Origin of the sequence: Psychrobacter sp., assembly GCF_030454045.1 — a bacterium.
Lineage (GTDB): Bacteria > Pseudomonadota > Gammaproteobacteria > Pseudomonadales > Moraxellaceae > Psychrobacter.
In genome coordinates this window covers 1-53,122 of sequence record NZ_JAKDJE010000013.1, presented here as the reverse complement: position 1 = coordinate 53,122, position 53,122 = coordinate 1, and the positions used below count along the sequence as shown (strand labels likewise).

The 53,122-nt window shown below is 37.0% G+C and carries 62 protein-coding genes; 49 read left to right on the top strand and 13 right to left on the bottom strand.

What is annotated here, in order from left to right; all coding sequences use genetic code 11:
• The 7 genes from L0G63_RS04390 to L0G63_RS04360 form a co-directional block, all read right to left on the bottom strand.
• Window positions 1-316, bottom strand: a 316-nt coding sequence (locus L0G63_RS04390; RefSeq protein ID WP_301449536.1) for a transposase, incomplete at its 3' end; no start/stop codon positions are given.
• 55 nt (window positions 317-371) lie between these two features.
• A complete protein-coding gene (locus L0G63_RS04385) occupies window positions 372-884 on the bottom strand; it encodes a hypothetical protein (protein ID WP_301449535.1) in 513 nt (170 codons plus the stop codon).
• Between the two features lie 80 nt (window positions 885-964).
• Entirely contained in the window at window positions 965-1,480 is a 516-nt protein-coding gene (locus L0G63_RS04380; protein ID WP_301449534.1) for a thermonuclease family protein, read from the bottom strand.
• A 270-nt stretch (window positions 1,481-1,750) separates the two neighbouring features.
• Entirely contained in the window at window positions 1,751-2,032 is a 282-nt protein-coding gene (locus L0G63_RS04375; protein ID WP_301449533.1) for a GNAT family N-acetyltransferase, read from the bottom strand.
• A gap of 184 nt (window positions 2,033-2,216) precedes the next feature.
• Complete coding sequence (locus L0G63_RS04370; protein ID WP_301449532.1) at window positions 2,217-3,299, bottom strand: ParB/RepB/Spo0J family partition protein; 1,083 nt, start codon at window positions 3,297-3,299, stop codon at window positions 2,217-2,219.
• 9 nt (window positions 3,300-3,308) lie between these two features.
• Window positions 3,309-4,067, bottom strand: a complete 759-nt coding sequence (locus tag L0G63_RS04365; RefSeq protein WP_193009108.1) for a ParA family protein — start codon at window positions 4,065-4,067, stop codon at window positions 3,309-3,311.
• On the bottom strand, window positions 4,067-4,399 hold the full coding sequence (locus L0G63_RS04360) for a hypothetical protein (protein ID WP_301449531.1): 333 nt from the start codon (window positions 4,397-4,399) through the stop codon (window positions 4,067-4,069). Before L0G63_RS04360 ends, L0G63_RS04365 begins: the two co-directional genes overlap by 1 nt.
• Window positions 4,400-4,714: 315 nt before the next feature.
• On the opposite strand from L0G63_RS04360, the gene L0G63_RS04355 reads away from it, so the two are divergent.
• A complete protein-coding gene (locus L0G63_RS04355; RefSeq protein WP_193009106.1) occupies window positions 4,715-5,329 on the top strand; it encodes a tyrosine-type recombinase/integrase in 615 nt (204 codons plus the stop codon).
• A 19-nt stretch (window positions 5,330-5,348) separates the two neighbouring features.
• On the opposite strand, the gene L0G63_RS04350 is transcribed toward L0G63_RS04355, so the two are convergent.
• A complete protein-coding gene (locus L0G63_RS04350) occupies window positions 5,349-5,852 on the bottom strand; it encodes a hypothetical protein (protein WP_301449530.1) in 504 nt (167 codons plus the stop codon).
• Between the two features lie 109 nt (window positions 5,853-5,961).
• Between L0G63_RS04350 and L0G63_RS04345 the strand changes: the two genes are divergently transcribed.
• The 4 genes from L0G63_RS04345 to L0G63_RS04330 all read left to right on the top strand — a co-directional run bounded on the left by L0G63_RS04345 (window position 5,962) and on the right by L0G63_RS04330 (window position 7,377).
• Window positions 5,962-6,312, top strand: coding sequence for an H-NS histone family protein (locus L0G63_RS04345; protein WP_193009104.1), 351 nt, complete (start codon window positions 5,962-5,964; stop codon window positions 6,310-6,312).
• Window positions 6,313-6,428: 116 nt separating this feature from the next.
• Entirely contained in the window at window positions 6,429-6,764 is a 336-nt protein-coding gene (locus L0G63_RS04340) for a hypothetical protein (RefSeq protein ID WP_193009103.1), read from the top strand.
• The gene (locus tag L0G63_RS04335; RefSeq protein ID WP_193009102.1) at window positions 6,761-6,979 is read left to right on the top strand and encodes a hypothetical protein; all 219 of its coding nucleotides are present in this window, start codon (window positions 6,761-6,763) and stop codon (window positions 6,977-6,979) included. Before L0G63_RS04340 ends, L0G63_RS04335 begins: the two co-directional genes overlap by 4 nt.
• Before the next feature lie 17 nt (window positions 6,980-6,996).
• The gene (locus tag L0G63_RS04330; RefSeq protein WP_301449529.1) at window positions 6,997-7,377 is read left to right on the top strand and encodes an H-NS histone family protein; all 381 of its coding nucleotides are present in this window, start codon (window positions 6,997-6,999) and stop codon (window positions 7,375-7,377) included.
• Between the two features lie 17 nt (window positions 7,378-7,394).
• Here L0G63_RS04330 and L0G63_RS04325 read toward each other — a convergent pair whose 3' ends face one another.
• A complete protein-coding gene (locus tag L0G63_RS04325; RefSeq protein WP_301449528.1) occupies window positions 7,395-7,928 on the bottom strand; it encodes a hypothetical protein in 534 nt (177 codons plus the stop codon).
• 304 nt (window positions 7,929-8,232) lie between these two features.
• On the opposite strand from L0G63_RS04325, the gene L0G63_RS04320 reads away from it, so the two are divergent.
• From L0G63_RS04320 to L0G63_RS04255, 14 genes are all read left to right on the top strand, one after another.
• The gene (locus tag L0G63_RS04320; RefSeq protein WP_301449527.1) at window positions 8,233-8,520 is read left to right on the top strand and encodes a hypothetical protein; all 288 of its coding nucleotides are present in this window, start codon (window positions 8,233-8,235) and stop codon (window positions 8,518-8,520) included.
• A complete protein-coding gene (locus L0G63_RS04315; protein WP_301449526.1) occupies window positions 8,517-9,023 on the top strand; it encodes a hypothetical protein in 507 nt (168 codons plus the stop codon). Before L0G63_RS04320 ends, L0G63_RS04315 begins: the two co-directional genes overlap by 4 nt.
• Window position 9,024: 1 nt before the next feature.
• Window positions 9,025-9,333 (top strand): hypothetical protein, encoded by a 309-nt coding sequence (locus L0G63_RS04310; RefSeq protein ID WP_301449525.1) that lies wholly within the window; start codon window positions 9,025-9,027, stop codon window positions 9,331-9,333.
• A 22-nt stretch (window positions 9,334-9,355) separates the two neighbouring features.
• The gene (locus L0G63_RS04305; protein ID WP_301449524.1) at window positions 9,356-9,775 is read left to right on the top strand and encodes a hypothetical protein; all 420 of its coding nucleotides are present in this window, start codon (window positions 9,356-9,358) and stop codon (window positions 9,773-9,775) included.
• Window positions 9,776-9,797: 22 nt separating this feature from the next.
• The gene (locus L0G63_RS04300) at window positions 9,798-10,181 is read left to right on the top strand and encodes a hypothetical protein (protein WP_301449523.1); all 384 of its coding nucleotides are present in this window, start codon (window positions 9,798-9,800) and stop codon (window positions 10,179-10,181) included.
• Between the two features lie 109 nt (window positions 10,182-10,290).
• The gene (locus L0G63_RS04295) at window positions 10,291-10,584 is read left to right on the top strand and encodes a hypothetical protein (RefSeq protein WP_193007296.1); all 294 of its coding nucleotides are present in this window, start codon (window positions 10,291-10,293) and stop codon (window positions 10,582-10,584) included.
• A gap of 18 nt (window positions 10,585-10,602) precedes the next feature.
• Complete coding sequence (locus tag L0G63_RS04290; RefSeq protein WP_193007295.1) at window positions 10,603-11,121, top strand: hypothetical protein; 519 nt, start codon at window positions 10,603-10,605, stop codon at window positions 11,119-11,121.
• A gap of 63 nt (window positions 11,122-11,184) precedes the next feature.
• Window positions 11,185-11,910, top strand: a complete 726-nt coding sequence (locus tag L0G63_RS04285) for a hypothetical protein (protein WP_301449522.1) — start codon at window positions 11,185-11,187, stop codon at window positions 11,908-11,910.
• A gap of 77 nt (window positions 11,911-11,987) precedes the next feature.
• Window positions 11,988-12,179: a hypothetical protein gene (locus tag L0G63_RS04280; RefSeq protein WP_301449521.1), complete on the top strand. Its 192-nt coding sequence runs from the start codon at window positions 11,988-11,990 to the stop codon at window positions 12,177-12,179.
• 86 nt (window positions 12,180-12,265) lie between these two features.
• Entirely contained in the window at window positions 12,266-12,844 is a 579-nt protein-coding gene (gene ssb / locus L0G63_RS04275; RefSeq protein WP_301449520.1) for a single-stranded DNA-binding protein, read from the top strand.
• 60 nt (window positions 12,845-12,904) lie between these two features.
• Window positions 12,905-13,627: a DUF2786 domain-containing protein gene (locus L0G63_RS04270; RefSeq protein WP_301449519.1), complete on the top strand. Its 723-nt coding sequence runs from the start codon at window positions 12,905-12,907 to the stop codon at window positions 13,625-13,627.
• A gap of 308 nt (window positions 13,628-13,935) precedes the next feature.
• Window positions 13,936-14,187: a hypothetical protein gene (locus L0G63_RS04265; RefSeq protein ID WP_301449518.1), complete on the top strand. Its 252-nt coding sequence runs from the start codon at window positions 13,936-13,938 to the stop codon at window positions 14,185-14,187.
• A gap of 20 nt (window positions 14,188-14,207) precedes the next feature.
• Window positions 14,208-14,684, top strand: a complete 477-nt coding sequence (locus L0G63_RS04260; RefSeq protein ID WP_301449517.1) for a DUF2726 domain-containing protein — start codon at window positions 14,208-14,210, stop codon at window positions 14,682-14,684.
• Entirely contained in the window at window positions 14,674-15,102 is a 429-nt protein-coding gene (locus tag L0G63_RS04255) for a hypothetical protein (RefSeq protein ID WP_301449516.1), read from the top strand. Before L0G63_RS04260 ends, L0G63_RS04255 begins: the two co-directional genes overlap by 11 nt.
• 807 nt (window positions 15,103-15,909) lie before the next feature.
• On the opposite strand, the gene L0G63_RS04250 is transcribed toward L0G63_RS04255, so the two are convergent.
• Complete coding sequence (locus tag L0G63_RS04250) at window positions 15,910-16,833, bottom strand: ArdC family protein (protein WP_301449515.1); 924 nt, start codon at window positions 16,831-16,833, stop codon at window positions 15,910-15,912.
• A 992-nt stretch (window positions 16,834-17,825) separates the two neighbouring features.
• Window positions 17,826-18,251: a hypothetical protein gene (locus L0G63_RS04245; RefSeq protein WP_301449514.1), complete on the bottom strand. Its 426-nt coding sequence runs from the start codon at window positions 18,249-18,251 to the stop codon at window positions 17,826-17,828.
• A 314-nt stretch (window positions 18,252-18,565) separates the two neighbouring features.
• On the opposite strand from L0G63_RS04245, the gene L0G63_RS04240 reads away from it, so the two are divergent.
• The 24 genes from L0G63_RS04240 to L0G63_RS13685 all read left to right on the top strand — a co-directional run bounded on the left by L0G63_RS04240 (window position 18,566) and on the right by L0G63_RS13685 (window position 45,896).
• Window positions 18,566-19,051 carry a hypothetical protein gene (locus L0G63_RS04240; RefSeq protein ID WP_301449513.1) on the top strand — a complete coding sequence of 162 codons (486 nt, stop codon included), beginning with the start codon at window positions 18,566-18,568 and terminating at the stop codon, window positions 19,049-19,051.
• 11 nt (window positions 19,052-19,062) lie between these two features.
• Window positions 19,063-21,270, top strand: coding sequence for a type IV secretion system DNA-binding domain-containing protein (locus L0G63_RS04235; protein ID WP_301449512.1), 2,208 nt, complete (start codon window positions 19,063-19,065; stop codon window positions 21,268-21,270).
• Between the two features lie 15 nt (window positions 21,271-21,285).
• Entirely contained in the window at window positions 21,286-24,492 is a 3,207-nt protein-coding gene (gene mobF / locus L0G63_RS04230; RefSeq protein WP_301449511.1) for a MobF family relaxase, read from the top strand.
• 137 nt (window positions 24,493-24,629) lie between these two features.
• Window positions 24,630-25,193, top strand: a complete 564-nt coding sequence (locus L0G63_RS04225; protein WP_301449510.1) for a lytic transglycosylase domain-containing protein — start codon at window positions 24,630-24,632, stop codon at window positions 25,191-25,193.
• Window positions 25,168-25,416 carry a hypothetical protein gene (locus L0G63_RS04220; RefSeq protein ID WP_301449509.1) on the top strand — a complete coding sequence of 83 codons (249 nt, stop codon included), beginning with the start codon at window positions 25,168-25,170 and terminating at the stop codon, window positions 25,414-25,416. Before L0G63_RS04225 ends, L0G63_RS04220 begins: the two co-directional genes overlap by 26 nt.
• A 77-nt stretch (window positions 25,417-25,493) precedes the next feature.
• Window positions 25,494-25,862 carry a hypothetical protein gene (locus L0G63_RS04215; RefSeq protein ID WP_301449508.1) on the top strand — a complete coding sequence of 123 codons (369 nt, stop codon included), beginning with the start codon at window positions 25,494-25,496 and terminating at the stop codon, window positions 25,860-25,862.
• 50 nt (window positions 25,863-25,912) lie between these two features.
• On the top strand, window positions 25,913-26,206 hold the full coding sequence (traL, locus tag L0G63_RS04210; RefSeq protein ID WP_301449507.1) for a type IV conjugative transfer system protein TraL: 294 nt from the start codon (window positions 25,913-25,915) through the stop codon (window positions 26,204-26,206).
• A gap of 4 nt (window positions 26,207-26,210) precedes the next feature.
• Complete coding sequence (locus tag L0G63_RS04205) at window positions 26,211-26,807, top strand: TraE/TraK family type IV conjugative transfer system protein (RefSeq protein WP_301449506.1); 597 nt, start codon at window positions 26,211-26,213, stop codon at window positions 26,805-26,807.
• Window positions 26,746-27,489 carry a type-F conjugative transfer system secretin TraK gene (locus tag L0G63_RS04200; protein ID WP_301449505.1) on the top strand — a complete coding sequence of 248 codons (744 nt, stop codon included), beginning with the start codon at window positions 26,746-26,748 and terminating at the stop codon, window positions 27,487-27,489. Before L0G63_RS04205 ends, L0G63_RS04200 begins: the two co-directional genes overlap by 62 nt.
• Entirely contained in the window at window positions 27,489-28,859 is a 1,371-nt protein-coding gene (locus L0G63_RS04195; protein ID WP_301449504.1) for a TrbI/VirB10 family protein, read from the top strand. The genes L0G63_RS04200 and L0G63_RS04195 overlap by 1 nt, the downstream gene beginning before the upstream one ends.
• Window positions 28,852-29,652, top strand: coding sequence for a DsbC family protein (locus tag L0G63_RS04190; protein WP_301449503.1), 801 nt, complete (start codon window positions 28,852-28,854; stop codon window positions 29,650-29,652). Before L0G63_RS04195 ends, L0G63_RS04190 begins: the two co-directional genes overlap by 8 nt.
• On the top strand, window positions 29,637-30,413 hold the full coding sequence (traV, locus tag L0G63_RS04185) for a type IV conjugative transfer system lipoprotein TraV (protein ID WP_301449502.1): 777 nt from the start codon (window positions 29,637-29,639) through the stop codon (window positions 30,411-30,413). The genes L0G63_RS04190 and traV overlap by 16 nt, the downstream gene beginning before the upstream one ends.
• A 4-nt stretch (window positions 30,414-30,417) precedes the next feature.
• Window positions 30,418-31,557, top strand: coding sequence for a hypothetical protein (locus L0G63_RS04180; RefSeq protein ID WP_301449501.1), 1,140 nt, complete (start codon window positions 30,418-30,420; stop codon window positions 31,555-31,557).
• Between the two features lie 4 nt (window positions 31,558-31,561).
• On the top strand, window positions 31,562-34,216 hold the full coding sequence (gene traC, locus L0G63_RS04175) for a type IV secretion system protein TraC (protein ID WP_301449500.1): 2,655 nt from the start codon (window positions 31,562-31,564) through the stop codon (window positions 34,214-34,216).
• Window positions 34,213-34,866, top strand: coding sequence for a hypothetical protein (locus L0G63_RS04170; protein WP_301449499.1), 654 nt, complete (start codon window positions 34,213-34,215; stop codon window positions 34,864-34,866). The genes traC and L0G63_RS04170 overlap by 4 nt, the downstream gene beginning before the upstream one ends.
• A complete protein-coding gene (gene lepB, locus L0G63_RS04165; protein WP_301449498.1) occupies window positions 34,863-35,432 on the top strand; it encodes a signal peptidase I in 570 nt (189 codons plus the stop codon). Before L0G63_RS04170 ends, lepB begins: the two co-directional genes overlap by 4 nt.
• A gap of 25 nt (window positions 35,433-35,457) precedes the next feature.
• Window positions 35,458-36,105, top strand: a complete 648-nt coding sequence (gene traW, locus L0G63_RS04160; RefSeq protein ID WP_301449497.1) for a type-F conjugative transfer system protein TraW — start codon at window positions 35,458-35,460, stop codon at window positions 36,103-36,105.
• A complete protein-coding gene (gene traU / locus L0G63_RS04155; protein ID WP_301449496.1) occupies window positions 36,102-37,118 on the top strand; it encodes a conjugal transfer pilus assembly protein TraU in 1,017 nt (338 codons plus the stop codon). The genes traW and traU overlap by 4 nt, the downstream gene beginning before the upstream one ends.
• Window positions 37,115-37,852, top strand: coding sequence for a type-F conjugative transfer system pilin assembly protein TrbC (trbC, locus tag L0G63_RS04150; protein ID WP_301449495.1), 738 nt, complete (start codon window positions 37,115-37,117; stop codon window positions 37,850-37,852). Before traU ends, trbC begins: the two co-directional genes overlap by 4 nt.
• The gene (gene traN, locus L0G63_RS04145; RefSeq protein WP_301449494.1) at window positions 37,852-39,954 is read left to right on the top strand and encodes a conjugal transfer protein TraN; all 2,103 of its coding nucleotides are present in this window, start codon (window positions 37,852-37,854) and stop codon (window positions 39,952-39,954) included. Before trbC ends, traN begins: the two co-directional genes overlap by 1 nt.
• Window positions 39,944-40,870: a conjugal transfer protein TraF gene (locus tag L0G63_RS04140; RefSeq protein WP_301449493.1), complete on the top strand. Its 927-nt coding sequence runs from the start codon at window positions 39,944-39,946 to the stop codon at window positions 40,868-40,870. Before traN ends, L0G63_RS04140 begins: the two co-directional genes overlap by 11 nt.
• Window positions 40,871-42,271, top strand: a complete 1,401-nt coding sequence (locus tag L0G63_RS04135; protein ID WP_301449492.1) for a conjugal transfer protein TraH — start codon at window positions 40,871-40,873, stop codon at window positions 42,269-42,271.
• A 14-nt stretch (window positions 42,272-42,285) separates the two neighbouring features.
• Window positions 42,286-45,480: a conjugal transfer protein TraG N-terminal domain-containing protein gene (locus L0G63_RS04130; protein WP_301449491.1), complete on the top strand. Its 3,195-nt coding sequence runs from the start codon at window positions 42,286-42,288 to the stop codon at window positions 45,478-45,480.
• A gap of 62 nt (window positions 45,481-45,542) precedes the next feature.
• Window positions 45,543-45,896: a peptidoglycan amidohydrolase family protein gene (locus tag L0G63_RS13685; RefSeq protein ID WP_367618353.1), complete on the top strand. Its 354-nt coding sequence runs from the start codon at window positions 45,543-45,545 to the stop codon at window positions 45,894-45,896.
• Window positions 45,897-45,994: 98 nt separating this feature from the next.
• Here the strand turns inward: L0G63_RS13685 and L0G63_RS04125 are convergent, their stop codons facing one another.
• Window positions 45,995-46,324 (bottom strand): hypothetical protein, encoded by a 330-nt coding sequence (locus tag L0G63_RS04125; RefSeq protein ID WP_301449490.1) that lies wholly within the window; start codon window positions 46,322-46,324, stop codon window positions 45,995-45,997.
• A gap of 9 nt (window positions 46,325-46,333) precedes the next feature.
• Window positions 46,334-46,588 carry a hypothetical protein gene (locus tag L0G63_RS04120; RefSeq protein ID WP_301449489.1) on the bottom strand — a complete coding sequence of 85 codons (255 nt, stop codon included), beginning with the start codon at window positions 46,586-46,588 and terminating at the stop codon, window positions 46,334-46,336.
• 104 nt (window positions 46,589-46,692) lie between these two features.
• Here L0G63_RS04120 and L0G63_RS04115 point away from each other — a divergent pair, with 104 nt between their 5' ends.
• From L0G63_RS04115 to L0G63_RS04090, 6 genes are all read left to right on the top strand, one after another.
• Entirely contained in the window at window positions 46,693-47,115 is a 423-nt protein-coding gene (locus L0G63_RS04115) for a hypothetical protein (protein WP_301449488.1), read from the top strand.
• Between the two features lie 419 nt (window positions 47,116-47,534).
• Window positions 47,535-49,076, top strand: a complete 1,542-nt coding sequence (locus L0G63_RS04110) for a hypothetical protein (protein ID WP_301449487.1) — start codon at window positions 47,535-47,537, stop codon at window positions 49,074-49,076.
• On the top strand, window positions 49,073-49,348 hold the full coding sequence (locus L0G63_RS04105; RefSeq protein ID WP_301449486.1) for a hypothetical protein: 276 nt from the start codon (window positions 49,073-49,075) through the stop codon (window positions 49,346-49,348). Before L0G63_RS04110 ends, L0G63_RS04105 begins: the two co-directional genes overlap by 4 nt.
• Entirely contained in the window at window positions 49,345-51,588 is a 2,244-nt protein-coding gene (locus L0G63_RS04100; RefSeq protein WP_301449485.1) for a DNA topoisomerase, read from the top strand. The genes L0G63_RS04105 and L0G63_RS04100 overlap by 4 nt, the downstream gene beginning before the upstream one ends.
• A gap of 12 nt (window positions 51,589-51,600) precedes the next feature.
• Window positions 51,601-51,951 (top strand): hypothetical protein, encoded by a 351-nt coding sequence (locus L0G63_RS04095; protein WP_193009151.1) that lies wholly within the window; start codon window positions 51,601-51,603, stop codon window positions 51,949-51,951.
• Window positions 51,952-52,265: 314 nt separating this feature from the next.
• Window positions 52,266-52,910, top strand: a complete 645-nt coding sequence (locus tag L0G63_RS04090) for an N-6 DNA methylase (protein ID WP_301449484.1) — start codon at window positions 52,266-52,268, stop codon at window positions 52,908-52,910.
• The last annotated feature ends 212 nt before the right edge of the window (window positions 52,911-53,122 follow it).

The following is a 53,122-nucleotide window of genomic DNA, read 5'->3' as shown; positions in this document are numbered from 1 at the left end:
CATCAAGACCTGAAATACGGGTTTGATGCTTACTGACAAGTACAGGCTCAAAGCTACTGTCGCGGTCTCTTGGGGTGGAGATCTCAAGCTCGCCTGTGTCGCTACGGACTCTCTTTTTAGTGTGCCCATTGCGCTTATTAGGCCTGTCTGCCTTTTCATGCTTGGGGTAGCCGAGATGCTCTTCCATTTCTGCTTCTAAGGCAGTGTCGATGAAGGACTGCATGAGCTGCTTTTGAAAGTCTTTGATGTCATCGAAGCTTTTCATGCTGCTGGCCATTTGCTCAGCCAGTTTCTTGATGTCAGATTGAGTAGTCATTGCTTATTCTCCTGTTAGTGGATTATAAGCAGTTACACAGAGTTTGGGAAACTCCCTAAGGTTGTAGTGACTTATTAATAATATTTATTTTTTCTTTTGCTTTGTTTTTAAATTTAGCAATATCTTCTTCACTGGGTATTTTATTATCCGAAACTAAAGCACTAGGTAAATCAGGAAACAAAGCATATAACGCATATTCTGTCATTAAGTCTGTTATGTCTTCATCTAATTGATAAACTTTATAGTTTATTTTTAATAACTTATCTATTTCTTCATTTGCAAAATCAAAATCATATCTTCCAAGTTCAGTATGTAGGTCATCTAAGAGTTCATTTATGTTTTCACCACCAGCCATAAACTGTTCACCATAACTACTAGTTAAGTACCCTTGTGTAAGGTGTGCAACCCACCAATCGCCATCGTCATCTTTTTCATAAGTAATTTTGATTAATGAAAATAAATCATCTTTAAGTTCATCATTTTTTTGGTACATCACCCCAAACACATACTCATTATCAGCCTTTAAATTCTTTTCTTTTAAATGTATTAACGCTTTATCTATTCGCATAATATTACCCTTGTCAATATGAAACTTTATTACTTGCTTACAGTTGCTTGGTTAATTCAAATTATCAGTGATTAATTGATTTATCGTCGATTTGATTTTCTGTAATGATAAGGATTGATTGGGTTAGGGTCAGCCCAAAGGCCAAGCTTCTTACGTTGAGCAGTTTTTTCCGAAGAGCTATAAATTTTACGATCATTAACTGATTGCTGATTAGCATAATATTTATAGTGCCAAGCCATACCATTTTTTACTTGCTGTAAATTGCAATCGACACCTTCAGCTAACACTTTTCCTATCATCCGAGAATAACGGTCACGTTGATTCCATTCTATAGTGACTTCTTTATTATTTATACATTGCTGTAAGGATTGCTTAGAATACTGGCCATAAGCTTGTGAGCTTTCAGGGGCATCAATACCTAACAAGCGAATGCGTTCACTCCTTTTATTTTTAGGCAAAACCTCTATAGTGTCACCATCAATGACACGAACATCGAATGTAGAGAAGCTATTAGCAGAATAGGCGTTTGAAGCAAGTAAAGGCGATAAAACAACAAGTAAGTATAAAGGCTTGCTGTTTAAAAAATTAAATAACATAGTGGTTTTTCCTATAAGTTTTTGAAAATAAATATAGGCCTAATGCAGACCAATATTTGAGAGAGTAGCCAAAGAATTTTTTGATTCTCAGAAATAGAATCATGATAAAAAAGGTATAAGATTAGAGATATGAGGCCAGTAACAAAAAAAAGACAAGCAAAGAAAATAGCTTGTTTAAGATTGGTATTGCAATCATTATCTAAGTCGATCATAAGATGCCTAAAGAAGTTGCTGGTTCAATATTTGAGGGGTAAAGCAATACCGTTATACTTATTTTCCCCACGCCAAAAGCTTGCCGTCACAGTCATTTGGGTCATACTCAAACCCATTTTTAAAATAAAATCTGATCAAATCTTGCTCGTTAATACTATTGTCTTGGGGATAAGCGTAAAGCGCAATCGGCAAGCCTAAATTAGATGCAATTTCTTTAACTCCTATAATTAGTTTAGTGCCTACACCGTTTCTTTTTTTGGTTGCCTGTATGTACTCAATGATAACTTCATCATCGCAGATATCGTACTCTACATAACCACCATCAAGAATTAATCTCATAATGCCTCATGCCCTTGCTATTTATAAATCATAATGCCGTAACGACATTATAATGAGCGTCCTATCAATTATTTCACTGTAAATCTTGGTTTAATCAAACAAAACCACTGGTCACTTTGACAAGTATATTCTAAGTAAAGATAGCGGTATTTAGCTACCTTTACTTAGAACTAAACAATGAATCTTAAATCCGTCTGTTTAGAAAAGTGCGAAGAGCATCGTAATTTTCGTCATACGTGCTGTGATTGTCATCAATGTAATCTGCAATCTTTTTAGATAAGTCAGAATCAATATCAATCGAGTCTAAGATATTGATAACATCGTCAATTTCTACTAAAAAACCCTGACTCAAAGAGGCGGTTGATGGATCAAATTCATCTGAGCTATCAGTGACGTTGGTATCGCTATCTAGGTCATCATCAAAGCCGTCATCATCGAAGTTATCAGAGTTAGCCGTAGTGTTTTTTGGGGCGCTATCTGAGCTATCAGTGACGTTGGTATCGCTATCTAGGTCATCATCAAAGCCGTCATCATCGAAGTTATCATCACTGCTTTCAAAGTCATCATTTGATGCGTTGGTATCAGCACTAAGGTCATCTGAATTATTCAATGATTTAATAAATTCACGAACGGCTTTTTGAGTAACATCCCCATCCTTGGAGTCTTCAATAAATTTAGCCACTGCTTCAGGGTGATCTTTAGAAGCTTTAGATAACGATACAGCAGACTCAACAGAGGTGATTAAACCTTGTTTTAAAGCATTCTGAATGTCTTCTGAGGCATCCATTATTGACAAGTGACGTGATACCCAAGTGCTACTTTTAGAAAGCATAGCAGCCAATTCATTACTTTTTAAACCTTGCGTTTCTTTAGCATGTGAAAGCCAGTTAGCGATATCAAGAGGGGTTAAGTCCTCACGTTGTATGTTTTCAAGAAACTGGCCAACCTCATTAATGTTATTGTCTAAAAAAGCAGGAATCAGGTTAAGTCCAGCAGTTTGAGCAGCACGAAAACGTCTATGACCATGATTGATCATGTATTCGTTTTCAATTTCAGGATGTGGTTTGATTGAGATCGGACATAAAACCCCAAATTTAGCGATGCTTTCAGAAAGCTCAGCAAGGTTTTTATCATTAAAAACCTTACGTGGATTGTTTGGGTCTTCATGAATAATATTTATTTCTACTTCAGTAATGGCGCTTACTACTTCACCATCATCAAGTAAGCCGCTGATGTTCAATTTTGATAAAGAGTCTAAACCTGACATAGTAAATCCTTATTTGTTTACAATTTTAGAGATAATATCTAAGAATACTGGACGTGTCTTAGTGCTTACTTTTGGTGCAACATGATCTTTAATTTCCCAAATAGGAAGGTTTAAATATGACGAGTCAGCAAAAGCTTGACGTTCAGGAACAACCATATCGTTTGGGTACATATAGCTACTAAATTTGTTAGTAAGATCATGGTAAATGGTCTTTTGACGGTTATTGTTTTTATTGAACCGCGAAGGTAGTAGCCCTAGAAATTCGATCTTAGAGTTATAATTTTTCTTAATGTTGGTTAAGGTTTTAAGCATATTCGTAGCACCATCAATAGAGAATGCGCTTAGCTCAATAGGGGATAAGACATAGTTGCAAACAAGCATAGGTGCAATTTGTGGCAAGCCTATAGTTGGTGGCGTATCAACGATGCAAATATCAAAATGATCAGATAGAAAGTTATGATTATTCACCCAAGTTTGCAGGTTCTCTTCACTGATATTTGCAAGCTTAGAAGTGCCTGATGCAAGATAAAACTCTACGTCAGAATTGATATCTGAAGAGGCTTCAGAAAACAAATTGTAGGTAGAGTTTTGCTCAAAGGTTTTGTCACCCTTAAAACGGCTAGATAAAAATTTAGAAGAATTACCTTGAATGTCAAAGTCAACAAACAGCACTTTCAAGTTCATTGAATGAGCTTGCATAGCTAAATGAGTTGCTATGGTTGACTTTCCAACCCCGCCTTTTTGATTTGAAATAACTACGGTTTTCATCACTCCCCCAATTTTTCAGATGCTTGGTAAATTTTAACGCATGAATCGACAATTTTCGATACATCGTGGCGTATAGCTAAAGGTACTTGAAAAGAAACAGTGAGAAAATCAAGCTTAGTTGCCGCTAGTATTCTGTCACAAGAGTTATTTACCCATTGTACAGAAACATCATATTTCTTAGATACCTCATTGGGAGATAAGCCGTCAACGATGACTTCACGAGCAATATCAACCGTTTTTTTCTTCATACGAGTGTTACTAACAGCGTTATCAAAATCTTGTTTTGATAGTTGGCCTACGCTGTGTCCTTCTCTTACTGGTGACTGATCCATAAAGGACTCCAATTGAATTGTTGTTAAGCATCTTTATAATAAAACATTAATATAATATTATCAAGCATTATCTTTAATATTTTATTAATGTTTAATAATATATTTTTAATATTAATACATAAGATTATTTTATTAAGTAAAACTTAATTATTATTTAAATGATAATCTACGCTTCTATTTAGAAGCGTAGATTTGTTTGCAGACTGAAGCCTATGAAATATAAGGGATTTACGCGATTAGCTGTAATAAAATCTACTAAATTGGTGATATAATCATAAAACCGTAGGTTTAATGAAAAGTGGGATAGAAGCCGCAATGACTAAAAAAGTTTGGAATGAGGGTAGATACATTGGCAGGAAGCCACCTTTCACCAGTGAGCAAGTGCAATTAATTAAACTAAGTTTAAAGGCAAGAGGTGAAGAGAGGGATTTGTTGCTTTTCTGCATGGGGCTTGATAGCAGTTTAAGGGGTGTGGATCTTGTCAAGATTAAGGTGAAAGATGTTTTTGATAAAGAGAATGGCGTTAAAGATCCTTTTCAAGTCATACAGAGTAAGACAGGAAGAGGGATTAGCTGTATTTTAACCAATGAAACGAAAAGGTATTTAGCAGATTATATTACTAAGAGAAGTCTGAGTAATGATAGTTATTTATTTACTTCATTATATGATAAAGAGGGAACAGGTAAGCACATAACGCCCGATCATTACAGAGATTTGATTAAGAAGTGGCTTAAAAGTGTAGGGCTTAATTATAAAATGTTCGCTTCACATTCACTAAGGCGATCTAGGACTTCTCACCTATATAAAGAAACAGGGAATCTAAGGGCTTGTCAATTACTGCTTGGCCATAGCAATATCCAAAACACTGCTAGTTATCTAGGTATTGAGGAAGAACAAGCCCATGAGATAGCAAGAAAACATCCTTTATAATTTGCGTTGACGCAATTTTTTACAGAGCATTGTTTGTTATGGGTGGTGTGGTAGTATCTTGACCAAACATACTATCGTGTGTTTGTAATAGCTCAACGCTTTGTATTTCAGGGCTTTCATTGAGTGCCGTCTCTAAGCGCCCTAATCTGAGTTCTAAAAACTTCATCAAAACAGACCATACAAGACTACGATCATCACTATCAGGATTATGTATCTCAAAAGTTTTATCGTAATAAAAGTCATCGCCTGATGACATGTCAAAGTTAATCAAGCGGCAGTCAGGCGTTATCTCAACGACAATTATATTGTTTGTCAATAAGCTGGTCGAGAATTGCAGGGTTACGCTATTAATAGAGTTGCTAATAGATACTTTCTGACAAAAAGGTTTGATGGTTTCAGATATATCATTAATAACAGGATTAACATTCTTATTTATATAGCTTATATAACTATAATTATCAGGATTTATAGCCATTTCAGCAGCCATTATACGCTTTAGTTTATCTTTAGATTCTTTAAACATTTATGAATACCAGTTATTTATTTTCTATTATTATAGTAAATAAATATAAAGTTGTGTAAAATATTTAAGAAACTGAATAATAATGTTTAATTTAACATAGGGGTGTAATGTGACTGATGAAATAGCTGAGATTGAGAAGATGCTACTTAATGAAAATTTATCTGCTAATGATTATAAGAATCTAAGCAAGCGGTTGGAAGAGACAAGACAGGCCAAAATAAAGACAGCATTAAAAAACATGGGTGAGGATATTATAAAATATTGTGAGGATAACGATATTCCACTAAAGATGGGATTGCGGATAGCTGGGTTAGGGGAGGGTATGAGAAAAGCACCTATCAAGTTTCGTGATCCACTTGACAGCTCAAATGTTTGGGCTGGAAGAGGTAGAACACCTTTATGGTATAAGGCTAGATTGAAAGAGGGATATAAAGAAGAGGATCTGAAAGAAAAGGATTAATACTAATGTAATATTAATATATTTCCATTAATATTAAATGTATTATACACATATTATTTTATTGAAATTATATTATTAATATAATAGAATGATGATAGTGTATAGGAGTTTATATAATGGAAATTAATAAAATAAGTAAATCAATTGAAAATCCTAGCAAGGATTTTCCAAAATCATTTGAAGGTATTAGTGATAATGTTCTAATAATGAGTGAGCGTGACAGAGCAGGCTACGAGTATCTTGTTAAGATTAGAGGAAGGGGCGCGGTTGAAATGGCTGTGAACCACCTTGCAGGTAAACGAAAACCTTATGTTAGTAATATTGCAAAACTGATGTGTGTAACGATACCAACAACGATACAGAGAGAAGAGCTACCAGTTAGTGACGAGGTGGCGAATAATTTCTTGGAGCAAATGAAAAAAATGTTGAGTGAAGGAGGGTTGAATAAGTGATCAGTGAAGCGGCAAAAAATGCAAATGACAAGTGGTTAGGGAAAACTGTAGGGTGGAGCGTTAAAATATCCAACGAAAGCTATCCCTATGAGGCAGAGAAACTTAGTGAGCTGAAGAAAGAAAAAGGGTTGGTAGCAGAGTTATTTAGAGATTTTTTATCTAATTTAACAGACGAAGAAATTGAAAACGCAAGGCTCAATTTGGAAGTTGAATAAATATTAAAGAGGTTTCAGTGGAAAAATTAGACGAAGCGCAAGATTATCATAGTGAAGATATACCAACTATTAGCGGCTTAGATGTTGACGGCTTGAAGGTCAGTGATATTGATAACCTCATAATTAAACTTGATAAATTGAGACAGGAAAAGAAGGAAAAAGATCTTAAAGAAGCTTGGCGTAAGTTTGAGGGTACTGTCTTAGGGTTGGGTATGGATATTGATGAAGCTTTAGATATTTGCAAGGCTAAAGAAAGTAAGGCCAGTAGAGTGTTAAGGATAAAATACAAAGACCCTGAAAACCCTAAGAATGTATGGGCTGGAAGAGGTAAAACACCTAAATGGTTACGTGAGTACGAGGAACAGGGTAGATCTAAGACTGAATTTAGAGTGAAATGAGTAAGTTTAGAATAAACTTACTCTACTTCAATATATCTTTGAACACCAATAGAATCATATATATCTTTAGCTAAATCTGACCACCCAAAAAAATCTGTTAGGTCTTCAACCAATAAAACGTTTATAGCGTCTGTTTGGCCATTTACGGTTTTAGACAAAACCATATTACAGTTTTCTGTAGAGTATATTTTGAATGTGGTATCACCAGCACTCTTCTCTAAAATCAATGCACCCCTGAATTTAATATCAGGCTTATTCAGAGATTTCATATAATAATTTTGTATTTTGCTTTTTCTCTTCTGTAGTAACTTATCTGACAGCTTATTAATAATAAATATATCTTGGTAGCGTTTAAGTAGTTGTGACACTGCTTGTTCAGATACAGATATGCCGTATTCCTCACCAATGCGCTGACTGATCGTATTCCAACTGGCTATCTTACCCTCTATTGGATAGCGCATATTGAGCGCAAGCTCAAAAGAAGAGTCTGTTAATTTACTTCTTTTGTCTATAAAACGATTATCTGCATTTGGAACTCTAGTTTTTCTCATAATAACTAATCCATATTTTATAGTTAGTATTATAACATAGATAAAATTTATGTAATATATTAATAATATAATATAAATGATTATCTTTCTATGCTAATATTTATATATTAGTAATATAACCACTTTCGAGGCATTATGTTTACTACAGATAATAAAGGCTTAATATTACTATGCAAAATAGCATCTGTTGCTTTGTTGGTTATAGGAGTGTTGATGGGCTGGATCAGTTTGGCCGCAGCATTCATTATTTTTGTATGGTTTGCTATCGGTCTATTCTTGTATTCATGGTATTAGAGGTGGTGATTTGTTAGAAATGTTAGAGCAAAGGTATAGCTGGATACAAGACTATTTAGATCAATATATAGCGGTAGATGTATTGAACGAAGAATTTGTAATAGGCTACATTAATGAATTTAAACCTGATTATCAGGTTCGTTTGTTAGGAGCGCCTAAGTGTTCCCAACTAAGTAAAGACTTAGGCGCAATGTATAAAAAAGGAAAGTTAAACAGGTCTGCTATAGGGCTTCCGCTTATTGAACGAGGGTTTCCAAAATGGGTATATGTATATACGAAGAAGGAGTTAGACAAGTGAATAATAACAGTACAACGGTTTTTGAGGGCGTAGTATTAAAAGCAGATAGGGATAACTTTACGAAGCTAAGAAAAAAACATTTTCCTTCAGATAAAATTTTGGTGCTAGCGAAAGCTATTGGTTTGAATGACTTAGATATGGTTGGAGATATTGAGAGTGGTGACATGAGACTAGATGATAGAACTTACTCACTTTTTTTACTCGTTTGTGGCGAACATCCAAGTTACCAATTGATAGACAAACAAATCATAAGTAATAGTGATTTGAAAACGCCACTTGCAATCAAGCCGCCAGCCACAGGCGAAGAGATAAAACAATATAGAGAAAATGCTAACGCTATGCGACAGGGGAAAATGGCATGGTTGTTAGGTCTATCAAGTAAAAAGTATGTTTCTTACTACGAGAATAAAGAAAAAACAGGAGTGTCACCAAGCATTCAGTGTTGGACTTTATTTTTATTGATCATAAATCAGCATAGTTTTTTTAGATTGAAAAGAAAATAGTTTGATTAATATGCAAGGGTTAAAGATGGCAAAATGCGGAGAGTTGACGGTAGCTATTAAGGCGAGATCTACAGAGTTATTGGGTTATGAGGTTAAAAAAGAAGAGCTTGCATTCATGCCTTATCTTAGTCATTTGATAGCTAACAATATTAGTCTTAACAATCTTAGCGATGAAGAAGAGATTGTTTTGGAAGAACTGAAATCTAAAGGTCTTGTAATACAAAGTAAGCGACTTCAATGTACTTTTGATTATTGGGTGGCTATGCAAGAAATATGTTACATAGCTTATATCGACCATTCAAACAGATAAATAAGCTACAGGAAATGTTGTAATGGATAGAGAAAATGGTGAAAAAGTAAAGATAGTTTATATGGGAAAACGTATAAACGATAATAAAATCTGTCATTTATACGGACATTATGAGAGTCTTGAAAGAAGCTTTTTCGTTAGAGGAAAGCTTGGTGAATATGGAGTAGGGGCTATTATAGAAGTTTTTGATCATGGCAATTACTTCAAGCCACCTTATATATGTATTGGTAAGATTAACGATGTGGTTAAAATTGCCAGTTGGGAAATAGAGCATATATTAAGTGGCCAGCAGAAACAATCACAACAACATTGGAAAAAGCTAGAGAACAGTGAATATGAAAGGTTGGTATCTAAAATCAATAACATAGTTTCAAGTCTTCCTTCTAGTCAAAGAAAAGCTTTTTTGTTCAGACTAATAGCAGATATTGATTTTAAGGGATGAGTATATAAATCTTCAGGGGAATATGATGAATGCTAGAAGAAGGGTTATTGAAAAGCTGAATAAAGAGTTTGGTAAAGCGATTGGAGGTCAAATACCAATATCACAACCTATTAGAAGCCATAGACGGAAGTATAAAAGTCAGGGAGGATTGTCATGGTACTTCCTATCAAATCTACCTAGTACAGATCAAAATAATAAGAATATCTACTATTCTGATGATGAATTGCGTGTTGATAGTAACGCTTGTAATGTTGGCAGTGTCTATACAATGACGCAACTACTTAGTAATCAGAATTGGGTTTTAGTCAAAAATTTATCAGATCGAGGGGCATTAGACATATATTTTGCTGATGATGTATCAGGAGAGTTGTGTAAGGATAATATAGTATATCCAATTGGAAGTTAAACTATAAACATTTTAAAAGTAATATAGTACACTTGCAAATGTTAGTCATATTATATATAATAGGTTTTATGAGGTCGGCAAGGTGCTGACCTAACCAACGGAGAAAATCATGTCAAAGTTTAAAAAATTGTCACCAAGACAGCAAGCTAAGTTGGAAAAATTGAAACTAGCTTTTTGCAAGGGGTTTGGTTGCGAAAGACGTTTAGCTGAAGAGTTAGCAAGTAGAAGTGTCGTGGGGGAGTTTGGAAGCAAAGAAGAGTTTGTAAGATTATGGCTTGAAACAAATAATGAAGCTTGGAGAGGGTCTGATCCTAAAATGCTGAAGAAAGTAGTTGATGAATTGTTTGGCCGTTTCTACTTATTCGTAGATGGGTTTGTTTTTTTTGATCATTGGGCTAAATAACAAAATAAGGTGAAGATCATGAGTTGTACAAAAAATAATTTTGACGTGGCTACTTGGCAATCGGTAGTTGTTAATGCTGATGCTAATAAATTCATTGAAATTAGAGAAGATTTTGGCAGTCAAGAATTGGTGGCAGATATTTTAGGGTTGAGCAATCAGAGTTTAATATCTAAGTATGAAAATTTTGAATCAGATATTGACGATAGAGTTTATACGTTATTTCTACTTTTTACTGGTGAGCATCCACACTACCGACTGATGAATAGACATAGTGAGGATGAAGTCTTTGACAATGAAAATGTACCGTTAATAGTAGGACAACCTAAAGGATCTGAGATCAAACGTATTAGGAGTCTTACAAAGCTCAATCAAACTGATTTTGCAAAACTTTGGGGTAGATGCACAAAGGGCGATATATCTAAGTACGAGAAGGGCGAAAGACATATCACAAGTCGATCATGGGCTGTTATCTTATTGGCCACTAACCAGCATCCAAATTATTACCTAATACCTAGAGATAGTGAGTTGGTAGGGTGATAAATTATTTGCGTCAACGCAAATTAAATTGGTTTTATAATCGAAATGAACTACGGAGACACAATGGATAACTCTGAGAACAATGATGGGTATAGCAGCAGCAAGCGCCTTACTGAATACTTTGAAGCTGGGTGTTTATGCTTGATTGTAGGAAAGATTGATCAACCTAAATCTACCAATCTTAAAGAAAGGGCTGATTATTATATGGATAATTGCAATTGTAGTAGGCATCCTGAAAGTGCAAAAAGAGATTGTTGGGATAAAAAAGTAAAAGTGTCTAATATAGAAATAGCAAGCAATAGGTTGGATTATCAAGAAGAGCGTGAACAACAGATAGTTGCCGCAGAGGAGGCATGGTTTAACGATACCTATTCTCATGAATCTAGGAAAGCGTTTGGCCTTGCTAATGCTTTTATCGAAAAAGTGTACGCTAAACATAATATTTGGCTCGAAAAACACAAGACCCAAGATGACAGAAGGGCTAATAGCGATAAAATGTTAGGTGATAACGCCTATGAAATAAAGATTACTGAAGAATATATTCATAAAACCGACTTCCACTCGATAGATGTAACTCTTTTCCAAGAAAATAAACCTTATATTCTACTTTATTGCCAAGCTCGAAGTGGCGTAAAGAGAAACGAGATATCCATTAAAAATATCTATATTCATGAACCTGTGATTAAGAGTCGTGTGAATGAAGATGCTTTCATTTTACCCAATGCCGAAAGTTTGGTTATTAAAAATATAGTTAGCAGTATGATTGATTATAGCCTTAGTTTTAGATAATAAAAATATTAAACTGGCTTTATCAAAAAAAACAGTAAAGGTTGATACTAGCTGTTAACTACAAAGGTGAACTTTAGATGTCAAACTTAGAACTTAGTGATGATGAAAAAATTCTAGTTAATAATCTGCTTGTAAGGTATGGGCGTAAGTTATCTTCTGATATCAAGATAGCTGATGATAATGGTGTTCCTGATTACGAAGAATACTTAGATGACAAAGCAGAATATGAAACTGTAATTAAGTTAATTGAGAAATGGAATGCTGTATAAATAAGCGAATAAATGTTTTCTATTATATAAATATTAATGTATAATATTTATTAAATTTAATTAACTTATTAATAAAAGGTTTAGTTATGAGAGGGATTAATAGAGTAGTAATAGCAGGTAATTTAGGTGCTGATCCAGCAGTCAAGAATTTTAATAATGGCGGCAAGGTGGTTAATTTATCTATTGCCACTCAGGAATACTGGATAGATAAAAATAGTGGTGAGCAAAAAAAATCCGTTGAATGGCATCGAGTAAGCTTATATGACGGGCTTGCTAATGCGGCAGAACGATTTCTGAAAAAAGGCAGTGCTGTATATATTGAAGCTAAGCTGAAGACAAGAAAATACAAAGATGAAGATGGTAATGATAAATACATAACAGAAATTCGTGGTTATGATCTGCAAATGTTAGATAGCAATAAAAAAGAAAATGATAATAGTAATGCTAGCACAGTACAGAATAAGCCTGAAGAAGATGCTTTTGATGATGGCTTTGATGACGGCTTGGACGATAATAAGCAAGAACAAGTAACTGAATCAAACGAAAAGGTGGATGGTCAGACTGAATATAAAGAAGGTGAAGAAAAACTAGAAACAACTAAAAAAGAAGATACCGTTGATTCTAATGAAGAGGTTGACGTGGACGATATATTGGACGATTTTTAAAATCGGTAATTAAAGTTAGCGGAGAAAGATATTGATTCACTAAATAGGATTTAGGTGACAATGACTATTAAAGATGAAAATGACCGCCTAATGAAGCGCATTAAGCATTGTTTGGCTATGGCATCATCTAGCAATGAGAATGAAGCGGCCACAGCGTTGAGACAAGCTACTAACATGATGAAAAAACATGGTATTAGTGAAGAAGATATGCTGATGGCAGATATCACTTATTCGACAAGCAATACCAAGCTACCAAGAACGGCAGTGCCTTCTTATATTTGTAGATTGTCTGGAATGGTAGCGCGTATGTTTGGCTGCAAGCATTATTACAAATATGATTATGAAAGCGATAAATATAAAGCGTGTTATGTTGGTTCTAACATTCATGCAGAAATAGCGTCTTATGCGTTCGATGTTTTATCTAGTCAGCTTAAGGATGCGCGTAAGTTATACCTGAAGAACGATCTTAGGCGTGTCAGAATTAAAAAGAATAAATATTCACGCGCAGATAGGTTTTGCATGGGCTGGGTAAAAGGTGTTGAGTTATTAGTAGGTAATATTACCCCACCAAAAGCTGATATCAAGCTTATAGAACAAAAAATGCAAAGTGACCTTGGAGCATTGAGCGTTACTAAAACAAGTAATACTGGCAGCAATGCACCACGTACAGGTAGCGTTGACGACTATATGCAGGGGTATATAGCAAGTGATGACGCTGAGCTACATACGGCTGTAGGGGCAGATGAAGCTAAAGCGATGATTGAACAAGATATGGCCATCTAAAAAAGGAAGTGTAAGATGAATAATCATAAGTTGAGTATATTTAGTTTAGATCGAAAGACAGTATTCATGTTTTTATTCATGATTTTTGAAATAATAGTCATGCTAATTCTATTTTCTTTATTGATCAAACTAGATGTAAATATTGAAGGCTTTAAGAGTAAGCTGTCAATATCAATAGTTTTTGTTGCCTTGTTTTTTACATTGGGTTTAATGTATGACAAGCTTGATCGAAAGTTTTTTGGATATGCTTATCCAAAAAGATGAATTGTATGTGTAGGTAATGGGCATTAGAGGATAGGGGTAGTGGGATGTTCAAGATAAAGATTTTCAATCGTTATTATGACTTTGCTTATGTATCAAGCTTTATTGAGGTTGCAGGTCTTATGATATTGGTATTTGCTTTATATAAGAGTAGTTTAATGCGTGATTTTGATAATGCTATGGTAATTGCAGGAACAGTTACAATGACTTTAGTGTATCGTACATTTTTTTCTGTTGCTGAAGGCAATATTAAAGATGTTTTGTATAAGAAAGGCATTTTAGAAAAGAAAGAATTTTAAATACTGAAGGTGAGTTTATTGTGTATATTTTCATAGCATTGCTGATAGTGGGTTGGGCGATATTCTTTTTTGTCTTAACGGATGGAAAAGTGCCAAAGAAGAAAAACAAAGAAGTAAGCGATGAAGTGAAGAGTTATGGAATTACCAGCAAAAAACTAATGACTGAACGTGAAAAAGCTATGTTTAAAAGCATGGAAAGATCTTTGCCTGAATGTTATATATTTTCACAAGTATGCTTAGGGGCGATACTAGACGCGCCATACCAACACAGAGGTAGGTTTGCTCAAAAGATGGCGGACTACGTGGTTACTGATGATGAATTTAATATATTGGCTGTGATTGAGCTTGATGATAGAAGCCATATCGGTAAAGAGAAAAAAGATGCCAAGCGTGATGAAATGGTAGAAGCTGGTGGCCATAAGGCATTGAGATACCCAAATATACCGCCAAGAAAAGAACTGAGACAAGATGTTTTAGGAGAGGTGTATGAAGGTTGATATTGAAGCAGATAACAATGAATTAGAAACCCAGTGTGAAAAAGTAGATGTAAAAGTAGAAAAGGTTAATAGAAAGTCACGGCATTTTGCATTGGCAATACTATTATTTATAGTTTTCCTAATAGTGGTATTAGGCGTGGTTTTTGTGGTTGAAGACGATTATGGCCGCTTTGAAGAAAATTATGATTATGAGGTAAATAGCGATAATAGTTGGAAAAGGAATAAAATAGACTTAGGAGACGCTTCTTTTCATGAGCCAATTAGTATTGACGAGTCTTATGTGTCGATTGATGATTTAGAACAGCAGGTTGAGCTAAGTAAAATTGGTGACAGTATATATTTGATGCCTAAGCGAGATAATAGTGTAGATGTTTATGAGAATGGTGAGAACCAATTAATTATAAAAATAAGAAATTAATATAAGAAATAGCAGTCTGTCGGACGGGCTTTCCGTTCCAATGCCGTATCATTGCGACTAAGGGTAGCTAAGCATAAAATTGTCTCATTCGAGCCAATTTTAAGCAAGCTTCCCTAAGCCTCAACGCTACGTCATTTCCACTGCAATCCCTGACAGAAAAGACAAAAGCGGATCAGTGCAGTTAGATAGAGTGGGGAGTAATTAGAGTTAATGGCCACCACCACCTAGCCATGATTATAAATACAGTTCACTACTTGCTGTCAATGGCCGTTTGTCAGCTTTTTAATTAATTGGCTTGCGAAAAGATGCAATCAAATTAATTAAAAAGCATCGTAATGCCCTAGTGGGGCATTACTTGCCAATCCGTTGCATGACAGCAGTAGCAAACTGCTTTTCTTGTGGCTATGGCGGTAATGTCCGAAGTTGTGTTCAGCAAAAATAGATAGGCTATGAGAGGGCGTAGGGTCGCGCAAGTGAAGCGGTAAGGGTTCAAGCTGGTACTGGTAGCAGCAGGGCAATGAGGGGCTAACATGGCGATGTTAGCCCCCTTTTTTTTAAATATCTTCACGGACGCAAGCAGAACATAAGCCTTCATTTCTGTCTAGCTGTGAGTAATGGCTGGGGTTGGAGCAAGAACGGCAAGGATAATAATTTGGGGTGTAATCGTGAAATTCATTATCAGAATTTAGATTTTCATTTTCAATATTATTATTGATGCTATACATGGTTTTTTTCCTAAGTTTAATTTATTAATAATTGAAAGGGCGAGGCGGTATTTTACCGCCAAGCTGTGCCGCACTGGATAAGTTAGGCTACATTGCTTTTTATATCTTCTGACTTGTTAAGCCAGTTATTGATAATGAAATCAGATGCTTTTTGAGCGTCAGCAGCAGCTTTGAAAATAGCTTTTTTATCAGCTTTTAAAACCTGAAGCCATGAATCTAAATAACTGGCATGATTTGTTAAGGTAACATTTAATAAGTCTAATTCAGCACATAAAAAAGCCGCGCCTAATTCTGCTACAAGCTCTTCCTTGGCATAGTCAGAATCACCAAATTTTTTACCGCTTTTTCTATCTAAGCGTTTAGGTGAGCCAGTTCCATGAGTTAATTCATGAAATACTGTACTGTAAAATTCTGCTTCATTAATAAACGTTTCTTTAGGTGGTACTTGGATAGAATCATAAGAAGGGGAGTAAAAAGCACGATTGCCACCTTCTGTTATTTTGATATCCGTATTTTTTATAATCAATTGCGCTTTTTCGTTTTCTTTAAACTCAGTAATAACAGAATCAATTTGACCGCCTTTTACTTCGTAGCCTTCAAGCTGTGAGACATTAAAAACGCGGAATGACTTCAAGAAAGGAATGTTTTCGACTTCTGTATCACCGTTTTTATTTTCTTTTTCTGCTTCAAAAGTTGAATAAAAAACCACTTGCGTTGATTTTTCACCTTTGCGAACTGGTGTACCGTTTGCTTGCGCTTGTTTGTAGGTGAACCAAGTATTTTCAGGGTAGCCGCCTTCAATGTAAGACAAGCCAAGTATTAAACGGTTAACACCATTATATTGTTTGCCAGTTGAACCGCTTACAGGGGTAAAAGGTGCATCTTGATTTTCAGTTGATACCCAACCTTTTTGCCAGCTACCAGTACCGCTTTCGATTAATTTAATAATTGAATCGGTCACATCTTGATAGATATCTTTTTTAGCAGACTTTTTAAACTTTGACATGATTTTCTCCGTTGGTTAGGTCAGCACCTTGCCGACCTTGTACCTAATATTGTATATAATATGACTAACATTTGCAAGCGTTAATTACAAAAAGGTGAAAATAATTTTCCGTATTTTCGCAAAGCGAAAATACGGTTCGCTGGGGCAATTGTTTCACAATTGCCATACCGCCATTTTGATTTTATCGAATATTAAAAGGTGCAGATATCCATGAGGCGTTAAGGTAGCCGTTTAGCTAACGAAAAGATGTTAGCTAAACGGCTACCTTAACTAACACAGTCACGGACTATCCAATAGCTACTAGAATGCCATAAAAGGACTGTAGAAGCGTTCAATTCTTAAAATGGTAGTAAGTACAGTGTTATTTATTAAGGCGAAATGGTGGAGCTGTGAAGCTAAATTACAGGGAGAAAATAGGTAGTATCAGGTGAGTGTCTAGCAGAAATATATTTCTTAAGATTATTTTGCTACTAATTTTTATACGAATTATTTAAAGATAATTTAATTGACTCATATTAAACGCTGGATGAATTTATTGTCACTGTAGTATGGTTGGGTTAGGCTGTATTTTAAGAGGGGTTGTAGTGGATGCTGTGGCGTTTAAACTGCTTGTTTTGGAATTGGACGAGCAAGTATTCTAATAAATATTTTTTGGTGGTAATGGTTAATAATTATATGGCTGTCGGACGGGCTTTACGTTCCAATGCCGTATCATTGCGACTAAGGGTAGCTAAGCATAAAATTGTCTCATTCGAGCCAATTTTAAGCAAGCTTCCCTAAGCCTCAACGCTACGTCATTTCCACTGCAATCCCTGACAGAAAAGCTAAGGGGGATTTCATGAAAATAACGGTAAGGCTGTTATTTTCATGAAATCCCCCCCCCACGCAAGATAACAACAATGTGCAAGAGCAAATATTAAAAGCTATTAAAAAAACCTTCAAAAGATAAATAAAATTTTATTACATGCACACCTATGAACAAGCAAACAAGATCAGGAGAATACTTCAGCAACTTCAGAAATTTTCTCTTCCCACTTAGAGACAGATACTTTAAGCAGACCCTTAGATCTTAGAACTTTCAAGATATCCTTCTCATTTTTTTCCTTCTGCTTTCGCTTCTGAATTTTATCCTTCTCTTTAAGCTTGCGTAGCTTTTCCTCAGCATCAAGAATTTGCTTTTCAGTAGCGGATAATTCTTTAGTAGGTTTTTCTTTTGTAGGGGCAGAAGAAGCATCATTAGAATCTTGATTATTGGAAGGATCAATGTCGCTACTGGAATCAGTATCGTTACCAACATCTGAAGAAAATCCACCAGCAACTTCATTAGAGGTATCAGTAACAGAATTATAATTTTCACCGTTGTTAGAGTCACCAACGTTTGAATTATTTTGAGATAAAAAAGTAGAAGTATCGTTCATGATTAACACCAATAAAGTTTAAGTTTAGGGTAAATACTGCTTCCGCAGTATTGGCAAGTTTAACAAAATATTTGCTAAAAATCGAAGTAAAAGTATATCGGGAATAATAAAAAGATAAAAGCGAAAAGAGTCGTGCCGACGGCAAAAGATTAGTTCACACACCATGCAACTGGTTGCAAACGACTTAAAGCCACGTATAATAAGGCTTTCACTGTGTAACGCGCCTCGTTACGTGCGTTACACAAAAGACAAAAAAAACCGCTATAAGCCTTTATTTTAAAGGCTTTCACTGTGTAACGATAGGATTTTAAAATATGGCTGCTAGAAAACATTTAGCGTTTAGGGTTGAAGATGATATTTACCGTCTTTTAAGGGAGAATGCTAAGACAAGTGGTGAAAAAGATTTCACTTCATATCTGAAATCATTGATAATTAGAGGCTTGATGGCTGATGTGGAAGAGCTTTATAAAAACGCTGTAAAAAACTCAGAAACAATCTATGAGAATGCGTTGTATATAGCTAGAGATAGTGAGAAAAAAGCTAAAGAAGAAGAGTATAATTTACTATTATCTAAGATTGATGAGTCGAGATCTTATATTGATACTCAAGTGAATTTGATGGTCAATATGTGTTTTTCTGAAGGTGTGGATAGAGAAAAAATAGAACGATATTCTAATGATGTTGATGAAGAAAATGACGTTTCAACTAAAGCTAAATTCGTTAATCGTCTTGCCGTTGAGCTTGCTAGAGCGAAAGGGTATGACGGAGAAACTATCAAAGGTTGGGTTAAAAAAAATTAAGGGGTAATACTGTGTCAAGACATAATGAAGGCGAAGTAATGAACTTCACACGAGGTTCAGAAATTTGGATGTATCAAACTCACATGTTCATCATTGCGATATTTAATGCACTGCTTTTTGGAACAATTGTGTGTATTTTAGTTGGATGTACTTACTCTTATTTTAAGACAGATAGCCTTCAAAGAAATCATGGTTTTAATTATTTATATTCGCAAATGATGATCGCTGTCAATATGGATAAGGGCGAAGCTGACATAGATATTGGAGATAGAAAAGTAAAAATACCTATGGTGGATGTTCCAAAAGTAACAGAAGCAAAAGGTAGCCAAGCTATAACAATTATGAAAAATGGGTTTAAATTAGGCGGTCTTTTTGGATTGGCTTTAACCATATTTACGACAATATATTGGTGGCAGTATGGGCGTGGACAAATGGCTGATTCAAGATTAAGGGGATCGGAAAAAGTAGAGAAAGAAACGCTTATTGAGTTACTAGAAAGTGAAGGTGTTGCGAGTGATTATAGCATTGCAGATGTACCATTGGTTAAAGGAACAGAGCCACTAAATATTGCTTTAACAGGGGCGCAGGGTGTCGGTAAATCTCAAAACTTCCACAGACTTATGAGGCAGGTTCGAGCAAAAGGTAAGAAGGCAATTGTATATGATCCTAGTGGTGATTTTACAAAAGAGTTTTACAGAGAAGGGAAAGATATCCTTATGAATCCTTTTGATAAAAGAAGCCCTTCATGGAATGTGTGGAGTGAAATTGAAAACAGAATGCACTATGAAACAATGGCAAACGGTTTGATACCAGCGCCATTGCCAAGTGAAGTTCCTTTCTTTGCTGAAGCGTCAAGAATGATTTTAAAAAACGTTTTTAAGCTGCTTCATGATGAAAAAAGAACAACTAATAGAGACTTAGTAGAAGCACTGATTGAGGCTGATTTTTCTGATGTGGTTGACCTATTAGAAGGTACGCCAGCAGAAAAATATATGTCTGAAAAGTCTGAGAAAACCGCTTTAAGTGTACTCATGACAATGCAAAATAAGCTTGAATGTTTTGAATATATGAGTGATGAAGGTAAGCCTTTTTCTATTAGAAAATGGATGAAAGATGAATCTGATGACTCTTGGATGATCATTAGGACAAGCGAAGAAGCTAAAGATGTTTTGAAACCTATTATGTCACTTTGGATCAATACTATTATTAAAACAACATTGACTCTACCACAGACAGTAGGTGATGAAGATAAAGATAAAATTTGGTTATTTATTGATGAATTGCCGACACTACAAAAGCTTGATGATCTTCCTCTATCTTTAACAAACACACGTAAATATGGTTTGGTTCACGTACTAGGCTTTCAGGATTTTAACCAAATTTACAAGCTGTATGGTGAATACGATGCTAAGACAATTTTGTCAGGTTGTCAGACTAAATTACTCATGCGTGTTACTGATGACTCTTCAGCAAGTTCAATGGCAAAAGCATTGGGCGATGTAGAAATGGATGAAAAAGAAATATCAAGATCTATGGGTGTTCATAGTGCAAGAGACGGTGTGAGTTTCTACGGCAGACGTAACGTTAAAAATCTAGTATTAGGGTCAGAAATTCAAAATTTAGACAATCTCGAAGGGTTTATTAGTCTTGCTGGTAACTATCCAATTGCTAAAGTTAAATTTGATTATACACCTTCACCTGAGAACGCTAGTCCAATAGAATTCAATGATAGGTTTGATATTAAGCCTACGAAAAGTAGTACAGAGAAAGTGTTAGAGAAAATCAAAAGTGACTTAGAAAATGAGGATAGTAAGTCAGTAGAGGAAATTGAGGATGTTGATGACTTCTTACCTTTTGTCGGTAAAAAATCAGTAAAGAAAGAAGTACAACCAGTGGTAGAGGAAGATGGATTATTAGATACAACAAACGAAGTGAAGGTAGAAGTTACTGAAAAACCTAAAGAGAAAATTGAAATATCGGAAAATGAAAATAGTGATTTTGCGTTAACGCAAGAGGAAGAAGTCACAACAGATAGCGCAGAAGAAGCGTTTGCTAACGCTTCTCTATCTAAGAATGTTTATGAAGGTATTGGCATAAGCCATGATGAAAATGATTACAGTGACTATAACAGTGATGATGAATTTGATTTTGGCTTTGAAGTACAAGATGTGGGATTTGATGATAGTGATGAAGTCGTAGATGCAGGTAAAAAGGGATAAGTGTCGGAGAAGGTTATGCTAAGCGTTTCAAATGTAAGTAGTGCTGGTCAGGGTATGAGTTATTATGCAAGCGATAACTATTACACACAATCAGAAGGGGTTGAAAATTCATCTTGGCATGGGGAGGGGGCTAAAGAGCTTGGCTTAACTGGAAAGATTGATAAAGAAAATTTTGAGAATTTATTAAACGGAAAGGTTGAAGGTCAGCAGCTAGGTAAATTAGAAACAGATGAAAACGGAGAGAAAGTTTTTAAGCATCTTTCAGGTATGGACTTAACCTTTTCAGCACCTAAATCAGTATCCATTATGGCAGAGATTTTTGAGGATGAAAGAGTAAAGGAGGCTCATAAGGAGGCGGTGAATGAGGTGCTAGATGCTATTAGTAAAGAAGCAATTAGCACAAGAGTGATGAAAGATGGTGTGATGACGCAGGAGAAAACAGACAAGGTTATTATCGCTAAATTTGATCATGATACCAACAGAAACCAAGATCCAAACACACATACACACACTTTAATATTAAATGCAGTAAAAAGTGAAGATGGAAAATGGAAGAGTATAGACAATAGAGAGTTATACGCTTCTCAACGTCTTTACGGAGCGATGTACACCAACAAGCTTGCAGAAAAAATTCAAGGGCTTGGTTACGATATTGCCATCAAAGACGACAAAGGAAATTTTGAAATCAAAGGTGTTTCTGATGAAGCTATTGATAAATTTTCTAGTAGAAAAAATGAGATAGATGAAAGATTAAGTGAAATGGGTTTAACTAGGGAAAGTGCTAATGCTTCTCAGCGTGAAACTGCAACCTTGGCCACAAGAGAGAAAAAAGTTGATCTAGCACATGACCAATTAAGAGGGGAATGGCAAAAGGCGGCTGAAAAAGTAATGGAGGTAAAGGGGGAATCTATAATTCAAGGATCAATAAATAAAGAAAGTGATCAGTCTAAAAATACACAGTATGAAGGTGTTAAAGGCGCGAAAGAAGCGACACGTTCTGCTTTAAAGAATCTAACAGAGCGTGAAGCGGTGGTGGATGCAAAAGAGCTAAGACAAAGAGCTTATGAGCGCGGTGTAGGGTCAGCTACAACTAAAGATATTGATAAGCAACTTGGGGCGCTTGAAAAGGAAGGAGTGATTCTAAAAGTTAATGAAGGGGAGGTTACAACAAAGGCGGTAATAAACTCAGAGAAGTGGACGATTAATACGATGACAACAGAGAAAGATGTTATCGAAAAGATTGTTGATGAAGATAGGGTGGTGGATCATATTATTTCTTTTGAAGAGAAGCAGGGATTTAAACTAAAAGAAGGACAAGCAAACGCTGTTAAAGATATTTTTAATACCAAAGATAGGTTTGTTGGTGTGCAGGGATTGGCTGGTACTGGTAAGACAACCATGCTTCAGGTTGTTAAAAACGTAGCAGATGAACATAAAATTCCTGTTAGGGGTATGTCAGGTACTAAGAAGGCCGCTAATACTTTGATGGCTGAATCAGGCATTAAAAGTCAAACTACAGCTTCGTTTATGCTTGAAGGGAGAAAGGCGCAGCGAGAGTGGGATAAGGCACTCAAAGACAATCCTGATGCAAAGAGAGAAAAAGAGATTTGGGTAGTTGATGAATCTTCTTTTGCTGGTCAAAAAGATCTGAATACCATAGCCGATTTAGCAGTAAAAGCAGACGCAAGGGTTGTTTTCATAGGTGATAAATTACAGCTTCAAGCGATTGATTTTGGTAAGCCCTTTGAGGTTGCACAAGAAAAGGGAATGCAAACCAGTGAAATGAAAGATATTAATAGACAAAAAACAGAGCAGCTTAAAACGCTAGTTGCTACAACACTAGGTAATGAAAAAAACTCTCTTGAAACTACAAATATAGAGAGAGCTATGAAGTTTATGCAAAAAGAAGGAATGATTGTTGAGGTTAGAGAAAAGAGTAGAAATGAAGATGTGGATTTAAAAAGTGATGGAGATAACCAAAAAACTGACAGCCTGATTTCTCTTGTAGATAGGTATTTAGAAATGTCGAAAGAAGAAAGAGCAGACACTAAAATCATAACCCCTTTTAACAAAGATAGGGTGGCCGCTAACGATCTTATACGTGAGGGATTAAAAGATAAGGGGGAGGTGGGAGCTAAGGACGAAACAGTAGCTATATATAAAAGCACTGGAAAAACCAGTATAGAAATGAATGAAGCTTGGCACTACAAAGAAGATGAAATTGTAGTTTTTGGCACTGATGTTCGTCACCTTGGTATAGAAAAAGATGAAGCCTTTAAGGTTAAAGGTCTTAATGAAAATAGAACAACAGTGCATTTGGAGCATGAAGATGGGCGTGAAATAGAATGGAATCCTGCTAAGCGGCATAGGGCAGTTGTCTATAAAGCGGAGAGTATCGGGTTATCTGAAGGGGATCAAATACGCTTTACAAGGAACGATAGCGACAATAGGTACACAAACAATATGGAAGGCTCAGTAATAGGAGTCGATGAAAACGGCAGTATTAAGGTGGCCACAGAAGATGGTAAGGAATTAACCCTCAATGATGAAGATAAGTACATTGATCATAATTACACGTCAACAGTATATGGATCACAAGGGTCAACCTATAAAAACACATTCTTATATGTAAACGTGGGAGAAGATTTAAGTGAAAATGAAAAGAAATCTATGAGCAATGTAGTGGGTGATCGAATGCTATATGTTGCAATTACTAGGGCAAAAGAGAACTTTAGTTTATATACTCCTAATGCAAAAGCGGTGGAAGACGTGGTGAAACTAAAGCAAGACAAGCGGTTTGCTTTAGGTGATATGGAAAAAAATAAGCAAGAAAGAACGCAGGAGATTTTGGATAAAGAGGCAGATAAGGCAGTAGATAAAGCAATAAATGATGAGGGTGTCAAGAAGAATTTAAACAGAAACAATGTAACTAATAATATAGCTGATTTACTCAAAAATAGGCAACAAAAAGCGGTTAATTCTATCGAGAATGAAGAGCCAAGCAAGAATAAGTCATTACAAGAATTAGTAAATGGCAACTTGCAAAATATTGATAATCGTGATTCAAAAAACCCAGTAGTAAGTGACGCTAGTGGCAATAAAGCACAAGAGAAAGAAGGGCAAAGTGCCGAAAATATTAGCTTTAAAGATAAAATATCGGCTTCTTTAGACCAATCTCAGCCTACCAAACAAAGAGATATAGATGATCAACTACAGCTTTAATATTTAGTTAATATTATTAGGTTAAGTAAATGCCAACCTTATAATATTATTTCTTTTTTTATTAATATTTAGGTGGTAATTTATGTTTGTTCGTTTATAATAATAGACACAATCAATTGCAAAACTATACAGTCATCATGAATATTAAAAAAATATTAACATTATCATCTTTGATGTTTTCTAGCATTTGTGTTAGTCAGTACGCTTCTGCTACTTGTTGGAGCAAAGCAGGTGGTGACTATAATATTGACCCATTGTTATTAATGGCTATTGGGTGGCAGGAGTCAAATGGCCGCACAAATGCTGTGGGTAGCTTATTAAAAGATGGCAATCGAGCATTAGGGTTAATGCAAATTAATACCATCCATTTACCTGAGCTTGAAAAGTTTGGGATTAAGCGTGAACACTTATTTGAGCCATGCGTTAGTGTGATGGTAGGGGCTTATGTATTGCGTGATTGTTTAGATACATTCAATCAAGACACTTGGAGAGCTGTAGGGTGTTATTACGGTGGTAAGTATTCAAAAGCCTACACAGCAATGAGTAAATACTCTAAGAGTGTTAGAAGTCATTACGAAAACTATCAGATTATGTTTAGAGGCCAAAATTTTGCATATACCGCAGCCAGTACACAAAATACTCCCCAAAAATCGCCAGCTAATAAGTACCGCAATATTGAGTACATTTTTTTTGATCAATAGTGGTTGCGCTCAAAAGTCGGTCGGTTGGCATTATTCAGGTGAAACGTCCTTAAACTCACCTTCTCCTATTTCAGCATATGTGGAAGTCACACAACAAAAATTAGATGGTAGTAATAGCCAGTTTGTGACTTGTGAAAGACCATTATGCCCTATCTATCAAAAGAAGAATTTAGAGCATGGCGTTGATAGAGGTGGCAAGGTTGCTGTCATTGTTTCTCATTAATTAAAAATCGCGGTAGGTATTTTTTTAGCCCTAGCCTACTGAGATTAAATAGATAGGGCTTTACATAAGGAAGGTATATGGATAAGTCGGTAATGGGTATTGATGTGGACTACGCCAACAAACAGTTAGCGCTAAAAAGCAAGCAATACGGAAAGGCTATTTTAACGGCCATCTTGATAGTGGCATTTATTGCAGCAGCAGTTGATATTGCTGAAGCAACTACTACTGGTGCTGGTAACACTGAGTTTGATGATGCCGCTGACAAATTTGAAAGCTGGATCAAAGGCAACTTAGGTAAAGCGATCTCTTTTGTTGCTTTGATGTTTGGTGCAGCGTTTGCAGCCGTTAAAAAAGACGGTACTTATTTTGTTTTTGCTATTTTCGTCGCGATTGGTATTCAAATTATTGTTGGTATTATCAACTCTTCGTTTACCGCGCTGGTCTAAACTGACTTTGAAAGCCAGTTTATTTTTTTAACCGTTAGAGGCTACCGCTAGTGATAGAACCTGAAAACCATGAAGTGCCAACACGTCTTGATGACAAAGGTAAGTTTTTATTTTTTGATTACGATGTGGCTATGATCTCATTGTTCCCTTGTGCGCTAGGAACAACAGCAGGTCATTTTTGGTCAATATTAGGGTTGGCTTTAGGTATATTCCTAGCGATGGGGTATAAGTCATTTAAAGCAGGTAAGCACGATAAAGCGGTAGCCCATCTAACTTATTGGAAGACTGGTTGGCCAAAACCAAAAAAGCTACCCGAGTCTCACAACAGAAATTTTTACGGTTGATCTTATGCTAGTACAAGAAGGAAAAGCGACCATTAGTGAGGCTAGAAATGAAACCTCATTTTTAAAAAAAGTGCTACTAATTAGCATGGTCTTAAATATAGGGTTATTAGCATTGATAGCTGTAATTGTGATAAGAGAACGAACGATTATCACACCCCCTATAGTCACAGGTAAATATATCGTTAGTGGCGCAGTCGGCAACGAGCAATATATTGTCGATATGGCTGAGTATGTTATTACCACACTACGAACGATCAATAAAGACAATGTTGATAACAACAATCTTATTATTCTGAGAATGACACGACCTGAATCAGTACCAAAATTAAGAAGTGTTTTGGACGCACAGGCAAAAAGAATAAAAGAAGAGGATATCACTACTGTTTGGTCAGGATCGACAATGCCGCCAAAAGTGATCGTAGATCAAAATACTGTTTATCTAACAGGCGTATTGAAGACGTACTTTTCAAATAAATTGGTTAGTGAGCAACCAAAAAAATACAAAATCAGTTTTAAAATGTCAGGTATAGGAAAAATTTATGTTAAAAGCGTGGAAGAAATCGACATTAATAATGGTAGCGATGGCGGTGCTGGCAACTAATGCTCACAGTGAAATTGAAGTTGTGGGTTCTGAAAGCCAAGTCGCAGAAGTTGCAATATCACGATATGAGCAAAACCTCATTGAAATTAAAGACCGTAAAATAAGTTCTGTTATTCCGTCTGTTAATGGATCTTTAGCTTATCAAAAAGACAATACCAATGGCGTTCTTTATTTCACGCTTGCAAATCCAAACTTTTTAGGAACAATCTCCGTTTTTGTGAATGACGATGAAGGAGAGCGATACAAGTTGATACTTGTTCCAACGCAGCAAGCCGCACAAGAAATCATCATTGTACCACCTACTAGACCATTAGATGATGGTAGCAGCGGTGTAGATAGCTTGGATCTAAAAGAAAAAAGCGGATCATATATTTATGAAATTAAAAGAATGATGTTCGATCTTGGACGCGCTGGTAATGGTGAAAATACGCAAGATGTGATGAATAAAATAGTGGTAAATCAAAAAATACCATTATGGAAGCAAGCAGATTTGGTATTGGCTAATCGCTACGACAACGGAGTGTTGATGGGTGAAGAATACTATATGACTAATACAACCAGTAAAACATTGGTAATCAGAGAACAAGAATTTTACCGCAACAACGTACTGGCAGTTAGTGTAGATAAACTTAACCTTGAGCCAAATGAAACAACAATAGTTTATGTGGTGAGAGGTAGATAATGAGTGCAGTCGATCAAAATAAAGAGCGTAAGAAAAAACAGCTTGTACTTGGTGGTACAGCATTAGGCTTGATCACTATGGTTGGGCTTGGGTCAATGTTCATGCTAGATAGTGAAGAAGCACAAACACCAGCAGATGAAAGTCAGGCAGTAGATTTGCAAGATGTAGGCGGCATTGACAATCAAGATTCGTGGCGGCGAACAATGGGAGAGCAAGAAGAAGAAAGAAGTATGCAATTAGCAGACTTGGAAAGAAAACTTGCTGATCAGACACAAACTAACGAGCAAATGCTGTTAGAGCTAAACGCCATGAACCAAAGGATTAATGAGACACAAAACCAACCACCACAAGTTATTGAGAAAGTCACTAGAGTTGAAGTGCCAGTACCAAGCAGATCAAACAACAGCAGCAATTATGGATCTTCAAACCAAGGAGCATACAACACCAGTAGCGGATCAGTATTGCCAAACCCAAATCAGGCTAATTCATCGCCTAGTGGATCTTCAAGTGGGGCTTCAGACGCGCTAGCAAATTATGCGAATAGTAATAATGGCGGTGGATCAGCACAACAGCCAATGCAAGCGCAACCACGAGAAGTTGAAGTGATTAGTTTTGATATTCCCCAAAAATCATCAAAAAGCACTGTTCCAGCAGGAACAGGTAACAAAAGTGGAAAGACAAACTCAACAGCTAGCTTTATTCCATCTACCTCATTTGTCGCAGGCACTCTTTTAAATGGTCTTGATGCACCTACAGGCGGTCAAGGTCAAAGCAATCCGCTACCAATAGTTTTACATGTAAATAACCTTGCAAATTTACCTAATAACAGAAAAGCCAACATTAAAGATTGTCGGTTTTTAGGCGCGGCTTGGGGTGATTTATCTAGTGAGCGAATGATGGCTAGAATTGAATCGCTGTCTTGTATCATCAATGGGGTTTCTTATGAAATGCCAGCTAAAGGTTACATTATTGGTGAAGATGGTAAATCAGGCATGAGAGGACGATTAGTTAGCAAGAAAGGTAAATCTATTGGTTTATCATTCTTAGCAGGGGTCGTAGGCGCAACAGGTAGCGCAGTGCAACAAGCAGCAGGTAGCACAACCTCATTAGGTGGCTTAACCAGTACAAGTATAGATGGGGGAGAAGTCGCTAGAGCAGGAATAGGGGGAGGCGTTGGCAAAGCAGGAAGCGCACTTTCTGACTACTATGTGAGACAAGCTGAAATGCTATTTGATGTGATTGAAATTGATGCTGGTCGAAAACCTGAAGTATTAGTGACTTCAAGTATCCAATTCCCTGATGGTGTGGAACTCAAAGGCAATTCTAAAGTTACTACCGCTAGACCTAAACGGAGATTAACAGATGATTAAAAGTAAAGAAGGCAAGCTTGGCGCGGTAGGCGTTGCACTTATTGGCACAATGGCTGTAACAGGTGCATTTATTGCTCATGCTGAAAGCACTGAGAATAAAAAAGTAATTGTTGAGGACGCAAAGAAAGAAGTTGCGTTGACGCAAAAAAAAGTCAATATCGCAGAGATTGAAAAGCAGATTAAAGGTAAGTACCCATCTACGCAAATAAAATCTGTAGAAGAGTCTCCTATATATGGCATTTATGAAATAAGTATGGGTAACAATATTGCTTATACAGACAAAGAAGGCAGATACTTTTTGTTTGGCCATGTGTATGACATGCACACCCAAACAGATTTGACCGCCAGTAAAGTAAGTGCAAGCAGCACAGAAAATGCAAAAGCGGAATGGCCAAAAAAATACTTAGATCAGGCGCTAGTCATCAAAAAGGGGAATGGTGAAAATGTGTTCGCTGTCTTTACCGATCCTAATTGTGGATATTGCCAAAAGTTAGAAGTTGAGCTAGACAAGCTTGATAACGTGACAATTTATAAGTTTATTATTCCCATGCTTGGGAATAAAAGTGAATCAATAAGTATTTGGTGTTCTGAGAATCCAAAGCAGACACTTAAAAACAAAATGTTGAATGGTAAAGGCGTGGTAATGGCCAGTTGCAATAATCCTATTCAAAAAAACCTTGATCTTGCTGAAGAAATGGGGATTAGAGGCACACCATTTATGATCAAGCCTAATGGTATGAGTAAGTACGGTTATACAGAAATTAATGAATTAAAAGAATGGGTATTGCTATGAAGAAAGTGTTTATCGTTACTGCTATTGGATCATTCTTAGGTTTATCAGGTTGCGCCAGCTTAACTGGTTTAGATGCTGACAGTAACTTTAGCTGTGCTGCTCCTGAAGGGGTTAGTTGTGACTCTATGGGTGGCGTGTATGCCAACATGGGTAAACATGGTGGAGTTAGCGCAAAAGACAAAAAGAAATCTGATTATAGCTATTTGGGTGGTGTAAATTACGCTGAAAGAAACAAGGCTGGTACGGACTCATACGGAAGGCGACCGATGACGTATGGCGTAAATAGTGGCATACCTATAAGAACAGAGCCAAAGATAATGAAGATTTGGGTAGCGCCTTGGCAGTCGGTAGATCGTACTCTTTATGATCAGTCATACGCATACATAGTTGTCGATTATGGCGATTGGGTACTTGCTCATAATAAAAACAACATTATTGACGAGTACGCCCCAGTATCAAGCTCAGTGGTTCGCAATAGTGCCTCAGAAGATCGAGTCATTAATATTCCAAAAGTTAATAATGTTGGCATAACGGCTGATGAAGATGCTTTTACTAAAGAGTCTAATGAGACTGGTTTAGACGATGACAGTTTCAAAGACGTACAAGATAAAGCATTAACGTCAGGATATTCAGCAGCTAGAAAAGCTTCAGATATTGCCAAGGCAATACAAGAAAACCCTGAAGCTTATAGTAAAGAGATTTCAGGAAGTATTGATGAAAACCTATTAGAGCAATATTCAATTAACGCAAACGGAAAGTGATCAAATGGCTTTTGATTTTGTCGGACAATTAAAAAGGACTATAGAAAGCTGGCTTTTAAGCGATAACTTGGGATCTAGCAACTATACAGATGCAAATATCGCTAATAGATCTTTTGTTGAAAGTTTTGGCATAGAAGAGATGTGTCTAATAGAAATGTATGATGATGAGCAAGGTGTGTACTTCACACCTTCAATCATTGGGAAATGTTTAAGCTTCAAGAAAAAGAATATAGACGGTGTTTTTTTAGAAGAGTTGACAGGTTTAATTAAAGACAAATTACCAAAAGGTTATGGTGTTCAAATATTTAGCTATGGATATAAAGATAGTCTTGAAGGCCATGAATTTTTACTTAGCGTATCTTGTAGTGGCGGTATTGAAAAAAAAGAAGAGATTGATAGTTTAGTAGAAACTTTTGACGGTATTGAAAGTAGTATCAAAGATATTGCAGACGACACCTTCAAGGTGTCACCTAGTTTTTTACTAGACTATATAAACAGAATATTTTTCCCTGAAGAACAGTTTACAAGTGTGGTTTGCCCATATTACCAAAATGATAAGCTGATTAGAGAGCAGCTTATAAAAAGTGAAGATACAGTTGAAGTCTCTTGTAAATCAGATCGCATTCATTATTTAAATAAGAAAACAAATAAAAGCTATTCATCATCATTATTAGGTGTACAACAATACCCTATTTTGAAAGATGAACAAAGGCTGGATGTAGATTTTTATAACAATGTGTTAAAAGGTGAAAATACTGAGAATGATCCTGAAATCATAATGGTAAGTGTTGGGGTCTATAACCCCAAAGAAGAGTACAAAGAAAAACCAACCGTGTCAGAGATTATGGGCAACAAGATTGGTGTTTATAGTTTTATATGTTGCTTCTCACAAAACGATCCTAAAGAAAGGATATTAGACAATGTAGAGAAGGTAAAGGACAAGCTAAGCCATATAGACTATAAGTATTCTGTTATTAAGAACAGACAGCTTGGCGCACTTAGTATGTTCATTCCACTACACCTTGATAGTAATATCATCAATCAGATTGAAAAAATGAAGGTGCTACATAGAGTAAGCGAATTAAGTAGAACGGACTTTCTACCATTACTTTTTTGCCTCAACCAAGATAAAGAAAGCGAGTAATCTTATGCAAGATACCTTAGATAAAGTTTATAAAAAAACAAAGAATGTATTTAATAACTTCTTTGCTACCAACCTAGATATAAATAATAAAAAGTATGCGACAGAAGATGAGGTATCAGGATTAAGAGAAACTTTTGGTATTAATGAAGTGTTGCCTTATGAGCTGCATGATGAAAAAACAGATTTGTTTTATACAGACGACAGCTTGGCGTTTTGTTTGGAGGTTCAACCACAATCAGGGGCAGACGATAGTATTATTACACGACTAAATACGATGTATTCAGTTATCGAAAAGAATTACGGTATGCAGTGGTGCATGATCGGAAGCTCTTCAATGGAAGATGACTTTAACGATTATGTAGATATCAGAAGTAAAGTTGAGAATAGTAGTAGTGGAGACTTATTTGTACAGTTAGCAAAACAGAAGGTTAACTACATAAAGAAGTCGAAAGGAAAACCGCTATTTACAGGCTCTAATTATAGCATAAAGAAAAATACATTATTATTAAGTTTTTCAATAAAAGGTAATATTTATGATAGAGAAAAAGTTGAAAATGTTATAAACTTAAGAGAAAACATTATCTCTAATTTAAAGTCAGCTCAATTTAATAGTATTCATTTAAAACCTATTGGATTGGTCAGAATATTAAGTATGTTGATAAACCCAAACTCAATGTTTCATGAAGACGTAGTTTTAGGGAATATAAAGTTTGATATGGGAAAGTTGATCAAAAATCAAATTTTAGATTTTGGATCAGTAGCAACAGTCAATAGCAAAGAAATTGTTTTTGGTGAGTTGGCAGAAAATACAGATGATGAATACAGTTTAGAGAAAGACGAGAGAATATCAGCAAGAACGCTTGGCATGAAGAAATACCCAAAATATAAAGTGCTATGGCAGATGGAAAAAGCAATTGGTGATTTTTTCAATAACACGCTTCAATATCCATGTCCTTATATTATAACAATGGGTGCTTACTTCATTGATAGAAACGAAGCTGAAAACAAGGTGATGGTGAAGTACACAAGGTCAAAAGAGAACGCTAGATCACCAATGGCCAAGTGGCAGCCTGAACTTGCTGAACAAGCCAAAGATTGGGCTTATGTACATAAGGCGCTTGAAGCTGGGGGTACAATTTGCGAGGTATATCATACAGTAACCTTGTTTGCTCCAAGAAATAAGCTGAACCAGTATGAGCAAGTGGTAGCCAACCTTTGGTCGTCTATGGGGTTTAGATTATGCGGTCTTGAAACAATACAAATGCCAGCATTCTACAGCAGCTTACCCTTAACCTTTAATGGCGATTTACGAGACGACTTAAAGAAATTAGGTTTGATCAGCACGAAAACCACAGTAAACGCAGTAGATATGTCACCTATCATTGGTGAGTGGAGTGGATTAGGTCAAAACAAGGTGCTGTGTTATTTCGGCAGAAAAGGGAATCCAGTATTTTTAGATTTATTCGCTAACACCGCAGGTAATTATAATTTATTCGTAACAGGCGCTTCAGGATCAGGAAAAAGTGTTTTGTTAGGTGATTTGATTATGGCTTACCGAGGGGTTAATGCTCAGGCATACGTTATTGATAATGGGCGCTCATTTAGAAATATCGTAGAAAGAAGTGGAGGCATTTTCCTAGATTTTGATGGAAGAACGCCTATCTGTATCAATCCTTTTAGTTGGATTACAGGTGCAGAAGATTTTGAAAAAGAACTTGAAATGTTAGTGCCTATTTATTCAAGAATGGCATCCTCAGATGAACCGCTTAGACCATATCCAAAAGCCTTGTTAAGAGAGGCGATCAGTAGCGCTTATTATGCGTCTGTTAACGGTATGGAAGTGGTGCAAGATAATGGAGAAATTATCAAGTACCAGCCTGAACGTGCAGATGTTGATGTTGTTATTAATATGCTAAAGCTTATGAGAGATGAAAAAGGCGATTATGACCGAGAAGCGTTTAGGCTTGCCAAACAGCTTAGTCCATATTCATCAACAGGCAACTATGGCAAGTTTTTCAACGGTGAGGCTAACCTAGAGCTAGATGGGGATATGGTGGGGTTGGAGCTTGAAGAATTAAACAGCTTTAAAGATCTCAGAAAAGTGGTGGTGCTTACCCTAATTATGCGAATTACCGCACAGATGTATTTATCAAGAACTCGAAAGAAAATTATGGTCATTGATGAAGCATGGGATTTATTAGGTGATGACGATGACGCTGCAAACTTTATTGAAGAGGGTTACAGACGTGTGCGTAAGTATGGTGGCATTTTCTGTATTGGCACACAAAGTATTCAAGATGCCGCTTTAAATAAGGCTGCCGCCGCCGCATTTGCAAACGCTGATTGGAAGATGTTCTTACGTCAAGATTTAGATAAGTTAGAACAAGCCAAGAAAGAATCTATCATTGCTTTAGATGATACAAAGTTTAAGTATCTTGAATCATTGCAAACGATACAAGAAAGATATGCCGAGGTTCTTATCACAAGCCCTATGGGTATGAATATAGTTAGACATGTGGCAGACCCATATAGCCTACTATTATCAGCGTCAAATGCGCTTGTGTACAACGAAGTACAAGAGCTACGTGATGAAGGCGTAGATACTAAAGATATTTTAAACATCATGGCGCAAAGGCGTGGAATGGAGGTTATTGAATGAGCGACAAAGAAGAAAATCTAGTAGAAGTTGGCCGTGATTCATACGAGCAATCGAAACAGGATGGAGATAAAGACGAGCTAAAAGCTGAATTTGAGCAATGGAAGACTGAAAAAGCGAAAAGAGAGGCAGAAGACCAGCAAAGAATTACCCTCGATGAAGAGGTGGTCATGGTAGAGGAAGTTACAAAAACGACTCCTAAAAGCAATGAAGCTAAAGAAGATGTTGTTGAAAAAAAGGTACTGACAAAAAAGGAGAAGCTTAAGAGAAACTGGCTTTCAGAGAGTATGTTAAATGGAATGTTACTTGTTTTTATGTCAGCCCTTCTCACTTTGGTTTGTTTAGCGCCTGTAGGCTATCTGATGTACAAAAAAGTGCCAAAGCCTATCGGAATTATTGATGTTCAAGAAATTGTTAATGAAAACCAAAGGGATATCGTATCGGCATTTAGTAACTCAGAGTATATCAGTGAGCAGCAAAAAGTGGATTCCTTGAACAAAGCTCAAATGTTCACAGCAAAGTTAAATAAAGCGGTGGAAGAAGTATCAGAAGAGTGTGGTTGCGTACTTATCAATAAAGCGGCTGTGTTAACAGAAGCAAAGTCTAATGTAATGGTGGACTATACAGACACGGTAAGGAACAAGGTTAAGTGATTATTTATCAAGAGAATGGCAACAAATACATTTTAGGCTGCAAGCTAAGTAAAGCAAATGCCATCTTTCTTTTTATCGGATTTATGCTGTGTGCGGTCATCTATATGGCGGCCAGCAGCAAAAGGTTTGAGATTGATTGGAACTTAACTGAAAGTTTGCCCCAAAAGTTTTTTGTTGTAGATAACAAGAAAACACCAAAAAAAGGCGATTATGCCGCCTTTAATTACTATACAACCGCTGGTTTAAGTCAATGGGATATAGAGCGCGGTTTTTTAGATGAAAGAGGAAGAAGATTCACTTTCATTAAGAAAATTGTAGGGGCAGAAGGGGATGTGGTAAGTGTCAAGGGTCGAGAGGTATTTATAAACAACAAGCTTGTTGGTAGAGCGAAAACCAATGCTACAGCAGATAACCGCGAGCTTTACCCGATAAAAGAGTTGGGAGTAATACCAAAAGGCAAATACTATTTTAAAGCACCACACCAAGACAGTTACGATTCAAGATATTCAGAAATAGGCTTAGTAGATAAAAGTGAAGTTAGAGGAAAAGCTTATGGCTTCTTCTAAAAGATAATATAAAAGGTGGGTTGTAATGAGTGTGTATTCAAAAATATTACCAATATTAACCGTTATTTTATTTGCGTCAACGCAACAAGTGAGCGCTAAGGATTTAGGGGTTATTGGTAAGACATATCAGATCAAAGAACAAGATGCCGTTGAGCAGATTAAAAAAAAGCTGATGGTAATGCAAGAAAATGGTGAGCTTGAAAAACTAAAAGACAAAGCGATCAAAAAAAGCTTGCACACTTTAAAAAATCCAAAGCCTAATGATTCGATAACAACCGCAAAGAAGCGCAGTCAAACGCTTCATAACCCTACAAAAACATATGACGAAGCAGTAACAGATGACGAAGGTAGAATACTTCTAGCGGCAGGATCTAAAGTCAATCCACTAGATTATATGTCGCTTTCTAAGAAGATAATATTTTTTGACGGTAGAGATAAGGAACAAGTCAAAGCGGTTAAAAAAATGGTCAAGCAGCAAGGCGCAAAATTAAAACCAGTATTAATAGCAGGAAGTTGGTTTGATATAAGTAAGGCGTGGGGGCAGCAAGTTTATTTTGACCAAGGCAGTTACTTGACCGCGCAATTCAACATTAAAGAAGTGCCAGCGATAGTAAGTCAGGAAGGGAAGTCTTTAAAGATTGAAGTAATACCAGCTAAGGATTTAGGCAAATGAAGTGGTTATTAGCAGTGTTTTTGATGGTAACGTCTGTAATTTTCGCCCCAGCCAATGCAGCAGGTGGAAAGTGTGTAGGTAAGTTTGCTAACCCTATAACGGATATTTGTTGGAGTTGCATATTCCCTTTAACCATTGGTGGCCATAATTTATATAGAGGTGGTCAAGAAGATAATGAGAACCCAAGCGATATCTTATGCTCATGCGCTGTACCACCTATTATCGGTATTCAAACAGGATTTTGGGAGCCAGTGAGACGATTAGACGTGACAAGAAAACCGTATTGTTTAGTGTCTCTTGGTGGACTGGAATTGGATTTAGGGTTTAAAGCGCCTGAAGGTGAAGTCAGAATCAAAGAAGATGGAACAAAAAATTCATTTTGGCAAGCCCACTGGTACGCAGATCCACTTCTTTATATCTTAGATATTATGGTAGAACACCCATGCGTAGAGACAGGCGATTATGACGTGGGTTATATGACTGAGATTGATCCATTATGGGATGATGATGAACTAAGCGTGTTGTTGAACCCTGATGTTTTCTTACTTAGTAATCCTTTAGCAGTGGCAGCATGTGCAGGAGATTGTGTTAAATCAAGTACAGGATTTGGCTCAAATAAGCTGTTTTGGTGCGCTGGGTGTAATGGGGTCATGTACCCGATGAATGGCCGTGTAGGGTCGCATGTGTCGCTTGTACAAGCAAGCTCATTGGTTGCTCAAAGAATGACGGCAAAGATGCACAGACAGCTACTTACTCACGGTACAGCAGGAGAGAAAGGGTTGTGTGGTGCATACGTCCAACCAATTATGCAAAAAGACCAATATAAATACACTATGTTATATCCAGTACCACAAACCAAAAAGAAAGGCAGTAGTGAAGATAGCAAATGCTGTCAGCCATTTGGTAGAACAACTTCTGTTATGGGCGCTGGTAGAAGTTACCCATATAAAGGTGAAGACTTCTCTTACGAATTATTTAGAAAGAAAAATTGCTGTTTGGGGCCGATATTATGAAGCATAAATACTTAAAATTGACAAGTGGTTTACTTGCGTCTGCTATAGCAATAGCGCTTACCGCAAATGCAGAGACGTTTTTTAGTGAAGGTAGTGGTAACACCAAAGAAGTAATACAAGACAGCGAGATATTTAAAAAAGAGCTTGGGCGTATCAATAAAGAAAAAAACGCAATGCTAAATGGTTTAAATACCAAACAAGTTGCACCCGATGTAGAAAACCTCAATCAAACAGCGCCACAGGTAGATATAAGTAATTTTGAGGGCATTGATATTGATGCTATTGCTCAAAAATACGAACGAACTGAACAGCAAATACAGGCTGGTGAGAGAGTTTATATTTTTGTGACCTTAGATATGCCTAAAAGCACCCTTAGAAAATTAGCGCAGGACGTAGCAAAAGTCGATGGGGCGTTAGTATTAAGAGGTTTTTATGATGGTAGCCTTAAAAAAACTTATGCAAGAATTGGGGAGCTAGGTTTAAAAAGCGGCAACATCCAAGTGAACCCCGATGCCTTCAAAAAATACAAGATTGATAAAGCACCGTCATTTGTATTGGTTAAAAAGCTTGGAATGTATGAAAGCCTTGATTTAGATGGTTGTGCTATCCCTGAAGACTATATAAAAATTAGTGGCGATGTGTCACTAGATTTTGCATTAGAGAAAATGGAAGCTTCTGTAGAAGACGCTACTGAAAAAAATATGATTAAGAAGCAATTAAACAGGTTGGCATAATGAAAGCTATTTCAATATTTGCATTAGCAATGTGCGTTGTAATGACCTTAATAACCTTGGTGAGTTATGCCGATGACGGTATAAGACAAGGTAAAGATTTAGGTTATGCGTCATTAGGTGGTGTGAGAGAGACGGTAAAAGAAGGCGCTGCATCACAAACTACTAATGTGATATTTGATCATAGCAATACTTATTTTTATGACAAAGATTTAAGTGAAGCGCAAAGAGCAGGTAATTCAAAAGTGGGGAATTGTGAGCGCGTCTTAAACAAGCAAGTGGCTTCTACCCCAAAGCAATATGCAGAGTGCGAAGCCATTTATTTCTCAGCTAAAAATAAGGATTCAAGGCCAATTTATGAGATAGACCGCGACAGAGATCCTTTAATTGTTAACTCAAAAAAGACCATTGAAGATGCTGACGCTGGTGATTCATCAACAGGTACATTTTGTAGAGTAGTAAGAAACGTAACCCCAGCAATCTATGAAGAAAAAAGTTGTATGTCAACGCTAGCGCCTTTTCGTGAGTCTTCTGAGAGTTGTACAGTGAGTAAAGAGAAAGTTTGCAAAAACTCAGGAGGCAATTATAACTATGCAGAAGGTGGTATTGATATTAGTGAGGATATGGAGGCAGTAACAACGCCTCATGAAATATGGCTTGGTAACTATCATTGGAATACGATAACACTACCAAGTAGCATAAATATGGGTAGTCAGAGTTTGTTGATAACATTAAATCCAAATTATAGTAAACAAGGTGGGGCGGTATATAAGGCAACTTATAAGTTCAATATAAAGAATTACAAAGATCTTCCAAAAGCAATATTTACGCATGGCCATGTAGATGACGGTATAAAACTCTATGTTAACGGCAATCATTTATACACGCATGGCTGGGGTAGCAGAAAACGATGGGATATTAGACCCAATCTCAATATCTTAAACAGCCTAAAAGAAGGTGAGAATGAAATAATAGTAGAACTTTATAATCATAGTGGGAGAACAGGATTTAGCTTGTACTTTGATATACCAGTCGCTAGTGATTGCAGTATAGAGACAAAAACCACATGCACACCGCGCCAACAAAATGAAAATGTATGCACCGTAGTTTCACAAACTTGCACTAAAAAAGACTCTAATAACCAGTGTGTAGAGTATAAAAAAGAATTGATGTGTGGCGATGATAAAAAATGGGTTAGTGAATGCAGCAAAGATGAATTGAAAGGTTGTGGTCAAATTTCTAGCGTATGCACTAACAAAGATGCAAGTGGTAAATGTTTAACCTATGAGCAAAAGTATAGATGTGAAAAGCAAAGTGAGCAAGTTGTTGAAACAACAGAATGTGAAGAAAAACTGTGCGAAGGAGACAACTGTATAGGTAGAGAAGCTGAAGAAGATGGGGATTTTGGATCAGCAATCTCTATGATGGAAGTACAAAGACAAGCTGGGGTTTATGGTAAACAAGCCGATGGAAGCTACAATATTTTCAAAGGTGAAGGTGGTGAGTGTACCGTTAAAGTATTAGCTGGCCATAGTGTTATGAGTTGCTGTAAGACCATCGAGACAGGCGATAAGTTTCAAAACAGAATACAGGGTGCGAATCAGACTGAGAATTATGGTAATGAGCCAAATCAGCCAATCACCACAAGTAAAGGTAGTCAGTATGTTTATGATGAAGTGTTTGATACTGATAAAACAGTAGCTCAAGTGCAATCAGCTCTTACAGGAGGATGGTTGTCTTGCACGAAAGACGAGGCGGCATTAGGAGTTAAGCGCGGTAGCAACCTTTGTTTTCAAACAGGCGAGAAATGTACCAAGAAAACATTTTTCGGATCATGTTTAGAAAAGACACGCTCATATTGCTGTTTTAAATCGACATTAGCTAGAATTATTAATACCGAAGGGAGAAGGCAGCTTGGTAAAGGGCAAGGCTGTGATGGATTCACCTTAAACGAGCTTGAAAGACTAGATTTTTCTCAGATGGATTTTTCAGAGTTTATTAATGAGATTGTACCAACAGATATTAATGTTGATCAGCGCAAAAAAGAAATCACCGACAAGGTAAACGATAATTTTTCAGATAGGGTTAGTTACTATGATCAATAAATTTTTACTAAGCAGTTTACTAGGTGGTTTTCTGCTAGTAGGTAGTAGTGCCTATGCAACAAGTTCTTTTAACTATCCTTCTGTTTGGCAATGCGATCAAGTTAAAAAAAATTGGTATTGTGACGAAGAAATTTTAAAAAAACAAAGACAAGAGGCCATAGCTAAGGCGCAAGAAGAAAAAGCACAATTTGAAAAAAGTAAAAATCAAAAAGTGCCGCCTATGGCTTCTGAAGCATACAAGGCAAATGCTTCAAATGAGCCTACAGAAGCGCCTAAAACAGCCGCTACACCACCCAAAAAGAAGTTAGAAAGCTTGGAGGATGTAAAGTCGGCTGAAGACCTTAGAGAGCTTCTAAAGGCCAAAGAAGACAAGGCTATTATGATGCCAACCGAAGAGAACGTAAAAGATTATTTGGAGGTTTGGCAGGTCACGCAAGAAAAAGCATCTATGTTTGCGGATCAATGGCAGCGTGTAGTGTGGAAAAATCCGAAGCTAGATTACTCTATTGAGCATCCTACTTCTACTTTTGGGCTTAATATTAAAAAAGAAGAAAAAGCTGTGCTAAAGGATTCAGCGATGCAAGACATAGCGCAAAAACACGGCATCATCTTTTTCTTTAGAAGTGATTGCCCATATTGCCATGCAACATCAAAAGTTATTAAAGAAATGGAGCAGCGTTACGGATTAGAAGTAGTAGCAGCAACATTAGATGGTGGTGGCTTGCCTGAGTACCCAAACTATAGAGACGGTCGAAAACTAGGGAAAGAGTGGGGTGTAGATGTTGTACCAGCGCTATTTATTGCTGATAAGGAAACGGCAGAACACGCGCCAATAGGTTTTGGTGCTATGTCAATGAGTGAGATAGTAGATCGCATGTACCAATTAACCAATGTAAGCGTGGGTGAGGGATTCTAAATGAAAATGTATATCAAAGCTTTAGTGACCAGTATTGCCGTAATAACTTGCGTCAACGCAAATGCTTCAGAAATGGATAATGTTTTTGATGATCTAAATGCCAATGTTGGAAACCCAACAGTGCTAAAAACACAAACAATGAATTACTATCATGGCGGAAATTTAACGACAAACTCACCAGTTAAAAGCTATAACTTAGCGTCAGCTTCAGCGCCAACGGTTAGTGCTGGATGTGGCGGTATTGATTTACACATGGGCGGTTTTTCTTTTATTAGTAAAGATCAGTTTGTATCACTACTTAGGAATATCGGCTCAAATGCACTAGGTTATGGTTTTAAAATTGCATTACAAAATATATGCCCTACATGCGAAAACGTCATGACCTCGCTACAAAATACAGCGGATAAGATTAATCAATTTAATATCAATTCTTGTCAAGCTGCTAAAGGTGTAGTAAATGCTACAGCCAATCAAATATGGGATACGCAGTATGATACCAAGGCGATAGAATGGGGGTCTGCTGATGGTATTTTTAGCGATGCAGTGGAAGCCTATAGAGAAATCAAGGGCGCGGCTACTGGTACAAAAAGAGCGGATGTTGCGAGAAACGCTGTCGCTAATAATCCAGCTCGTGAAAATGAGCTACCTTACGGTAATGTAACATGGGATGCTTTAAAAAGCTTAGGGGCTGATCAAAGAACTAAACGGCAAATTATGGGGTTAGTAGGCACTATTATTTTTTATGAGGATGGTAGGTCTGTATATATAGCACCAAGCGAGGATTTATCAATAGGCAAGCTATTATCAACAAGACAGACAATACTTATGCCGATGCCAACGTGTGATGGTAACGACTATGTTGATTGTATGGGCGTAAATATGAACGCCAAAGAAAATACCAAAACCTTTCATACAATGGTTATGGAAAAGATGAGAAAAATATCAAGAAAAATCAGTTTAAGAGAGGATTATGGTGCAGAGAAAGACGATATATTAAGCTTTATATCAGCCACAGAACTACCTATTTACAAAATAGTGGCATTGGGTAGCTCAATAAATGATACAGCAGTAGCAGAGAACCTAATGGCTCAATATAGTACCTTGATCGCTGCTAAATACGCTAAAAGTTACATTGAGATGGTGGCCAAAAACACAAGAAAGGCGCTAGAAGCAGAGCAGCAGAATTTAGATAACGCTGGTAAAGTTGAAGCAGTTGAAAAGCTCTTAAATCGTATTGCAATGATTGAGAGTAACTTAGACTCGGATATAGCGACAATTTATAGATCAGCGAGAAGCACGATGGAGATTGCAGATCAAATTAGGCATTTAGAAGCGACAGTAGCAAGTAGCTTATCTACACCGATATACTCATCATTAGAGTATGGAAACAACCTAAAATAAGAGGATATTCAAACGTGCTGTTATCTACCATAGTTATTGAAACACCTTTTGATCCGCAATATATGTATATCGCGTTTAAATATGTTGGTGATATTTTTGGATCAAGCTCTTGGGTGAGCCTGATCAGAACCTTTATGCTGATTGCGCTAATTAGTGGTTTGATATCGGCTGTAGCGTTTAGAAAATATGATTTTATCCAGCAATTTTTAATCACACTGGTATTCACAACAATACTAGCAATACCAGTTAATGACACACTGGCTTTTAAACGATCAGACACAGAACGTATTTGGACGACAAGCAACAGCGAAGCCCCTTTTTTATTGGTTGAGGCTTTTAAGCTTGTTAATGACGTAACAAAATGGTTTACGATCAAAGCAGGGGCGAACCTTAGCAATCCGACATATTCAGGTATGTTTGATGCAGGAATAGGTAGCCGCGCCAATATTTTAAGAAACAGCCTAGAAGTAGCCTTTGAAGATCCTGAAGTAAGATCTGATTTAACACAATTCATTAAAGAATGTGCGCTTTATGATATTCGTGATGAAGTCTATACCATTCGTGATATTAAGAATAGTTCAGATGGGTTTGATCTTATTTTGAAAAACACGTCACCAGCAAGATTTGTCACAGTGAAATCATTAAGTGGATCAAGCGATCTTAAAACCTGTAAAGATGCAGGAATATATCTTAATAGCAAAATGGACTCTGAGGCACTTAAAAACATCGAAGAAAAAAGCAAACTATTTTTCTACAAGAATGATAATTACAGCGGTAACTTTGCTGAAACCATGTATAAAATTGCGGTAGAAGATACCTACCAAAGTCAGCTAAATATCAATGAAAACGTCACTAAGATCATGCGCCAAAATATGTTTAGCTACATGATGGAAGTTAGCGGCTCAGATATGGCGCGTATGCTAAAAGATCCTTCAATGGCAGAAAGTGCAGCAATTCACATGGGGGTCGCTCGATCAGCGAAAAAGGCAGCGTTTCAACAAAGTGTCGTGGCACAGCTTGGGCGCGAAACACTACCAGCGATGGCCAGTTGGTTTGCTGTTATTTTAATCATGCTTTTTCCATTTGCAGCACTCATGTTTATTGTCGGTAATTTGCAAACTTCTATACAAGCTATTAAGGGGTATTTTTTAACGCTTTTTTGGATATGTTTGTGGCAACCTATATTTGCAGTGATTGATCAATTAGGAAATTGGGAGCTTCACAGGCAGTTATTAAAAACCAATGCCGCAGGAGGCGGTGGCGTACCTTTTGGCTATGTTCACACGGTATATGACAGCCTAATTAACAACCACAGCCTTGTAGGATGGATGATCATGTTAACCCCAGTGATTGCAGGGGCGGTAGCATGGAGCAGCTACAGAGGGCTTTCAGGCATGGCTAATGGTGCATTGGCTCAGTATCGAGGGTCAACATCTTCTGTGGGTAATGAAATGGCTGATGGCAACCTAAATATGGGAAATACAAATTTAGGAAATAAGAATGTAGAAAATTCAAGTTATAACAATAGTAATGCCAATAAAATGGATCATGATATTACATCTTTTGCAGGTGGGAGTGTATCAAGAGATGGTGCAGGCAGCACCATGATGAGTTATCAGGAAGCAGCGTTTAGAAAGCATGAGCATTCAGATGATGTTTATGGTGAGTACAGTAGCAACAAGTCTTCATCAAAAGATGATTCTATAGCCGCTTCAGCAACAGGCAGAGGGGAGATTAGCAATAGCAAAAACTTCACGTCTGGCCAAACAGCTACGCAAGGCTCAGTTTATGATAAAGCAAAATATGAAGATAGCTCAGTATCAGTATCTCAAAATGAAGAAGTTGGAAGTACAGCTTCACAGAGAATAGGGCATGAAAGCGGAACAACTAATACTGATAGTAGTAACAATACAATAAGTAATAGTAAAAATAGAACACAGCAAGCAGCAAGCCACGTTAGCGCTGGTGCAGGTGTTAATGCTGGATTGGGTGGTGGTGTTAGTTCAGGTGGTGGACGTGGTGTTGGCCTTAGAGATACAGAAGGGAATCAAGGTGTTCAAGGCGGCGGTCAAGGCGGCGGCGGTGGCGGTCGTGGCAGAGGCGGTGTTAACTTAGGAATGAGTGGAAATCTAAACACTGGTGTCACGGCAACTGCATTTGGTAATACAAGTGTAGGTGAGAGCGATGAAAGAAGCCTAGGCACTACTCAAACTGATTCAAGATCTCAGGGAAGTAGTTACGAACAATCAGCGAGAAGAGGAACATCAAGCTCAGATAGCGATCAAACAGGCAATTCTCAGAGACTTACAGATAGCTCAGGATGGAGAAAAGAGGTTGGTAGTCAAGAGACGACTTCAGCCAATTCAAGTATGAGCAGTGAACATGCGGCAAGTTCAAGAGTATCAAGCCAAGATAGTATGTCGCGGATTCAGAACCTTAATAACCCTGAACAAATATCAAGAGCGATGGATCAGTTATCTGTTAATAGAGATAATGAAGCTTACCTAAATCAAATCCTTGCAGACAATGGTTTTGATAGCCGTGAAGATTATGAACGTCGCTTAAGTACAAGTCCTACAGATGCCTTGGCTGTTCAAGATGAAGTAAGACAATTTTACTTCTCAGATCAGAGTGCAGCGCTGGGCGCAGCTTCAGGAAATACCTCACCGTCAGTTGGCGGTAGTCCATTGAGTAGTAGTGCTAATAACTCAATAGGGCAGTATAGCAATGAAGGGGATAGATTGATCAGTACAGGTGGCGATGCTGTGAACCAGTCTATAGGGCAAAATCAATCAAAAGGAAGTAGCTTTCAGCAATTAAGTTTTGGGGCAGGAGCGCAAGCAGCCCAAAACAATATTACTGGCGGTATGCAGCAAAAAAGAGACGGTGTAGGTGCTTTAAGTGATACAAGGTCAGGTAGAGCAGATGGGATATTAGAAGAAAATAAACCACTACAAAACAGAGGGAATCAAACAACTACTGAAGCGGCTTACTTAGTAAATGAACGTACAGGAAACGTATTTAATGCTATAGAAAATGCGCCTAAAAACATTGCTGAAACTGGTCAAAACATAGTGGATGCTGGAAGAGGTATGGTTGATAGTGTTATAGATACAGCCAAAGAAAGCCAAAAAAGTGGTAGCGGCTGGATTGGCTCAAATCAAAACTGGGGAGATCTCAGTGGGAGTGATGAAGCAAAAAAGCCGTAGGTGGTGCGTCAAGAGGCGGTGGCGCATCACAAGGAAGTCAGGCAGATAAGGCGGCAAGTTATATCACAAGAAATTCGTTGGGGAGTTCGTCAGGCTATTGTGCAAGGTATGTTAGAAAAGGGCTGCAATCTGCTGGTTATAAGTTTGATCAACAGAGACATGCTTATCAGTACCATACAACAGGGCAAATGAAAAAAATGGGTTTCACCCAAGTACCAAGTGCTGATGCAATGAAGAACCCAAAAAGGGGCGATATTGTGGTATATGGTAAATCGAGAGGGCACAACTCAGGCCATATCCAAATGTATGATGGCAAACAATGGGTATCAGATTTTAGGCAGAAAACTCACTTACCTTGGAGTCATGCAGCAAGTGGAGGTGTCTTTTACTATAGAGATATGAATAGTCAAAAGTGAATTAAAAACACTACATGTAGTAGCGACCGCAGCTGATCGACATACTACATGTAGTGTTAGTTTGGCCACCGCAGAGTACAAGATGTAGTGTTGAGTGACTAACGATGATGGTTAAAAGGTGGTGTGTTGGGATTGGTTATATCATAGATGTATGGAGAGCCGCAGTTACCATTATAAGGAGCGTACAAAAGAGGTTGATCCCCATAATCCCTAGTGTTGTCAATTTTGTTTTTATTGCCAGTGACAAACAGAATGCAGCATAAAATTTCGATAGGATAAAAGACCGCGACAACCCAGCCATACCATGACCAAAAATCAGCATTGCCAAAAGACATGCCGTTATTGTAGAAGGGTATCAAGAAAAATAAGATTGCAATCTTAATACCTGATAAAAAGGGATGGTGTGTAACTGGATTTTGAATACGCATATAATTACTCTAAGTTTGTTTTTCTATAATTATAGTATGCCCACTTTTATAAGGGTATGCAGAAACAACCCGATAACCAAGTTGATATAACTCATAAACCGTAAGGGATTGACCTTTTTGTATATTAGCACAGCGGTAAACAGCACTATTAGCTTGACTGTGCGACATGCAAGTATCGCCTTCCAGAGCAGCATGAGAAGGCGTAGATAGAGCAAATAAAACAGGAAGAGCGACTAGGGCAGACATGATTTTTTTAGTAAGCATTTTTGTTCCTTAATGTTTAATAGAGGTAAAGTAGATATATAATGTTTTATTATAAATATTATATAGCATAATTTAGTTAAATAATCTAGTAAAAAGAGGTGATTATGGAAAATGAAGATATAGAAGCTGTGGTAAGAGAGCCAGCACCAAAAAACGCATTAGATCAAAGTTTGACGGAGCATGGCGAAGCAAAAGCAGCATTAGAGTCTATTGAGAGCCGAGAACCTGAACAAAAGATACTACATAATATCATGCTCAAAGAGGGCGATGGTAAAGAGGTGGTAGGGCAAATAGTCTATAAAGACCGAAGTAATGGCATCGTGCAAACCAGTAAGAATGTAGGCTACAGATTTGATGCAGAAGTCATGGAAGGTCATGAGATCAATGAGCGCGTGGCGGTGGTGATGGTTGGAGATAAAGAAAAAGCGATAACTGAGAGTGAGTACAATAGAAATCGTGAGAATGAAAGAGCTTTAGCAGTTGAGGTTGATAATGACGCAGCAGCAACAAGCCATTTGGATATTTAAGCTCAAAATGTTTTTAACAATTTAAAAGGTTTTATGTTGTGGATTTAAGCTTGATCGTGTATGATTAACTTAATAAAAAACAAGCCCACTGATACGAATACCAATGGGCTTGTTGCTTAACATTCAATCTGTAGAATAAATTGCAGTGCCAACCAAAATTTATTCTAAACAACCAGTAATATAAACGGCTGAACACAGTTCACTAAATTCACTATTAAGATAATGCCTTAGTCAGAGGCTTAATAGTTAGTTAGTTAGTGTGCCATTACTGATAATTGCAATTCTATTATAATTATCTAATCAATGCAACTGTGTACTTATTTATAAAATGAGTTATTAGCCGTTTATCAAGTATTTTCGTAAATCATTTTAAGAAAATAAATGATTATTTACTGATAAATAATGGACTAATGATTGTTATGAGTGCATTCCCTCAAAAACGAATCAGTGCTACAAACGATTTCTACGACTTCATTCACCCCACGAAACGCATGGAAACAGTGATACTATGGGATAAAACCCGTAGTAAAGGGGCTTGGACATGTGTTGACCCAAAGGAAGATATTACGAACCTCCTTGATGGTCTGAATTATATGACGGATATTTACTTTTCTCCTAACGAATTTTACAAATGGAGACTAGGGAAAAACCTTAGAAGATTAACCAGTTTTTATGTAGATGTTGATTGTAGGAATTTAGATAATCTTAGCAGTAGCGATTATAACGATTATATTATTAATGTACTTCAAGACACACTCAAAAAAATTGATGATCTTAATATTCCTAGTCCTAACTGTGTGGTTTATACAGGCAGAGGGTATCATTTATATTGGAGGTTTGAGCCAGTAGGGGCTAAATGCTTACCTAGATGGAAAGCGGTTATGAAGCGTTTGATCGAGGTAATAGATAACGCTGATCCAGCGTGTACAGATGCCACTAGGATGATGCGACTACCAAACACGTATAACAGCAAGAATGGGGCGCTTAGTGATATCGGTTTTTTATGTGATGATTATTACACGTTTGATGATTTGTGCAATCAGATTTTACCGCACACAAGATCTGAGATTAGAGACTTTAGAGCAGCTAGGGCGAAGCGCGGCTTAGAGATAAAGAAAAAAACAGCAGGTCAGCGCGGTAGAGGGAGTATATACGAGCGTTGGTATCTAGTTTATCAGGATGTTCAGAAGTTGATCGTTCACCACTTTACCAAAAATAAAAGTGAATCAGTGCCAGAGGGTATGAGAGACAGGTTATTATTCCATGCAGCAAACGCCCTTAGTTGGTTTACCCATAAAGAAGCGCTAGAGAGCGAGGTTAAAGAGCTTGCAGCAAAATATTTTGGATCGTTAGAGTTGTCAAAATGCTTGGCTTACTGTAGTAGCGTATTAAAACGCGCATCGAACACAAAAGCAGGTGAGGAAGGGGAGCTTAGGTATAAATACAAAAGTGAAACCCTATACGATGAACTGCAAGACTTGATTCCCAGTGAGCTTAGAAGCCACATGAGAGCGCTTGTGTCATCCAGTATGCGTAAAGATAAGAAAGCAGCCGCACAACGCGCCTATAGGCAAAATAGAGGCGCTGTAAGTCGCTCAGAGTACCAGTCCAACATGGAAAAGCGCAAACGTGAAGCTGAAAAACTTGCAAAGCGTGGAATGACCAAATCTACAATAGCAGAAAAATTAGGCGTGTCACTATCGACCGTTAAAAATTATCTAAGAAAAATTGTAGCAAAACCAACCATAAAAGAAGTGGGGGCAAGAGAAAAAAATCAGGGGTCAAAGTCCGTTTCTTTGTATAGTGGGCGAAGCCCTGAGCTTTTTGTGAGTGTCAGTGTGGCTTATGTGGTGGGCTGTCTTCAGTATGCGCGGCTTTGCTTCTTCCCCCTAAACAAATCAAAAAAGAAAGCCGCTTGCCCAGCAGGGCAGCGGTATAGCCAAATCCTTGACTCTTCTTGATGGTGATTATTTATTGGTGGTGGCCAGTGCGTTTAAGATTTTTAATTTTACTTGAACTTGTGGTGGTGTTGCTTTTAGCGTTTCTTGCTAGAAATGAGTTTTCTTATGGCAAAGTGGTTTCAATATTTTTATGCTGTGGTATAGGTTTTTTGATCTATTACCAAGCACATTCGATAAGCGAGGGCGGTTACAGTTATCGTATCGCTTTTTGCTACAAACTTATTGGTGCTGTTTTGGTCGCGTTTTATCTGAGTGTGGGGATTGATTTATGAATATCAAGGAGTTATACATTACTGAGAAGCCAGCGGTAGCTAGGGCTGTGGTTGAGGCTTTGGAAGGTAAATTTAGTAAGCGTCACGGTTATTATGTAGATGACAATGGTGTGGCTGTAGCGTGGTGTATTGGCCACATGTTGCAATTATTAGAGCCTGAAGACTATGACAGAAAGTTGAAGGCGTGGTCTTTTGATAGCTTGCCATTATTTTTCAGTGACTATAGACATAAACCTAATCCAAAACTTAAAGAAAACCTTGATGTTATTGAAGGTCTTCTGAAAAAAGCAGAGACGGTGATACATGCTGGTGATACGGACGATGAAGGCCAGTTGCTAGTTGATGAAATATTAAGGTTCTATGGTTATAAAAACCCTGTTTATCGAGTTTTGATTAACGACAATACTAAGTCTGTTGTTAAAAAGGCTATTGCGAAAAAAGAATCTAATGAAAAGTTTGAACATTTGGGGTGGCGAGCTGAAGCAAGGTCACTATCTGATCTTCTTTTTGGTTTCAACTTAACAAGGGCGTACACTCTAAAATCACAGGCTGAAGGTGGTGAAGGGGTTATATCTGTAGGGCGTGTGCAAACGCCAATTTTAGGTTTGGTGGTGAGAAGAGATAGGCTAAATAGTGGTCATAAAAAGCAATATTACTACGATTTGTTATCTAAAATAAGTGCGAACGGCTACGATTTTATATCGTCTTTTAAGGGCTATAGTAATGAGTTAAATGAAAAAATAGCTAATAATCAATCAGAGTATTCAGAATTAATAAAGGATGACAAAGGTAGGTTTGTTGATAAGGCGCAATTAGTAAAAATAGGCAAGGCATGTAAAAATAAAGTGGGTATCATAAGTGATTTTTTAGAAAAAAAGGAAGAAAAGTCAGCGCCTCTTCCTTATAACCTAAATAAGTTGCAGCAGGACGCTAACCAAAAATGGGGGTATAAACCAAAAGACGTTGTAAAGATAACGCAAGAATTAAAAGATACCCATCAACTGATAACTTACAATAGAAGCGATTGCCAATATCTTAGCGATGAGCAATATGAGAATGCAGATGAGATCATTAAGGCTGTGGCTCAAAATGTAGAAGGGTTATTTCAAGAACAGGTGAAAAAGGCAAATCCCCAACTTAAAGGAAGAGTGTTTAATAGCGCAAAGGTGGGAGCGCACCATGCTATTGTACCCACTCATACCACTGCAAATTTAAGTAAGCTCACAGAGCAACAAAGAAACATCTATTTGATGATAGCAAAGCTTTATATAGCTCAATTTTACCCAAGCTCAGTGTACATAAAGAAAAAAGCAGTAGTCAATATTGATGGTTTTTTGTTCAACGCTTCATCAAGCACTAGGGTTAGTGATGGATGGGAAGCACTTTTTTCCAAAGAAAAAAATAGCGACCCCAAAGACGAAGATGAAGAGTATATGACAGGCTTAGACGGTATTAGTAAAGGGCTGTCTTGTGAATGCGTAGGGCTGAAGCTTAATAACAAAGAGACTAGGCCACCACCACATTATACTGTTAAAACGCTACTGTCTGATCTGACTCGCGTAGCAAAGTATGTGAAAGATCCAAGGCTTGCAAAAGTGCTAATAGAAAAGGATAAAGATAAAGATAGTGAAAATGGTGGGATTGGCACTTCTGCTACAAGACACGTAGCATTAGACACCTTATTTGAAAGAGGTTTTTTAGTAGAAGAGGGTAAGAAAGTTGTCAGTACAAATAAAGGCCAAGCGTTTTATGACAAGCTTGATGATAAAATAAAATACCCTGATATGAGTGCAATATGGGCTGAAAGGCAACTCAATATTAAAGACAGAAATGACGTTATAAATTTCTCTAAGCAAATGATGAAAGAGGTGGTTATACCTGAGATCAAAAAAATCAAAGGTAGCATTAAATACTACAAATGCCCGAAATGTGATAGAAACATGGTAAGACATGTAGGTGTAAAAGGTACTTTTTGGGGGTGCAGTGGTTACAACGATAAAGAAAACCAGTGTACACATTCAATGGATGACGAGGACGGAAAACCGATTGCTAGAAAGCCCAAGGCAAACGATAAACCAGCCAAAAGAACAAAGTTTGATTGCAAAGCTTGTGATGGTAAGTTGGGTTACAAGAAAGGGAAAAAGTCTTATTACTTTGAATGTATGAATCAAGATTGTAGGCAGAGATATTTCAAAAGCAAAGAAAGTAAGACACCTGACTATGAAAACCCACCTAAATAGGGATTGCTGGATATGAAACTAACAATATATAAAAATGATATAAATAGCAGCAGCATGGAGACAGCTTTAAATCATGAATTTGGAGTTGAAAAAGTCAAGTCAAAAGACATAGAGTTTTTGGGTTTCGTGGTTTGGTGTAATGATAAACTGGGGTATTTTTCCCAACCAAAAAAAGGTAAGGAAAAAGAGTTTGATAGTAACTTTGAAAGTGCTTTAGTTTTTAAAAATAAACAGGTTGCTATAAATGCACTGCTAGAATCTAGCAAGAATGGAAGCGTTTGTGTGTCATACATTGAAGATGGTACAAGAAGTATAGTTGTGCTACTAGATAGTAGTGATTTCAAAAAACAAGTTTGCTACTAACGCCCTTCGGTTGTTGGGTCAGTTATTAAGCTTGATAACGAAAAGATGTTATCAAGCTTAATAACTCGACCTTCATGTAACTTTACAGATAGTTGGTAATGGATACACTACATATAGTAGCGACCGCAGCTGATCGACATACTACATGTAGTGTTAGTTTGGCCACCGCAGCGCACAAGATGTTGTGTTTTAGAGTGAATAAGAGATATTTTTATTGCAAAAGTTAGTCATATTATATATAATTGTCTTACAAGGTCGGCAAGGTGCTGACCTCGCTAATCACAAGCGTTTAATGTGGTAATAGGACTGTTAATATGCAAAAGAGAATTATAGGACTGCTACAAGGCGTAGCGCAGCATAAGAATAGGCATAGGGTTTTCGAGGATTTTATTACGATAGTAGCAGTATGCTTACACAATCAAAAAGCTTGGTTTGATAAGAAAAGAGAAGAAGAGTACCTAAAGGTCTTTAACAGTTACCATAAGAGCGATCAGGAAGCGTTTACAGAGGCTTTTGGGTTATTGGTCATGGAGCTAGGGGTAGAGCCTAAAGATGTTCTAGGTAGTATTTATATGAGCATGGAGCTAGGCGATAGCAGGAACGGTCAGTATTTTACGCCTGATAATGTTAGCTATTTAATGGCACAATTTCATTTAGGCGATATTTATAACGATTTGAAAGATAAAGACTATATATCTTTGAGTGACCCAGCTTCAGGATCAGGAGGGATGATTTTAGCGGTAATAAAAGGAATGTTGGAAAAAGGGTTTAATCCATCATCAAATATTTGGGTTCAAGCCACAGATATCAGTAGGGTTGCGGCATTGATGTGTTATATTCAATTATCATTATGGGGAGTACCAGCACAAATAATAGTAGGAAACTCACTTAGCTTGGAAGTTAGGGAAGTATGGAATACACCTATATTTTTACGTGGCGGTTGGATTTACAAGCAATAAGCTAATAAATTAAAAGGTATTTGATTAAAAACCAGTAAGAGGTTACTGGTTTTTTTTGCTTGGTTGCTGTGAGCAAGTAATAAAGTTTCATACTAGTTTTAAGGTTGGAGACCATCCCAGATTCTGTGTAACTGCCATTTAGATTAAATGCTTACTAATACGATCATCAAACATAATCATAAAGCGATTCAGAGCAGACGTCCAGTTACGGA

Bases quoted from the DNA above. Each gene is read 5' to 3' on its own strand.
- L0G63_RS04095 (WP_193009151.1), top strand. From the start codon at position 51,601: ATGAAACTAACAATATATAAAAATGATATAAATAGCAGCAGCATGGAG.
- traN (WP_301449494.1), top strand. From the start codon at position 37,852: ATGAAAGCTATTTCAATATTTGCATTAGCAATGTGCGTTGTAATGACC.
- L0G63_RS04365 (WP_193009108.1), bottom strand. From the start codon at position 4,067: ATGAAAACCGTAGTTATTTCAAATCAAAAAGGCGGGGTTGGAAAGTCA.
- L0G63_RS04100 (WP_301449485.1), top strand. From the start codon at position 49,345: ATGAATATCAAGGAGTTATACATTACTGAGAAGCCAGCGGTAGCTAGG.
- L0G63_RS04350 (WP_301449530.1), bottom strand. From the start codon at position 5,852: ATGTTTAAAGAATCTAAAGATAAACTAAAGCGTATAATGGCTGCTGAA.
- L0G63_RS04135 (WP_301449492.1), top strand. From the start codon at position 40,871: ATGAAAATGTATATCAAAGCTTTAGTGACCAGTATTGCCGTAATAACT.
- L0G63_RS04305 (WP_301449524.1), top strand. From the start codon at position 9,356: ATGGATAGAGAAAATGGTGAAAAAGTAAAGATAGTTTATATGGGAAAA.
- L0G63_RS04360 (WP_301449531.1), bottom strand. From the start codon at position 4,399: ATGGATCAGTCACCAGTAAGAGAAGGACACAGCGTAGGCCAACTATCA.
- L0G63_RS04245 (WP_301449514.1), bottom strand. From the start codon at position 18,251: ATGAACGATACTTCTACTTTTTTATCTCAAAATAATTCAAACGTTGGT.
- L0G63_RS04285 (WP_301449522.1), top strand. From the start codon at position 11,185: ATGGATAACTCTGAGAACAATGATGGGTATAGCAGCAGCAAGCGCCTT.
- L0G63_RS04140 (WP_301449493.1), top strand. From the start codon at position 39,944: ATGATCAATAAATTTTTACTAAGCAGTTTACTAGGTGGTTTTCTGCTA.
- mobF (WP_301449511.1), top strand. From the start codon at position 21,286: ATGCTAAGCGTTTCAAATGTAAGTAGTGCTGGTCAGGGTATGAGTTAT.
- L0G63_RS04340 (WP_193009103.1), top strand. From the start codon at position 6,429: ATGGAAATTAATAAAATAAGTAAATCAATTGAAAATCCTAGCAAGGAT.
- L0G63_RS04215 (WP_301449508.1), top strand. From the start codon at position 25,494: ATGGATAAGTCGGTAATGGGTATTGATGTGGACTACGCCAACAAACAG.
- L0G63_RS04370 (WP_301449532.1), bottom strand. From the start codon at position 3,299: ATGTCAGGTTTAGACTCTTTATCAAAATTGAACATCAGCGGCTTACTT.
- L0G63_RS04170 (WP_301449499.1), top strand. From the start codon at position 34,213: ATGAGCGACAAAGAAGAAAATCTAGTAGAAGTTGGCCGTGATTCATAC.
- L0G63_RS04280 (WP_301449521.1), top strand. From the start codon at position 11,988: ATGTCAAACTTAGAACTTAGTGATGATGAAAAAATTCTAGTTAATAAT.
- L0G63_RS04385 (WP_301449535.1), bottom strand. From the start codon at position 884: ATGCGAATAGATAAAGCGTTAATACATTTAAAAGAAAAGAATTTAAAG.
- traU (WP_301449496.1), top strand. From the start codon at position 36,102: ATGAAGTGGTTATTAGCAGTGTTTTTGATGGTAACGTCTGTAATTTTC.
- trbC (WP_301449495.1), top strand. From the start codon at position 37,115: ATGAAGCATAAATACTTAAAATTGACAAGTGGTTTACTTGCGTCTGCT.
- L0G63_RS04125 (WP_301449490.1), bottom strand. From the start codon at position 46,324: ATGCGTATTCAAAATCCAGTTACACACCATCCCTTTTTATCAGGTATT.
- traW (WP_301449497.1), top strand. From the start codon at position 35,458: ATGAGTGTGTATTCAAAAATATTACCAATATTAACCGTTATTTTATTT.
- L0G63_RS04270 (WP_301449519.1), top strand. From the start codon at position 12,905: ATGACTATTAAAGATGAAAATGACCGCCTAATGAAGCGCATTAAGCAT.
- L0G63_RS04120 (WP_301449489.1), bottom strand. From the start codon at position 46,588: ATGCTTACTAAAAAAATCATGTCTGCCCTAGTCGCTCTTCCTGTTTTA.
- L0G63_RS04200 (WP_301449505.1), top strand. From the start codon at position 26,746: ATGTTAAAAGCGTGGAAGAAATCGACATTAATAATGGTAGCGATGGCG.
- L0G63_RS04240 (WP_301449513.1), top strand. From the start codon at position 18,566: ATGGCTGCTAGAAAACATTTAGCGTTTAGGGTTGAAGATGATATTTAC.
- traC (WP_301449500.1), top strand. From the start codon at position 31,562: ATGCAAGATACCTTAGATAAAGTTTATAAAAAAACAAAGAATGTATTT.
- L0G63_RS04195 (WP_301449504.1), top strand. From the start codon at position 27,489: ATGAGTGCAGTCGATCAAAATAAAGAGCGTAAGAAAAAACAGCTTGTA.
- L0G63_RS04190 (WP_301449503.1), top strand. From the start codon at position 28,852: ATGATTAAAAGTAAAGAAGGCAAGCTTGGCGCGGTAGGCGTTGCACTT.
- L0G63_RS04110 (WP_301449487.1), top strand. From the start codon at position 47,535: ATGAGTGCATTCCCTCAAAAACGAATCAGTGCTACAAACGATTTCTAC.
- L0G63_RS04255 (WP_301449516.1), top strand. From the start codon at position 14,674: ATGAAGGTTGATATTGAAGCAGATAACAATGAATTAGAAACCCAGTGT.
- L0G63_RS04265 (WP_301449518.1), top strand. From the start codon at position 13,936: ATGTTCAAGATAAAGATTTTCAATCGTTATTATGACTTTGCTTATGTA.
- L0G63_RS04205 (WP_301449506.1), top strand. From the start codon at position 26,211: ATGCTAGTACAAGAAGGAAAAGCGACCATTAGTGAGGCTAGAAATGAA.
- L0G63_RS04180 (WP_301449501.1), top strand. From the start codon at position 30,418: ATGGCTTTTGATTTTGTCGGACAATTAAAAAGGACTATAGAAAGCTGG.
- ssb (WP_301449520.1), top strand. From the start codon at position 12,266: ATGAGAGGGATTAATAGAGTAGTAATAGCAGGTAATTTAGGTGCTGAT.
- L0G63_RS04380 (WP_301449534.1), bottom strand. From the start codon at position 1,480: ATGTTATTTAATTTTTTAAACAGCAAGCCTTTATACTTACTTGTTGTT.
- traV (WP_301449502.1), top strand. From the start codon at position 29,637: ATGGGTATTGCTATGAAGAAAGTGTTTATCGTTACTGCTATTGGATCA.
- L0G63_RS04090 (WP_301449484.1), top strand. From the start codon at position 52,266: ATGCAAAAGAGAATTATAGGACTGCTACAAGGCGTAGCGCAGCATAAG.
- L0G63_RS04355 (WP_193009106.1), top strand. From the start codon at position 4,715: ATGACTAAAAAAGTTTGGAATGAGGGTAGATACATTGGCAGGAAGCCA.
- L0G63_RS04300 (WP_301449523.1), top strand. From the start codon at position 9,798: ATGATGAATGCTAGAAGAAGGGTTATTGAAAAGCTGAATAAAGAGTTT.
- L0G63_RS04375 (WP_301449533.1), bottom strand. From the start codon at position 2,032: ATGAGATTAATTCTTGATGGTGGTTATGTAGAGTACGATATCTGCGAT.
- L0G63_RS04115 (WP_301449488.1), top strand. From the start codon at position 46,693: ATGGAAAATGAAGATATAGAAGCTGTGGTAAGAGAGCCAGCACCAAAA.
- L0G63_RS04295 (WP_193007296.1), top strand. From the start codon at position 10,291: ATGTCAAAGTTTAAAAAATTGTCACCAAGACAGCAAGCTAAGTTGGAA.
- L0G63_RS04225 (WP_301449510.1), top strand. From the start codon at position 24,630: ATGAATATTAAAAAAATATTAACATTATCATCTTTGATGTTTTCTAGC.
- L0G63_RS04250 (WP_301449515.1), bottom strand. From the start codon at position 16,833: ATGTCAAAGTTTAAAAAGTCTGCTAAAAAAGATATCTATCAAGATGTG.
- L0G63_RS04325 (WP_301449528.1), bottom strand. From the start codon at position 7,928: ATGAGAAAAACTAGAGTTCCAAATGCAGATAATCGTTTTATAGACAAA.
- L0G63_RS04290 (WP_193007295.1), top strand. From the start codon at position 10,603: ATGAGTTGTACAAAAAATAATTTTGACGTGGCTACTTGGCAATCGGTA.